The following is a 44920-nucleotide window of genomic DNA, read 5'->3' on the forward strand; positions in this document are numbered from 1 at the left end:
CTGCCCGCAAAAAAGCGCATGTCTGTCCGCCTCCGCCGCGCTGGGGCACCGCAAAACAAACAGGCCGGCGTTGCCGCCAGCCTGTCTCAATGCTCTTCTCGTCCGTTATAGATAGCCAAGCAGTTGCAATGGATGATCGATGTCGATATCCGCGCCCCAATGCGCCGGCCTGTCCTGCTCGGAGAAATAGCCCCAGTTGACCAACACTGTCTTCATGCCGACATTTCGACCTGCCTGAATGTCGCGCTCGGCATCGCCGACATACATGCAATGCTCGGGCGCGATGCCGATCTGGCTGGTCGCGTGCAGCATCGGCTTCGGATCAGGCTTGGCCACCCCGACGGTATCGCCGCTGACGATCACCGCCGGCGGGATGGCGAAAGGCAGCCACGGCACCAAGCGGTCGGTGAAGCGCATCGACTTGTTGGTGATGATGCCCCAGGCCAATCCCCGCTTATTCAGTTCGGAGATCAACTCATTCACGCCATCGAACAGCGTGGTCTCCCCCGCGAGGTTGGCGTCATAGAGATCCATAAAGCGCACCCGCAGCTCCTCCATCCGGTCGGCATCGAGATCGGCACCGAAGCCGAGCTGAACCAGACCGCGCGCACCATGGCTGGCGACGGGACGAATAAGCTCATAAGACAGGGGGGCAAGCCCCTCCTCCGCCAGCAGGCAGTTCAACGCCGCACCCAGGTCGCGTGCGGTGTCGGCCAGCGTGCCGTCCAAATCGAACAATACTGCCTTGATCATGATTCCTGCTTCACCGGATTGAGAGTGAGACCGACATTGCACCATCAACGGATAGTCTTGCCAAGGAACAATCGATACGCTGGATTTTCGGTTTCCTCTATATAAGGATATCCGAGCGAATCGAGGAACTGCTGGAAAGCCTGCGCATCACCGGATGGCACCTGGATGCCGACTAGCACCCGGCCGTAGTCGGCGCCATGATTGCGATAATGGAACAAGCTGATGTTCCAGTCGGTGCGCATCGCCTCCAGGAAACGCATCAGCGCGCCAGGACGGTCCGGAAATTCGAAGCGCAGCACCCGCTCGTCCTTCAACTGCGGCGCATGCCCGCCGACCAAGTGGCGGATATGCAGCTTGGCCAGCTCGTTGTCGGTCAGGTCGATGCCGTCCAGCTCCGCCTCGCGCAGGTCGCCGATCAGCCTTTCCACATCGTCCCGGCCGGCGATCTGCACGCCGACAAAGACGTGGGCGACGCTGGGATCGGCAAAGCGATAATTGAACTCAGTGATGTTGCGCCCCCCTATCACCGAACAGAAGCGCTTAAAGCTGCCCGGCTTCTCCGGAATAGTGACGGCGATGATGGCCTCGCGCCGCTCGCCCAGCTCGGAACGCTCCGACACGTGGCGCAGGCGGTCGAAGTTCATATTGGCGCCGCAGGAAATCGCCACCAGCGACTGCCCCTCGCAGCCTTCGCGCTCGACGTAGGCCTTGACGCCGGCCACCGCCAGCGCGCCGGCCGGCTCGACGATGGAGCGGGTATCCTCGAAAATGTCCTTGATCGCCGCGCAGATGGCGTCGGAATCCACCAGGATGATTTCATCCAACAGCTCGCGGCAGATGCGGAAGGTTTCCTCGCCCACCAGCTTGACCGCTACGCCGTCGGCGAACAGACCCACGTCTTTCAGCTCGACCCGCTCGCCCTTCTCTATGGACTGGCGCATCGCGTCGGAGTCGACAGGCTGCACGCCGATGATCTTGATCTCGGGCTTCAGCCGTTTGATGAAGCTGGCCACGCCGGCCGCCAGGCCGCCGCCGCCGATGGCGACGAATACGGCATCCAGATCGTCCGGATGTTGGCGCAGGATTTCCATGCCCACCGTCCCCTGGCCTGCGATCACGTCCGGGTCGTCGAAAGGCGGGATGTAGGTGCGGCCGCTCTCCTCGGCCAGCTTCACCGCATGCAGGTAAGCTTCGTTGAAGGAGTCTCCCGACAGCACCACCTGGCCGCCGCGCTGCTTCACCGCGTCTATCTTGATCTGCGGCGTGGTGACCGGCATCACGATCACCGCCTCGCAGCCGAGCTTGCTGGCCGACAGCGCCACGCCCTGGGCGTGGTTGCCGGCGCTGGCGGTGATCACCCCGCGCGCGCGCTGCTCCGGCGTCAGCTTGGCCATCTTGTTGTAAGCGCCGCGCAGCTTGAACGAGAACACCGGCTGCAGGTCCTCGCGCTTGAGCAGAATGTTGTTGCGGTAACGACGCGACAGATTGGGGGCCAGTTCCAGCGGCGTCTCTACCGCCACGTCGTACACCCGCGAAGTGAGGATGCGCTCCAGATAGTCTTGCTTGTTACTCATGGCGATGCCTTGTCCCTGATAGTTTCTTGTATTTGAACTGTCAGAGTATCAGGAACTCCAAACCAGCGGGAGACCTGTCCGGCAGAATTTGCTGCATTGCAATATGCAACATGTCGGACAGGCTTTTTCCGGCCGCGCAGGTAGCCCGAGTGTGTATAATCAACGGCTACTGTTTGTTACCCCTAGCAAGCCCCCTCCAGAAAATGAAAAAATTCACCTCTGCCCTGGTGGCCGCCGCGCTGGCGCTGCCCTCGTTTGGCTTCGCCAATACCGCATTTGTGCCGCCGACGCCGGAAATAGCCGGCAAGGCCTATTACCTGCTCGACTACAACAGCCAGCAGGTGCTCGCCGCCCGCGATCCGGACGCCCGCGTCGAACCGGCCTCGCTGACCAAGCTGATGACCGCCTACCTGACTTTCAAGGCGCTGAAGGAAAAGCGCCTGTCGCTGGAACAGACGCTGACCGTGTCTCAGCGCGGCTGGAAGACCGAAGGCTCGCGGATGTTCCTGGACCCGAAAGTCCCGGCCAAAGTGGACGACCTGATCAAGGGCATGATCGTCCAGTCCGGCAACGACGCCTGCGTGACGCTGGCCGAAGCCATCGCCGGCAGCGAAGACGTGTTCGGCCAGCTGATGACCCAGCAGGCGCAAAAGCTGGGCATGAAGAACACCCAGTTCAAGAACGCCACCGGCCTGCCGCATGACGGCCATTACACCACGGTGCACGATCTGGGCATCCTGGCCGCCGCGCTGATCCGCGACTATCCCGAGTTCTACCCGATCTACTCGATGAAGTCGTTCACCTACAACAACATCAAGCAGCCAAACCGCAACCTGCTGCTGTACCGCGACCCCAACGTCGACGGCATGAAGACCGGCTACACCGACAGCGCCGGCTACAATATGGTGACCTCCAGCCACCGCGACGGCCGCCGCGTGATCTCCGTCGTCGTCGGCACCGCCAGCCCCGAAGCCCGCGCGGTGGAAAGCTCCAAGCTGCTGAACTATGGCTTGCAATTCTTCGACACGCCCAAACTTTATGCTGCGAACACCCGCGTATCGGACGTCCCCGTATACAAAGGCAGCGAAAAGGCGGTGTCCGTAGGCTTCAGCGGCGACGTGTTCGCCACCGTGGCCAAGGGCCAAGCCGCCAAGCTGAAGGCCGACATGACCACCATGCAGCCGCTGATCGCGCCGATCAAGGCCGGCCAAGTGGTGGGCAAGCTGACCGTATCCCTAGACGGCAAGCCGCTGCTGGAACGCCCGGTGGTAGCATTGAAAGCCGTGGAAGAAGGCGGTTTCTTCAGCCGGCTGTGGGACAGCCTGAAGCTGATGCTCGGCTGGAAGTAAGCCGCGGTATAATAGTATTCAGTAGTACGCAGCGCCGCGGCTCGTCCGCGGCCTGCCATTTTGTAATCGCATCAGAGTAGCCAGACATGTCCGACGAAAAACAGGAACTGATGGAATTCCCCTGTCGCTTTCCGCTCAAGATCATGGGCGAGCGGCATGATGAATTCGTCACCACCATCACCGAAGTGGTGCGCATCAACGCCCCCGATCTAGCCGAGATCGACGTGGTGCTGCGCGAAAGCTCCGGCGGCCGCTTCTATGCGCTGACCGTCACCGTCACCGCCACCTCGCGCCAGCAGCTCGACAGCATCTATCTGTCGCTGACCGGCCACCCGATGGTAAAAATGGTCCTCTAAAAACACCGGGAGTTCAGGTGCCTCGCATCATCAAACATCTGGGCCGGGTCGATTACGAGCCGACCTGGCGCGCCATGCAGGCCTTCACCGACAGCCGCGCCGCCGAGACCTGCGACGAGCTGTGGGTGGTGGAGCATCCAGCGGTATTCACCCAGGGCCTCGCCGGCAAGCCGGAACATCTACTGCAGCAGAACGACGTCCCGGTGGTGAAGACCGACCGCGGCGGCCAGATCACCTATCACGGCCCCGGCCAGCTGGTGGTCTACCTGCTGGTGGACTTCAAGCGCATGCGAGTCGGCGTGCGCGACCTGGTGCGCCACATCGAACAGGCTATCATCGACATGCTGGCCGAACAGGGCATCGCCGCTAATGGCGACGTGGACGCGCCCGGCGTCTATGTGGACGGCGCCAAGATCGCCTCGCTAGGCCTGCGCATCAAGAACGGCGCCACCTACCACGGCCTGAGCCTGAATGTGGATATGGACCTGACCCCGTTTAGCTGGATCAACCCTTGCGGCTACGCCAACCTCAAGGTGACCCAAATGAAGAATCTGGGCGTGAACCTCACGGTCGCCGAAGCCGCCGACAAGCTGCTGCCGCACCTGGAACGCCACCTGAGCATAAGCAAGGAGACCGCATGAAGCCGGACAACCAGGCCGGGGTGAAGCACAAGGGCGCGGCCAAGACCGCCCGCATCCCGATCAAGATCGTGCCGCTGGACGAAAAGCTGAAAAAGCCGGAATGGATCCGCGCCAAGCTGCCCAACGGCCAGCGCTTCCACGAGATCAAACAGATCCTGCGCGAACAGAAGCTGCACACCGTCTGCGAAGAAGCCACCTGCCCGAACATCGGCGAGTGCTTCAGCAAGGGCACCGCCACCTTCATGATCATGGGCGACATCTGCACCCGCCGCTGCCCGTTCTGCGACGTCGGCCACGGCCGCCCCAATCCTCTGGACCCGAACGAGCCCAAGCACCTGGCCGAGAGCGTGGCCGCGATGCGGCTGAAATACGTGGTGGTCACCTCGGTGGACCGCGACGACCTGCGCGACGGCGGCGCACAACATTTCGCCGACTGCATCGGCGCGGTGCGCGAAATGTCGCCGAACACGCAGATCGAAACACTGGTGCCGGATTTCCGCGGCCGCCTGGACATCGCCGTCGACATCCTGACCCAGACGCCGCCGGACGTGATGAACCACAACCTGGAAACCGTGCCGCGCCTGTACAAGCAAGCCCGCCCGGGCGCCGACTACGCGCACTCGCTGCAGCTCCTCAAGGACTACAAGGCGAAGAATCCGCACGTGCGCACCAAATCCGGCCTGATGGTGGGCCTGGGCGAGACCGACGAGGAAATCCTGGAAGTGATGCGCGACATGCGCGCCCACAACGTGGACATGCTGACCATCGGCCAATATCTGCAACCGTCCGACGGCCACCTGCCGGTACTGCGCTACGTGCATCCGGACGTGTTCAAGATGTTCGAGGAAAAAGCCTACGAAATGGGCTTCGTCCACGCCGCCGTCGGCGCGATGGTTCGCTCCAGCTACCACGCGGATGAACAGGCGCACGAAGCGGGCGTGTAATACACCCGGCGACCTCAAGCAAGAACGGCATCCGCGCCCAGGCCCGGATGCCGTTTTCACATCTCCCCCTTCTCATTCCGTGGGCTTTTCTATTACCAGCACGCTGGGAGCCCAGGCATAGCGCGTGCCATCGTCGTAAGCACCTTGATAAAACTTCGGCTGCACTAGCCTTGCCTCTAACCCATCCAGACACACCAGCTCCTGCGCAACTTCCCACAATCGCCTGGACTTATGTTGCAGCCAAGCCACGGGAGTATCATGCCGAACCTTCTGTCTGGGCTCATCAACACCGAGCCAGAACGCGAGACAGCCAAACTCCAATGCTCCCCCGCACCAGACACTCAACTCCAAAGCATCACGCAGCCTAGCTACATCCTCAAACAGACGTGCACCCGGCTCCGCCAAGTAATTCTTCACCTCGACAATCGCTCTAGGCACACCATCCTGGCCAACCTCGGGAGCTACCCACAGCACAACATCAGCCCTGCCATCCAGCCTAAGAGTCACTCTGGGCACCTCGTCGAGACACACATTTGCATACTCCAACGTCTCGCGCATACCGGCCTCTAAGGTGACATAACAACCTTCCTCCACATCCACCAGCTCTCTTGCAACAGCACAAGTCAACAAGTACTCCGGCGCTCCGTGAAGCCCCTCATCCCCCGTCCATCTCAAGTACTCCCGATACGCCTTTCGGATACCAGTGCAGATTGCCCCCTCCACTTCGCTCTTCGAAACTCTCAACGCCGTCATGTCGCGCCCCTCCAAAATGATGGTCAGCATAAAAATTGCCTCCGCCCATGCAAGATAAATCAATGGATCATGCAAAATGAAAGTCCGGCGCATCTTGCGGTTGAAATCCCCCCACCCAGAAGTTTCTATTTATGAAGCGATGGCAAATCCGCCACGCCGATTCCATCAAATAACAATCAGGTTTGATTTAATAACGGTTTTCGCTTATAGTTGGCTTGTTATTAATTTTGCAAAGGCAAACCGTGGACAACGACGGTTCTAGTCGATCTTCGATCGCAGTATAAGCCTTGCAGGATTTCAGCAGACCGAACACTCTTCCTCTGCCGCATCCTGCAAGCAGGATGTGGCGTCCAGATCCGGCGGCAAGCCGGTTCCCAAGCCGCAATACGACGCACCGCGCCTCATGATGGATACTGTCCGGCCTTGATTGGCCGCATCCTCAACCGAGCCAGCGTCGCCGCGGCCAGCCCCCATCGACAGATCACGCGTCAGACGGATTGTTTGCGCATGCTTTCGTTTCGCAAAGGAGATTCCATGCCGGAAGAGCCAGAACCGCGAGCGAATGCGTCGCACGCCTGCCGGACAGGCTGACCTTCCCTCGGGTGGGAATAAGCAGACCAGCAGCTGCGCGATATTCGCTCGTTCAATATCGGAGTACATCCGTGATTACGGTTTATTCAACCGGAACGGGATGTTTATTACCTGTTGAAATAATAATGGGGGGACTCAATATGCACGCCCTGAAATTGACCCAGCTGCTGAAATTCTTCACCCGCAATAATCAAACTGCCGCATCCGCCGATTTCCGCCTGAATATTGTTTGCGATAAAGACGTGATCACCACGCTGCGCAAACGCCTGTTTTGGGAAATGCACGATCTGGGCCTGCGCGCCTCTCAGGTCACCATCGCGCCGGAAGGCTCCGATAGCCACTGCAAGCTGTCAGTAGTGCTGAACTGCCCGCTGCAACAACGCCAGATTCTGGACGACATGGCGCTGCGCCTGAGCCAATTGCCGGAGATCCATCGCGTCCACTGGGGCCGCCGCGCGCAAGCCGCCCGCCCGCAGACGCGCGGACTGTTCGGCCACGGCCGCGCCAGAATCGCCTGACATCCATAAATTCATCCGCCACGCCGCCTTAAAACGAGGAACACGCCGACATGCCCGAAGAGCCCGAGCCGCAAACAGCAAGCCTTCGCCGCCGGTAACCCCCTGTCGTAAGCATCGGGGAATGCCGCCGCGGCATGACCCGATCCGTTTCGCGTCCCCAAGCTGGACGCGGACATCCGTCGCCGCGCGCGATGGCCGGCCCGTCCGGCCCCGCGCGGCCAGGAGCTTACGATGATGCAGAATCCCTTCCTGAATCCGCGCCAACAACAGCGCTACCAATTGTCGATCGCCTGCCCGGCCATGTCGCTGGGCGCGGCCCGCCGCGAGCTGCGCGGCCAGGCGCTGAAACACGGCCTGCGCATCCTGCAATGGCGGGAACAGCCGCAGGCCCCCGCCCGCGGCGCCATCCTGGCCGCCGCGCCCTGGCTGATCAGCGCCGACTTCCGTTCCGACTCCACCTCCTGCATGCATTTCCTGCAGGGCATCGCCCAGCGGCTGACCACGCTGCCGCTGACCCAGGTGAAGCTGGAATGCCTGTCGCTGCCACCCACCGCCAACCGCGCGCTGGCCTGACGCCGTCTTCCTAAATCATGCGCCGCGCCTTCGCGCCCGGCGTCCAAGCAGCACAGGAGATGGCATGACATAGCGCCCCCCCCATAACCTTTTGAGATGCCACCCGCTGGGGCGTTCGCATAGAGCCCCCCAACGGGCGGCAATGTTCTCTCGCTTTTCGAGCTGACACATTGTCGGCGCTGATGCACGAGAGCCTGCTCAATATCCTTTCCGACATCGGCCGTTTCACGGCGCGCGGAAGGCGAAATCGCGAGCACGCTCGAATGGCAGGGCTGGTCGTGCCCGCAGCGCCAGGAGATTTACCATGACCAAGAACCTCACCCCCCGCAAACGGAACCGGGGCTTCATCGCCGCTCCGGGCAAAACCGGCGACCAAATCGCCTTCCGCCTGGCCCATGAAGCCTTGCTGCCGCAGGAAGAAACCTTCAAGCGGCTGCGCAGCCAGCCGGAAGGCCTGACCTCCGCCGAAGCCGCCCAGCGGCTGGAGCAATACGGCCGCAACGAAGTGGCCCACGACAAGCCGCCGCATGCGCTGATCCAGCTGCTGCTGGCATTCAAGAACCCGTTCGTGATGGTGCTGATCGCGCTGGCCGCGATCAGCTATGTGATGGACATCGCGATGGCGGCGCCAGACGATCAGGACTGGACCAAGGTCATCATCCTGGCCAGTATGATCGGCGTCAGCGGCCTGCTGCGTTTCTGGCAGGAATACCGCTCGGCCAAGGCGGCGGAAAAACTGAAGTCTCTGGTGCGCAACACCGCCACCGTCCAGCGCCGCCCCACTTCCCCCACCGTGCCGCTGCGCATGGAAGTGCCGATGACCGAATTGGTGGTCGGCGACGTCATCCACCTGCAAGCCGGCGACATGGTACCCGCCGATGTGCGGCTGCTGGAGTCCCGCGACCTGTTCATCAGCCAGGCGGTGCTGACCGGCGAAGCGCTGCCGGTGGAGAAATACGACACCCTGGGCGCGGTGGCCGCCAAGTCCGCCGACGGCCAGACCGACGGCGAGGCCGGCCTGCTCGATCTATCCAACGCCTGCTTCATGGGCACCAATGTGGTGTCCGGCACCGCCCGCGCGGTGGTGGTGGCCACCGGCACCGATACTTACTTCGGCTCGCTAGCGCGCAATGTGGTCAGCCACAAGCGCATCGAAACTAGCTTCGACAAGGGCGTCAACAGCGTCTCCTGGCTGCTGATCCGCTTCATGCTGGTGATGGTGCCCATCGTCTTCATGATCAACGGCGTCACCAAGGGCGACTGGATGTCCGCCCTCACCTTCGCGCTGGCGGTGGCCGTGGGCCTGACGCCGGAAATGTTGCCGATGATCGTCTCCGCCAACCTGGCCAAGGGCGCAGTGGCGATGGCGCGGCGCAAGGTAGTGGTGAAGCGGCTGAACTCGGTGCAGAACTTCGGCGCGATGGATGTGCTATGCACCGACAAGACCGGCACCCTGACCCAGGACAAGATCATCCTGGAGCACCATTACGACGTCTACGGCGACAAGGACGAAACCACGCTGCAACTGGCCTGGCTCAACAGCTTCCACCAGAGCGGCATGAAGAATCTGATGGACATCGCCATCGTCGAGCGCGCCGATGAGCTGGGCGAGCGCGTCAAGCTGCGCCATTACAGCAAGGTGGACGAGCTGCCGTTCGATTTCGAGCGCCGCCGGCTGTCGGTGATCCTGCAGGAGCAGAATGGCCAGCAACTGATGGTGTCCAAGGGCGCGGTAGAGGAAATGCTGGCCGTCTGCAGCCACATCCAGGACGGCGATGAAGTGCGCGCGCTGAACGCGCAAGAACGCGCCCGCCTGCTGCGCCTGAGCCAGGAATTCAACGCCGAAGGCTACCGCGTGCTGGTGGTGGCCACCCGCCATATCCCGTCCGACGAGCGCAAGAACGCTTACCAGACCGCCGACGAGCGCGGCCTGGTGGCGCGCGGCTTCCTGACCTTCCTCGATCCGCCCAAGGACTCCGCCGCGCCGGCGATCAAGGCGCTGAACGAGTACGGCGTCACCGTCAAGGTGCTGACCGGCGACAATCCCATCGTTACCGCCAAGGTTTGCCGCGACGTCGGCCTCAATCCGGGCAAGCCGCTGCTGGGCCCCGAGATCGAGGCGATGGACGACGTCGCGCTGTGCGCCGCGGTCAAGCGCACCACCATCTTCGCCAAGCTGACCCCACTGCAGAAGTCTCGCGTGGTGAAAGCATTGCAGGCCAACGGCCACACCGTCGGCTTCCTCGGCGACGGCATCAATGACGCGCCGGCGCTGCGCGACGCCGACGTCGGCATCTCGGTGGACAGCGGCGCTGACATCGCCAAGGAAACCGCCGACATCATCCTGCTGGAAAAGAGCCTGATGGTGCTGGAGGAAGGCGTGATTAAGGGCCGCGAAACCTTCGGCAACATCCTCAAGTACCTGAACATGACCGCCAGCTCCAACTTCGGCAATGTGTTCTCGGTGCTGGTGGCCTCCGCCTGGCTGCCGTGGGAGCCGATGCTGGCGATGCAGCTGTTGCTGCAGAACCTGATCTACGACCTGTCGCAGATGTTCCTGCCCTGGGACAAGATGGATCCGGATTTCCTGAAGAAACCGCGCAAGTGGGAAGCCGGCAACATCAAGCGCTTCATGCTGTGGCTGGGGCCGACATCCTCGGTGTTCGACATCACCACCTACATCCTGCTGTGGACAGTGTTCGGCGCAGGCGCGGCCTACCACATGCACGGCGGCGACGGCGGCCAGCTGATCATGAACACCGGCTGGTTCATGGAAGGCCTGATCTCGCAGACCCTGGTGGTGCACATGCTGCGCACCCGCAAGATTCCGTTCCTGCAGAGCACGGCGTCGCTGCCGGTGCTGCTGTCGACTTCGATCGCCATCGCCATCGCCTGCTATCTGCCGTTCTCGCCGATCGCGTCCTCGCTGGGCTTCATCCAGCTGGACACCAGCTACTTCTGGTGGCTGCTGCTGACGATGGCCGGCTATCTGGCGCTGACGCAGACGGTGAAGACCATTTACATCAAGCGTTACGGTCAATGGTTCTAAGCGCCTGATAGGGCGGCAACGCCATCACATGTCTGAGGCCGGTCCAAGACCGGCCTTTTTCATATCGCCAACTCGCCTTTAGTTCAGCAACATCCAAGCCGCCAGGATTTTTGTGCAAAACCTGCACTTTTAGACAGCTAGTATTCGTACCTAAGCGCTCCCGCCTCTTCTTCCCGCCTCATGATAATCACGGCCCCTCCCTCATGCCGGCCGCCTCCCGCAAGCTGTGGAAATTAATCTGGCAAGGCTTCGTCCATATCCATCCTCTCTGGGCTGAATTACCACAAACAGTATCCATTCCAATAACCAGATGGAGAAAATCATGAGCATGGACGATGCAGGCGGCCAGAAACGCTGGGCGCGCGATTACGTGTTCGACATCCTGAGCCAGCTGGGCATACACCGTATTTTCGGCGTGCCCGGCACCAACGAGATTCCCATCATCGACGGCACGTCCTACCCGGAAAACCAGGTGGAGTACATCGAGTGCCTGCACGAGAACATCGCCATCGGCGCGGCGATGGGCTCGGCGCGGATGACCGGCAAGCCCGGCGTGCTGGTGGTGCACGTGACGCCCGGCATCGCCCACGCCATCGGCAATCTGTTCAACGCCTGGCGCTCACAGGCCCCGCTGGTGATCCTGTGCTGCCAGCAGCAGAACGAGCTGGTCACCCAGGAGCCTCTGCTGGCATCCAATCTGGTGGACTTGGCCCGTCAATACACCAAGTGGGCGCATGAGGTCCGCACTGAGCAGGAATTCCCAATGGTGCTGCAGCGTGCATTCAAGGAGGCGATGGCGCCGCCCAACGGCCCGGTATTCGTCGCCATCCCGTGGGAATTCACCATGCGCCGCATCGGCGACGACGACCGCATCAAGGGCGTGACGAAGATTTCGCCGCACTTCACCGCCGATCGCCAGGCGATAACGCAGGCGGCGCAGCTGCTGCGCGAGGCCAAGAACCCCATCATCGTCACCGGAGACGCCGCCGGCTACGCCGAAGCCTGGCCGGAACTGCAGCGGATGGCGGAGCTGCTGGGCGCGCCGGTGCTGCAGCAAACCTTCAGCAGCCTGGCCAACTTCCCCAACAACGATTACCACTGGCAGGGCGAGCTGCCCGGCAGCCAATCCGGCGTGCAGCAAGTGTTCGCCGGTCATGACGTCGCCTTCCTGTGCGGCTTCAGCAACCAGGCGCAGATCACGGTCTACAAGTACAGCGACGGTCCGCTGATTCCGCCCTCCGTCACCCAGGTCTACCTCAGCAACCATACCTGGGACATCGGCAAGAACTACTACGGCGAGGCCGCGCTGTTCGGCGATCTGAAAGCCACGCTGCCGCTGATCAACCAGTTGATCGGCGACCAGCCCTCGACCGCGGCCGTTGCCCGCAACGCCAAGCTGAAAGAGCTGGCCGCCCAGCGCAAGGTCGCCTGGGACGCCTACCTGCGCGAAGCGATGCATCAGAACGAGATCTGGGCGGTGGTGATCGCCGACGCGCTGCGAAAGGAAATCGGCGAGCGCCAGCTGGAAAAGCAGTTCGTCTACGTGCACGAGGCGGTGTCCGATCCGGCGCCGTTCCAGTACCTGCTGCCATTCACCGACCAAGCGGCTGCGCCGATCAGCTACTACTGCGTCGGCGGCGGCTCGCTGGGCTGGTCGATGCCGGCCACGCTGGGCATCAAACTGGAGCCGGACGGCTGCCAGGGCATAGACACCCGCTTCGTCGTCGCCGCCACCGGCGACGGCTCCTCGCTGTTCTACCCGCAAACCTGGTGGACCGCGCAACACCGCCAGCTGGGCGTGCTCTACATCATCACCAACAACCACGAGTACCACACGCTGCAGATGGGCCTGCAGCAAGTGGAGTCGATATACGGCGACGCGCCGGGCTACGAATGGACCGCCAAGACGCAAGACCCGGAATACCTGCGCATCCATCGTCCCAAGCCGGATTTCGTCACCCTGGCCAAGGCCTTCGGCGGCATGGAGGGCGAAATCGTCCGCCATCCGGAGGACGTGCGCGCGGCAGTCAGGCGCGGCATTGACCACGCGCTGGGCGGCCACGCCTACGTGCTGGACATGCATACCATCGGCCTGGAACAAACCCCGCCCACGCCGGAAGAAGCCAATGCCCGCTACGAGAAACAGCCCCGCCTGGACTGCTTCCACTTCGGCGCGGACGCGCTGAGGCGCAGCGACGACGCTGGCCTGCCGGGCAATGTGCCGGTGATTTTCTGAACGCAATCCACCCAGAGAAGGAAACAGCACCATGGCTGAAGAAAATTTCGACATCGCCATCGTCGGCGGCGGCGTATCCGGCGTTTATTGCGCCTGGCGGCTGAAACAAACCAACCCCGGGCAGAAGATCGCCGTATTCGAAGCCAGCGACCACATCGGCGGGCGGCTGCTGTCAGTGCGCCCGCCCGACATTCCCGACATGGTGGCGGAGCTGGGCGGCATGCGCATCCTGCCCGCGGTGCAGCCGCTGGTGACAAAATTGATTACCGAATTGAATCAGGAGCTGCCGGCCGACGAACAGATTTCGCTATATAAATTTCCGGTGGACGAGCCCCAGAACATCGCCTTCCTGCGCGGCGTCTACCTGCGCCTGGCCGACTTCACCAACGATCCGGACATCGTCCCCTACCAGCTGAATTTCATCGACCACGGCCAAAGCGCTGGCGAGGTGATCGTCAACGCGATCGAACAGATCGTGCCCGGCATCACCAACTCGAACCTGAGCGAGGAACAGCGCCGCGAAATGGCGCAAAGCGCTGAATTCGGCGGCGTGCCGCTGTACAAACAAGGCTTCTGGAACGTGCTGCTGCGGGTCATCACCGGCGAGGCTTACCACTACGCCGAAGATGTCGGCGGCTACGACTCCACGCTGTGCAACTGGAACGCGGCGGACGCGATTCCATGGTATCTGTCCGACTTCGGGGTCAGTCCAGAATACATGGGCTTCAGCAACGGCTTCCAGCAGGTGCCGCTGTCGCTGGCGCAACTGTTTGAAAAATCCGGCGGCGATGTCAGGCTGGCATCCCACATCTCCCACATCACGCTACAGGGAGACGGCTTCGCCTTCCAGGTCAACGGCAGCGCGGCGACGGCCAAAAAGCTGATCCTGGCGATGCCCCGCCGCTCGCTGGAACTGCTGACTGCCACCAGCCCGGCGCTGCAGGACGCCAAAACCCAGGCGCTGATCTCCACCGTCACGCCGCGGCCGCTGTTCAAACTGTTCACCACCTATAACAGCCCCTGGTGGCGCAACACCGGCTACTCCTCCACCGACGACGACGGCAAACCGATCTACGTCGCGGTGCAGGCCGGCCGCTCGGTCACCGACCTGCCGGTGCGGCAAACCTACTATTGGCCGAAAAGCGATGGCACCGCCGCCACCGAAGGCCATGCGATGCTGCTGGCCAGCTACGACGACGGCGACAACACCGGTTTCTGGGACGGGCTGCGCGCCAAGCGCCGCCAGCCCAGAGCGCTCGGTAGGGATGTGGCGCAACTCGCCGATCCCTTCATCGGCGTGGACGACAATGTGCAGCGCGACGAGCTGGAATGGCACCAGTACAAGGCGCCGCGGATGATGACCGAGGAAGTGACTCGCCAGCTGACTGTGATGCACAGCCTGAACTACACGCCCAAAGTGCGCAACGCCGCCTACCGCGACTGGGGCGACGATCCGTTCGGCGGCGGCTGGAACAGCTGGAACATCGGCGTGAAGAGCTGGGAAGTGAAGCATGCGGTAGTTCAGCCCACCGACCTGCCGCTGTACATCTGCGGCGAGGCCTATTCCGACGCGCAGGGCTGGGTGGAGGGCGCGCTGCAGACCGCCGGCTATCTGTTGGCAAAACTCGGCGTCGCGCCCTTCCCGCGTTAAGCCTCACCCTGGCCGCAAGAACGGACCGTTCGGCCAAGCCGGCGGTCCGTTTTCAGATTCGGTCCTGCTCCACCAGGCCCAGGCGCGGCACCACTGCGCCGGCCTCCAACACCGTGCCCGGCGACAACACCGCGTTGGCCCCCACCCGCACGCCGTCGCCCAGCAGAGCGCCCAGTTTCTCCAGCCCCGGCAACAGCACCTTGCCAGCCACATGCAGGCGTATGGTCTTGTCGTCGCGCTCGTTCCAGTGATTGGCCAGGATGCTCCCAGCCTCCAGGTTGACGTCGGCGCCCAGCACCGAATCGCCGACGAAATTGAAATGGGCGAGCCGGCTGCCCGGCCCGACGATGGAAGTCTTGATCTCGCAGCCCGGTCCCACCGTCACTCCGGCGCACAGAACCACTCCGCCGCGCAAGTAGGCGTGGGCGGCCACCCGACAAGCCGGGCCTATCCAGACCGGCCCTTTCAGGATCGCCCCTTCTTCCAACGTCGCGCTGCGATGGATCATCGCCTCGCCATCCCACACCCATTCATCGGGATTGGCTGCGGCGCGGCGCGCCGCCAACGCATCGGGCAAGCCTTCCAGCCATCGCCAGGGCACGTCAGCGGCATTGAGCCACGGCAAGGCCTGGGCCACGGCGGACAACAAGCGGTGAAATTCCGGCATCGGGGGCTCCTTAAGGCAAAGAAGCGATTTGACACGCACGAGCGCAGGCCGGCAAGCATCCAAAACAAAACTGCCGTTCCCTTGCGGGAACGGCAGTTTGTATCGGCGCTCCGATGTCAGCCCATCGGCGCGGCTGTTCTAATCCCTTGCGGTATTAGAAGGAGTGAACCATGTTCAGGCCCACGCCGCGCAGCTTGTTGCCGGCGGTGGCGGTATCGCTGCCATTGGTGAAGATGGCTTGATCAGCCTTCACTTCGCCATATTGCAGGCCAACGGTGGTGCGCTTGGACATTTGATAGTCCACGCCGACCAGGAACTGCTTGTAGCCGCTGTTCGGTTCGGAGTTGCCATCAACCTTGACGTTGGTGCCTTGCGCGTAAGTCAGCTTCGGCGTGAATGCGCCCAGGGTGTAGGCGGCAGTCAGCGCGTATTCCTGCGACTTGTACTTGCTGCCATCCAGAGCCGGAGCATTGTCGCCCAGGAAGTAGCTCAGCGGAGTCACGGAGCTGTCGCCACGGTCGTTGCGGTAGCCGAAGGCAAGCAGCAGGTTGTTGGCGTTGTAGCCAGCTTCCAGACGATGGCTGTCATTGGACTGGGTACGCACGCCGGCGATGGTCACCGGAGTCTGGTGGATGTACTGGTACTTGCCGAAGAAGCCGCTGTTCTCGTAGGACAGGCCCAGGTTGTACAGCTCGCGCGAGCTATCGCTCGGCGCGGTGGCGAAGGAAGCGGTCTTATCTTCCTTGGTGCCGTACAGGAACGCGCCCTGGAAGCCGTTGTAGTTGGCGGTGTCAAAACGGATGGCGTTCTTCACGCGGACATCGTCACGGGTAAAGGCGTTCAGTTGCAGCGCGTCGCTGGAGCTTTCCCACGGGTTCACGACGCTCATATTGGAGTCGCTGAAGGTGGAGATGTTGCCCAGACGCACTTTACCGTAGCCGGTATCCAGGCCGACGAAGGATTCGCGGCTGGCGAACGTGCCGTACTTCTGACGGTTGGTGCCGTCAATGTCGAAGCCGCTCTCAACCTGCCAGATGGCCTTCAGGCCATTGCCCAGGTCTTCGCTGCCTTTGAAGCCGATACGGGAGCCCATGTCATCGACGTTGGTCTTGTTGATACCAGCGGCATCAACATTTTCCACGCCGGCCTTCAGTTGGCCGTAGATGGTGACATCAGCGAATGCGGCAGCCGGCAGAGTGGCAACCGCCAGGGCGATCAGAGTTTTTTTCATGGTGAACAATCCTTGTGGCTTGTCTTAGAAAGCGATTGAATACTAATTCCACGGATGGATATATGCAAGTGAACACTTCGGTACCATGTTGTAAAAACACATCACAATCGGCAAAAAAACAACACTAGTCATGAGCTCAGAAATCTTGTCCAAACTTAACAAATTTATGTATTTTTATTGCTTAATGAACATTAACAAAGCCATTAACGCCGAAACAATGTTCAATATCGAAAAAAAAGGCCCACACGTGTGGGCCTTACATAAGGATAGACTTGACCTGAGCCTGCTCGAACCTAAGGAATGCAGACATCAACCAGACTCAATTTAGAGTGTACTCGCTTTCGTTTTTCCAATCAATTTCTTTCCCAGCGCACTTTGTCAAACATTGTTAAGCCATTCCACATGCTTTGCGAGCGCGGCCATGCCGCGATGTCCCTCAGGCCCTCGGCTCAGCCACCTACGGCCGCTTCGCGCTGCGCGGGGAAGTGCAGCTCGGCGCACAAGCCGCCCAGCGGGTGATTGAACAGGAAAATGTCGCCGTGATGCTCGCGCGCGATGGCCCGGGCAATCGCCAGCCCCAGTCCGCTGCCGCCGGTATGCTTGGCCCGGGAATGCTCCAGCCTCACATAGGGCTCGAATACCCGCTCGAGATCGTCCTCGGCGATGCCTGGGCCATGATCCCGCACCATGATTTCCACGCGGCCGGCACGCTCGCGCAACGACACCTCCACGACACCACCGCCATAACGGCGGGCATTCTCCAACAGGTTGGCGATGCAGCGGCGCAAGGCCTGCGGCCGGGCGTACAAGGGCTTCACCGTTTCCGTCCTGCACATCACTTCGGCGCCCAACGCCTCAACGTCCTCGACCACGCCCTCCAGCAAGGCGCCGACATTGAGCAGCACCGTGCTTTCATTGCCCTGCCCCATCCGCAGATAGGCCAGCGTGTCGCCTATCAGTTGATCCATCTCGACCAGGTCGCGCTCTATCGCCTGGCGCGCGCTTCCCTCCTCCAGCTGCTCCAGCCTCAGCCGGACGCGGGTGATCGGCAGGCGAAGATCGTGCGACACGCCTGCCAGCATCTGGCTGCGCGTCTGCAGATAACGCTGCAGCTCCTGTTGCATGCGGTTGAAGGCCCGGGAAGCGTTGACCACCTCCTGGGTGCCGGTTTCAGGCAAGGGCGGCTGGTTGAGGTTGGCCGCCAGCCCGGTCGCGGCCTGGGAAAACAGCGCCAGCGGCCGCGTCAGGCGGCGCACGGCCCAGGCGGAGGCCATGGCCACCACCAGCGCCACCAGCAGCAGCCAGGCGGTCACCCGCCACGGCGTTTCCGCCGCGCTGGATATCTGCCCGATGCGGAAGGTCACCACGGTGCCGTCCTTCAGCTGCGCCTGCACCGTGGCCATCTGGATCTTGAACTCCGGCCCGCCTTCGCCCAGTTTGTTGGGAAAGGCCTGCACCCAGAACTGCTTGCCCGGCGTGAACACGTGCTGGCCCGGCTCAACGAAGGGACGCAGCAAATCTTCCGCGGCATCGGGAGAGTCGTCGCGGAAGGACAGCACCTGCAGGCGGAACGGAGAGCCAAGATCGTCCTGGATCAATTCGCGCAGCTTGCCGGCTTCCGGCAGATTGGTCTTGCCCCCGACCCGCCAGGGCTGGTCGAGCAACACCTGGGCGTTGGGCGAAGTCAGCGCGCCGGCCAGCTTGGGCCGGCTGGCGGCGGCGGTTTCGTCCAGCAGATTGATCATGTCCGCCAGGTGCTGCGCCACGTACTCGGCGCGCAAGGTGCGGCTGAGCCGCTCGCGGTCGGTCAGCACCAGCGCGATGCCGATCACGTTGGCCAACAGCACGCTGGTCAGCAGCGTCAGCAACAGCTGGCCGTACAGGGTGCGAGGCAAGCGCCTCATCTCACCGGCACCACCTCGCAAGCCAGCATGTAACCGCCGCTGCGGATGGTCTTGATCAGCAGCGGTTCGCGGGCGTCATCGCCCAGGCGGCGGCGCAAGCGGCCTATCATCACGTCGACGGTGCGATCGAAGGGGCCGGCTTCCTTGCCGTTCATCGCCTCCATCAGCTGGTCGCGCGACATCACGCGCTGCGAATTCTCGGCCAGCGCCTGCATCAGCTTGAATTCGCCGCCGGACAGCGGCGTCACCACGCCGCCGCCGTCGACCAGATGCTGGGCGCCCAGCTCCAGCCGCCAGTCGCCGAACTGCAGCGCGCGCAGTGCGCTGTTGTTGCGGCGCTCTTCCACCCGGCGCAGGATGCTGCGCACGCGGGCCAGCAATTCGCGCGGGTTGAACGGCTTGGGCAGGTAATCGTCGGCACCCATTTCCAGACCGATGATGCGGTCCAGTTCGTCGCCCCGCGCCGTCAGCATCAGGATCGGCATATTGGAGCGGGAGCGCAGATCGCGGCACAGTTTCAGGCCGTCCTCGCCCGGCAACATCAGATCCAGGATCAGGATGTCGAACGACTGCTCGGCCAAGGCGCGGTTCATCGCCTCGCCATCGCCCACCGCCGAGACAACCATGTCCTGGCGGCTCAGGTAATCGCTAAGCAGATCGCGCAGATCCGGATCGTCATCGACAATAAGCACGCGGGAAGCTTGAGACATCGGCAGTTCCTAAGGTATCGGGAGTTAATCACGAAGGTGTCGCCTGCAAGCGCGACAACAGCGCGGGCGCCGTGTTTGGGCGCCCGCGCTCTCAGGGTTGGAGTGACGAAGGTTTCAATTGGTTCCGCTGCGCGGTTCCTGCCGGGTTCGATGCCAGGAATAGCCGATGCCGCCGGCCAGCAGGGACACCGTCGCCAGCAGCGACCAGGCGGTGGGCAGCTTGAACGCCACCAGGCCAGCGTCGTGCAGGTAGACCAGCCCCACCTTGACGCCGATCAGCACCAGCACCAGCGCCAGCGCGTACTTCAGATAATGGAAACGGTGCACCATGGCCGCCAGCGCGAAATACAGCGCGCGCAGGCCCAGAATCGCGAAGATGTTGGAGGTGTAGACCAGGAACGGATCCTGGGTCACCGCGAAAATGGCCGGGATGCTGTCCACCGCGAACACCAGGTCGGCCGACTCCACCAGAATCAGCGTCAGCAGCAGCGGCGTCGCCCACCATCCCTTGCCCAGGCCATGGCGCTCGCCGCGCACCAGGAAGGCGTTGCCGTGCAGCTCCGGCGTCAGCCGCATCCGGCGGCGCAGCCACTGGTAAAACTTCTGCTCAGTGAGCGGCGTGGCTTCCTCGTCGCCGGAGAACAGCATTTTCAGGCCAGCCCACAGCAGGAAGATGCCGAACAGCAGCAGCACCCACTGGAACTCGGCCACCAGCGCGGCGCCGGCGCCTATCATCAGCGCCCGCATCAGGATCGCGCCCAGGATGCCCCAGAACAGCACCCGGTGCTGAAGCGCTCGCGGCACCGCCATGCTGCCGAAGATCAGCGAGATCACGAACACATTATCCAGCGACAGCGACTTCTCCAGCAGATAGCCGGTGAAGTACTGCACGCCGGCGTCGGCACCGCGATACCACCACACCCAGCCGCCGAAGGCCAGGCCGATGCCGATATAGAACGCCGACAGCTTCAGACTGTCGCGCACGCCGATCTCGCGGCCGTCCTTCTGCAGGATGCCGAGGTCGAACGCCAGCAGCGCCAACACGCCGGCCAGGAAAGCCAGCCAGGTCCACAGCGGGTAGCCCAGCGCGGGGGCGGTCAGAAAATCGATCACTTCAACACTCCATTCAATCCGTCAATGCGGGCGGACAGACGCCGCCCGCGAGGGTCAACCGCGGCCTTCCAGCGCGGCGATGCGTTCTTCCATGCTCGGATGGGTGGCGAACAGGCCCAGCAGGCCGCGGCCGCCGGCGATGCCGGAGGCGGCCATGCTCTTGGGCAGGCCGTCGGCTTCGATGCCGCCCAGGCGGCGCAGCGCGTTGGCCATCGGCCGCGGCGAACCCAGCAGCTCGGCGGCGCCGGCGTCGGCGCGGAATTCGCGCTGGCGCGAGAAGTACATCACCACCACGGAAGCCAGGATGCCGAACACGATCTCGCACACGATCACCGTGACGAAATAGCCAATGCCGGTGCCGGCGGAGCTGTTTTCCTCATCGCGCTTCAGCCAGCTGTCCACCAGATAGCCGACCACCCGCGCCAGGAAGAACACGAAGGTGTTGACCACGCCCTGGATCAGCGTCAGCGTCACCATGTCGCCGTTGCGGATGTGGGCGATCTCGTGCGCCAGCACCGCCTCCACTTCTTCCTCGTTCATATTGGCCAAGAGGCCGGTGGACACCGCCACCAGCGAGTTGGAGCGGCTGGGTCCGGTGGCGAAAGCGTTGGGCTCGCCCTCGTACACCGCCACCTCCGGCATCGGCAGGCCGGCGCGGTCGGCCAGCTTGCGCACGGTGTTCAACAGCCAGGCCTCGGTCTGGCCGGACGGCTGCGTGATCACCCGCGCGCCAGTGCTCCACTTGGCCATGGTCTTGGACAAGGCCAGCGAAATGAAGGCGCCGCCAAAGCCCAGCACCGCCGAGAACATCAGCAACATGCCCAGATTCAGCCCACCGGAAGTGACGAAGCGGTCCAGCCCCAAAAGACGGACGCTCACGCTCAGCACCAGCATCACGGCGATGTTGGTCACAATCAGCAAAATCACCCGTTTCATTGTTTAGTCTCCCGAAATCCATTCAATCATCGGCCAGGACGAAGCGCTGGCCACACTGCAGTGTATGCGACAAAAAGAATCGAAAAAATAAAGTAAAATCTGAACATATATACGATTTTTTCGAATTGAAAAATGGACAAACTCAATTACAAGCATCTGCACTATTTCTGGGCCGTCGCCCGCACCGGCAGCGTCACCCGCGCCGCCGAACAGCTGGGCATCAGCATGCAGACCGTCAGCGGCCAGATTTCCCGGCTGGAGCAGCAGCTGGGACGGTCCTTGCTCCGCCAGCAAGGGCGAGGACTGGAACTGACCGAAGCCGGGCGCGTGGCCCAAGGCTACGCCGACCGCATCTTTCTGCTGGGCGAGGAAATGGAAGAGGCGCTGGCCGATCCGTTGCTCGACCAGACGCTGCGGCTGGCGGCCGGCATTTCCGACGTTGTCCCCAAAGGCATCGCCAGCCGCCTGTTGCGGCCGGCGCTGCAAACCGGCTGCCGCCTCCGCCTCAGTTGCGGCGAAGGGGACTTCGACGAGTTGATCGGCGAATTGGGCCGGCACCGGCTGGATCTGGTGCTGGCGGACCGGCCGGTGGCCAGCAGCGAGCAGCAACAATTCCAGTCTTGGCCGCTGCTGAGCTGCCCGGTGCAACTGCTGGCCGCGCCGGCGCTGCACGCCAGCCGCCAGGCGGGTTTTCCCGCCAGCCTGGAGCAGGCGCCGCTATTGCTGCCCAGCCGCGACAACGTGCTGCGCCGGCAATTGGAGCATTGGTTCGAGGCAAGTGGTTTGCGGCCCGACGTTGTCGGCGAATTCGACGACCATGCGTTAATGGAGACATTCGCCCGCCAGGGAATGGGACTGCTGCCCGCCCCCGTCTCGCCCGACGGAGAGGCCGATCATCCCGGCCTGCTGTCCTTGGGCGCGCTGGATGGCGTATCGGAGCGCTATTACGTCACCGCCAGCCGGCGCAAATTGCAGCACCCCGCCCTGCAAGCCATTCTGCGGGCCTGGAGCTGAGCTTGTGCCACACAGGCGACAGGCGGCCTCGTGAGGCGGACCAGCGGCGCCGACGATGATTCCGCCCAAGATAGTCTTGGCCGATAATGGTTCGAAGCACTTCGCCGGCGCGGCAGCCGGGCAACAGATCGAGCATCATGGACAAGCAACAAGCTTTCACCCTGCCTGAGTTGTTGATCGTCATGGCCTTGCTGGCCATCGTCCTCGCATTCGCCGTGCCGGCCTACCAAAGCGCCGTGTCAGCCAACGCGGTGATGTCCGAGAGCAATAATCTGTACGGCGACATCCTGTCCGCCCGCAACGAGGCGCTCAAGCGCGGACAGACCGTGCTGGTCTGCCCCTCGGCCGACGGCGCCAACTGCAACGCCAGCTCGCCCGGCAACACCAACTGGGCCGGCGGCTGGATCGTGCTGCAGGCGGCCGGAGGAAACTGCACCGACACCAGCGGCGCCGTGCTGCGCAGACAGCAAGCCTTCTCCAGCGGCGACAGCGCCAGCTCCAACAACAGCGCCTATCCCTATCTATGCTTCAATCGCATGGGCTATGCGCCATCCAGCAATGACGGCATGGTCACCTTCAATACTCCAGGCAATCAGGCCAGCAGCCGGCGCTGCGTGGCACTGGCCGCGGTGGGCCACCCCCAGGTGCTGACCAACGGCCAGACTGACAGCACGGGACAATACACATGCCAATGAAACTGTCCGGCCACAGCGGTTTCAGCATGCTGGAAGTGCTGGTGGCGCTGATCGTGATCTCGCTCGGTCTGCTCGGCATCGCCGGCATGCAGGCCGCCGCGATCAACAGCACCAGCATCGCCCGCAGCCGCAGCCTGGGCGCCATCGCCGCTGAAAGCATGGCCGCCGCCATGCACGCCAATACCGCGTATTGGGGCGCGTTGGGCGCCAGCGGCAGCTGGAGCGTCAGCGCCTCCGGCGTCATCAGCGGCACGCCGGCCCTGAGCCAGTCAACGGACTGTTCCGCGTCAGGCACCACCTGCAACGCCGCCAATGTGGCCGGCTACGACGCCGCCCAATGGGGAAGCGGCACGATCAGCGCCCTGCCGGGCGGCAGCGGCCAGATCGCCTGCAATCCGGCCACCAGCGCCACGCCGGTCGCCTGCACCATCACCGTTTACTGGCTGGAAAAGAACCGCATGGTCAACGCCGTGTCCGTTGCCGCCGGCACCGCCAGCCAGAGCTACCAGATGGTGGTGGTGCCATGAGCGCGCGCCGGCAGCGCGGCGGCGGTCTGATCGAGGTGATGGTGGCCATCGCCATCGGCCTGTTCCTGCTCAGCGTGCTGACGCTGATCTTCACCTCCGCGCGGCTGACCAAGACCAGCCAGTCAGGCCTGGCCCAGCTGCAGGACAACCAGCGCACTGCGATGGCCCTGATCAGCAGCATCGTGCAGTCCGCCGGCTACTATCCCAATCCGCAAACCCAGACCGCGGCGCAGGCGCTGCCCGCCGCAGGCGGTTTCGCCGCTGGACAGTCGGTCACTGGCACGTCGGGGGCATCTGGCGCGTCGGACACCTTGAGCGTGCGCTTCGCCACGCTGTCCGGCGACACCGTGCTCAACTGCAACGGCTCCAGCAACACCAGCGGAAGCGGCCAGATCTACATCAACCAGTTTTCCGTCAACGGCTCGAACCAGCTAGCCTGCGCCGTCAACGGCGGAACCGCCCAGGTGCTGGTGGACGGCGTCAGCAAAATGACGGTGATGTACGGCGTGGACCCCGCCAACAGCGGCTCTACCACCCATTACTATCCGGCCTCCGCCATTCCATCCGGCGCCACCGTGCGCTCGGTGTGGGTGACGCTGACCATGGTCAACCCCCTGGCCAATCAGCCTGGCCAGCCGGCCACGGTGAAAATGTCCTGGCTCACCGGCCTGATGAACCAGCTATGAAGCGCTCACCTCCCCCTTCCCGTCTTTTCCGCCCACGCGGCTTCACCATGGTGGCGGCGCTGATGATGCTGATCGTGATCACCATCATCGGCATCGCGCTGATGCGCAGCAGCGGCCTGCTGGGCAAGCTGGCCGGCAACACCCGCGAGAAAGGCCGGGCCTTCGAAGCCGCCGAGGCAACGCTGCAATACGCGGAATGGTGGCTGAACCAGGGAGGCAACGCCGGCGCCGCCCCCAATTGCAGCAGCACCCAGACGCTGAGCGCGCTGCAAATCTGCAGCAACGCGATCGCCAATCCGACCACCAATGTACCGTGGACTACGGGCTACACCTACACACCGCCCTTCATGACAGCCTCGGCCAACGGCGGCAGCCAGACCTACTATCACGCGCCGCAGCTCTACATCCAGTACCTAGGGCTGAATGCAGCCGGCACCGGCGCCATCTATCAGCTCACTGCAATAGGCTACGGCGGCAACGCCGCATCCGTGGCCGTGCTGCAAAGCACCTACACGCTGTACTCGGGCACCACGAATCTGGGGAAATGACTATGCGATCCCATGCAACCCGCCTGCTCCCCCCGATCGCCATCCTCGCCGCCAGCCTATGGCCGCCAGCAGCGGGCGCGGTCACCGTCAGCGACAATTTCACCGGCGGCGGCGCGCAATTGAACTGGCTAGTGTTCGGCGGCGCCTGCATGACCGCCGGCACCGGCTCCGGCACCATCCCGGCCTGCGGCAGCAAGGATCCCAGCGGCAACACCCAGATCGGCGGCTATGGCGGCACACTGCCCGACACCAGCGGCAACGGCGCGCTGCGGCTGACCAACAGCTCCGGCAGCCAGTCGGGCGCCATCGTCTACAACAGCCTGTTTCCATCCAGCAGCGGCCTGCAGGCCACCTTCACCAGTTACACCTATGACGGCGACTCCGGCGGCAGCGCGCGCGACGGCGCCGACGGCATGAGCTTCTTCCTGCTCACCGGCATTCCCAGCGCAGTCGGCTCCTTCGGCGGCAGCCTGGGCTACAGCTGCTCCAACGTGAACTCGCCTTACAACGGCATCATCGGCGGCTACCTGGGCCTGGGCATGGACGAGTACGGCAACTTCCCCAACGGCGGCTCCAGCAACGACAACACCTCTAGCGGACCGGGCGCCAAACCGCAAAACATCTCGCTGCGCGGCGCCGGATCGGTGGCGTCCAGCCCGCTAGCCAGCCAGTTTGGGGGCAGCTTCAGCGCCTCCATGGTGCAAAGCGTCTGCAAGACCGGGAAATACGGCACCCAGAGCGTGATGAACTATCCGTTCATCAGCATTCCCGGCACCAGCAACGGCGTCTACCAGCTGCCGTCCAATCAGCCCATGGCCAATGAATCCGCCACCAAACGCGGCCAAGCGGTGCCGATCAGCTACAAGCTGAAAATCACGCCGGCCAACCTGCTCAGCCTCTGGTACAGCTACAACAACGGCGCTTACGTGCCGGTGATCACCAACTACGACATCAACAACACCTCGGTCAGCGGCCCGCTGCCCAGTCAGATCACCTTCGGTTTCGCCGCGTCCACCGGCGCCAGCCGCAACGTGCACGAGATCAGCTGCTTCCAGGCCCAGCCCTTCACCCAGTCCGCCAGCTCCAGCGGTCTGAATAGCCAGCAAACCACCCTGATCCGCACCGGCACCCAACAATACGTGGCCAGCTACCACGCCGACAACTGGTGGGGTTCGCTCGCGTCCTACGCCCTGCAAGGCGACCCCAACACCGGCCAAGTCACAGTGGCCAGCACCGCCACTTGGGATGGCTCCTGCGTGCTGACCGGCGGCAGCTGCGCCACCACCGGCGCCAGCAATATGAGCGCGCAGACCAGCCGCGCCATTCTCAGTTGGAACGGCAGCCAGGGCATCCCCTTCCAATGGGCGAATCTGACGTCCGCGCAGCAAACCGCGCTGAGCCCGGACGGCAACGGCTCGGCCCGGGTGTCCTACCTGCGCGGCGCGCGCGGCAACGAAGTGACCACGCTAGGCAGCGGTCTGTTCCGCGACCGCGACAGCGTGCTGGGCGATCTGATCAACAGCAGCCCGGTCTGGGCGGGTCCGCCGCAGAACAGTTATCCAGGCGCCTGGAGCGACAAGCTCTACCCGTCGGCCTCCCCGGCGGAAAACGCGACCGGCGCGCAATCCTATCCCAGCTATCAGAGCGCCAACGCCACCCGGACCAATATCGTCTACAACGGCGGCAACGACGGCATGCTGCACGGTTTCCGCACCGGAGCCAACGACAGCAACGGCAATTACGTGGCCACCAACAATGACGGCCAGGAAGTGCTCGCCTACCTCCCGGCCGCGGTTCAGGCCAATACCGTCCAGTACGGCAGCCCCACCTATCCCCACCAATATTTCGTCGACGCCACCCCGGTCGCCGACGACCTGTTCTACGGCAGCGGCTGGCACACCTGGCTGATCGGCGGCATCGGCGCGGGCGGCCAAGCGCTGTACATGCTGGATGTCAGCAATCCGGCCAACTTCGCCGAGACCAGCGCCGCCAGCCTGGTGGTGACGGAAATCAACAGCGGCACGCTCAGCTGCGTTAACAAGGCCAGCTGCGGCAGCGACCTGGGTTACACCTTCGGCACGCCGGTGATCGCCCGCTTCCACAACGGCCAGTGGGGCGCGGTGTTCGGCAACGGCTACAACAGCGCCAACGGCCACGCCGTCATCTTCATCATGCTGGTGGGCAGCAACGGCGCGCCCAGCTACTACGAACTGGATACCGGCAGCGGCAGCGCCAACGACCCCTCGGGCGCCGGCGGCAAGAACGGCATCTACTACACCACAGTCGCCGATCTGGACGGCGACAACGTCGCCGATTACATCTACGCCGGGGACTTGTTCGGCAATGTCTGGCGCTTCGACGTCACCGGCAACACGCCGGCCAGCTGGTCTGTATCGCAATTCGGCAAAGGCGCGGCCTCGCCGCTGTTCACCACCCTGTATACCTATTGCACCAGCGCGCAGATCAGCGCCGGCAGCTGCACCCCCAGCCTGCAGCCGATCACCAGCAAGCTTCTGGTGACCGCCATTCCCACTGGCGGCGCCAGCCCGAGAGTGCTGGTATCTTTCGGCACCGGCCAAAAAATTCCCTTCACCACCAACTCCGCCGACGTTTACGCCGGCGGCACCCAGAGCCTGTACGGCGTCTGGGACTGGGACATGTCGGGCTGGAACACGCTGACCGGACAATCCGCCTACTATAGCCAGGCTGCGCCCACCGGCGGGCTGATCGTGCGCCCGAGCAACCTCACCGCCCAGACCGTCGCCGCGTCCTACAGCTCGACGCTGGGCACGGTGCAAGGCTACCGCGCACTGTCCAGCAACACCGTCTGCTGGCAAGGCGGCGGCGCCTGCAGCCCAAGCACCAGCAACACCAGCTATGGCTGGCTGCTCAATCTGCCCGGCAGCGGCGAACAGGTAATCTATAACCCGGTCAGCCAGCTGGGCACCTTCACCGTCAACACCACCATTCCACCCAACAGCAATCCGTCGTCGTGCTCGGTATCGTCCGCCACCGGCTTCACCATGTCGCTGAACCCCAAGACCGGCGGCGCAACCGCGCGCTCCTATTACGCCAACGACGCCGGCAACTTCAGCGGCATCAGCGGCAGCGTGATCAACGGCATCGCGGTGAACATGGCCGGCTCGCCCAGCGTGGTGCGCGCCCTGGGCAATTATTTCGCGATCGGCAGCAGCATCAGCGGCGGGCCGGTCGCCACGCCGCCTCAACTCAACCCGGCCGCCTTCGACCTGCACGCCAGGCTGAACTGGATCGAGCTGCGCTAAGCTAACAAGAGACAAAACCATGCAAAAGAAGCCCGAAGGATTTTCCCTGCTGGAACTGGTAATCGCGCTGGCGGTACTGGCCCTGCTGGTTTCCATCGCCCTGCCCTCCTACCGCAACTTCATGATGCAATCCAACCGCACCGCGGCCAAAACCGCGCTGCAGGACCTGGCCAGCCGCGAGGAAAGCTATTTTTCCACCAACAACAACTACGCCAGCCAGCTGTCCACTCTGGGCTACGCCAGCGGCGCGGTCTACGCGCCGGGCAACGGCAACAATCTGTATGCGCTCTCCATCGCCAGCGCCACGGCCAGCACCTTCGTGCTGAACGCCGCGCCCCAAGGCAGCCAGGCCCAGGATAGCTGCCAGACCTACCAGTTGGACAATCTGGGCAACCAGAGCAATATCGCCAACAATGCCAGCGGAACCACCCTGAGCGTCAGCGGCTGCTGGTGACCGGCAAAGCAAAACGGCGCCCGATGGACGCCGTTCGGCTTGATGGAGAACAGGCTCCGGCTCAGTCGGCCAGCAGCTTGTTCACCACGTCTACGTATTCCTGCATGGCCGCGGCGCCATCCTTGCCCTTCAGCTTTTCCCAGGCGTCGAACTTGGCGCGGTTGATGAAGTCCATCATGCCCGGACGCTCGCCGGCGGCGTCGCCTTCGGTCGCCTGCTTGAACAGCGCGTACAATTGCAACAGGGTCTGGTTGTCCGGACGCTCGGACAAGGTCTTGACGTCGGCCTGGGCCTGAGTGAAGAGAGTCTGCAGATCAGACATGGCGTTTCCTTTGTCGATTGCCGGGACGGTTGGCTCCGTCCCTGGCGGTGTTAGCCCTCCGGCATGCGCCGGAACGGGGGACAATGTAGCATGAAGCGGACTCAATGCGACAGTGGCGGCGGCGCATCCGCCTGCGGCTCTATCCGTATCCGCTTGTAGCTTTTCACCGCCCGCCCGTCCTTGCGCGCGGGTTGGTAATCCGCGCCGCGGAAAACCGGAGCGATGGCGTCGGCCAGCTTGGCGTCCACCTCGCCCTCGAAACGCACCGCATCCACCCTGCCGCCGGCGCCGATGAACACCAGCACCTCGACCGGCTGCGACGGGCCGTTCAATGCCACGTCAGGCAGCGCGATGCGGCCGCGCTCCTGCGCCAGCTGATCCAGCTCCCGCGCCGGATAATAGATGTCGGCGCCCAGACGCAGCCTGTCGTCGCCGATGTCCTCCGGCGCCATATCGTCCGCGTCCGGCTTGGGCGCGTCAGCCAACGGCGGCGCGATCGGCGGCGGCTCGGCGGCGGCGGGCGCGGGCTCTCCCCGCAGCCTCACCCGCATCGCCTCATGCCAGGAAGCCCATTGCCCAGGCCTCAGCGGCAGCCACAGCAGGGCCGCGTGGACGAGCAGGGATAGCCACAGCGCCAGCAGCAACCGTTCCGTCGTATTCCAACGCCGCATCTTCATGCCTGTTTCGCGCCTCTCCGCCATGAAAAACGGGACCGGCGAAACCGGTCCCGTCTTGCTGGCTTACTTGGCGTTCAGCAGCTGTTCGATGTCGTCGCCGCCGATGGCGCCCGGCACCATGCGGCCATTGGCGAACACCAGCGCCGGCGTGCCGGTGATGCCCATCTTCTCGCCCAACGCCTGAATCTTCTCCAGCGGCGTGTCGCAGTTGTCCGGGCCGGTCAGCGGCTTGCCGTCGCGCATGAAGGCGGTCCAGGCGGCGGCCTTGTCGGCTGAGCACCAGATCTGCTTGGACTTGCGCATCGCATCCGGGTGCAGTTGGGTCAGCGGATAGAGGAAGGTGTAAATGGTGACGTTGTCGATGTCCTTCAGGCTCTCGCGCTCCAGCTTCTTGCAGAACGGGCAATCCGGGTCGGTGAACACCGCCATCTTGCGCTCGCCCTTGCCCCGCACGTCTTTGAAGGCGTATTGGAACGGCAGCGCGTTGAAGTCCACCTTGGACAAATCGGCCATCTTCTTCTCGGTCAGGCTTTCCTTGCTCTTGGTGTCGATCAGGTCGCCGACGAACAGATAGCTGGCGTCGCTATTGACGTACACCACCTGGCGGCCGTCCACCACCAGCTCGTAGATGCCCTTGACCGGGGTGGCGCTGACGCTCTTCACCTGCTTGCCGGGGAAGTGGCCGAGGAAGGCCTTCTTCACGTCTTCGACATTGCCGCCGGCGGCCTGGGAGCAGGCGGCCAGCGACATCAGCATCGCGCTGGACAGGGCCAGCGTTTTCATTCTCTTGTTCATCGATCAGGGGTCCTTTGGGATCAGTATCCAATCGCCTGTCTGGCGAACTGCCGTTTCAGCGGAGTCAGGCAGTTGGTCAAAGACAGGCCGGTATTGCGCAGCCATGGCAGACCGGGCAGTTTCGCATGGAATAGCCGGTACAAGCCATCGCAGCCGAATTGCATGGCGGCCACCGCCTCGCGGCGCTGGCGCTGATAGCGGCGCAGCAGCATCCAGTCGCCGCAATCGGGCGCGGCGTCCAGCAGTCCCGCCAGTTGCGCGGCGTCCTGGAAGCCCAGGTTGACGCCCTGCCCGGCCAGCGGATGGACGGTGTGGGCGGCGTCGCCTATCAGCGCCACCCGCTCGGCCGCCACCGCCTCCGGCTGGATCAGCCGCAAAGGGAAGGCCGCCGCCGCAGTCAGAGTGGCAAACGCGCCCAGCTGCCGCCCGCCAGCCTCGGCCACCCGCGCGGCCAGTTCCTCCGGCGACAGCTGCAGCAGCGACTGCGGATCAGGAGTGGACCAGACCATCGATATTCGGTTCCCGGCCATCGGCAGCCAGGCAAGAATGCTGTCGCCGAAGAACCATTGCCGCGCGATGCCCTGATGCGGCAGCTCGCAGGTGAAATTGGCGACCACGCCGCTCTGGCCGTAGGGTTTGACGCTGGCCTGCAGGTCCAGCTGGCTCCTCACCCAAGAGTTGGCGCCGTCGGCCCCCACCAGCAGCTCGGCCGCCAGTTCGCGGCCGTCTTCCAACATCAGCCGGGCTTCGCCCGGCGTCGTGGCCAGCGTCTTGGCGCGCGCGCCGGTGATCAGCTCCGCGCCGCTATCGCGCAGCTGGGCCCACAGCGAGGCCAGCAGCCAGCGGTTCTCCACGATCCAGGCCAGCGCGTCGGCATCGGCGTCGCGGGCGGAGAAGGAAATCCGCCCGCCTGCGTCGCCTCGCACGTCCATTGACGCGATGGTGCCGATCCGCGCCATGTCCGGCCAGGCGCCCATGCCCTCCAGGAAACGCCGGTTGGCCGGGCTGACCGCGTAAATGCGCGCGTCCCACCCTTGCTCCAGATCATCGACCGCCGGCTCCCCGGCCTCCAGCAACGCCACTCGTTTGCCGGCGCGCGCCAGCGCAAGCGCCAGGCTGGCGCCGACCAGGCCGCCGCCGACGATGACCGCTCGATATTTGTCGTAACGCATCGCTTATCCCCGCACGCCGAATACAAGATGGCCGGCGAATTTGCGCCGCAAAGCCGGCAGCGTGTCCAGCGCCGTCATGCCGACGCCGCGCAGGCGATTCATCAACGGATGGTGGCCGTCGAACAGCTTGATCAGGCCATGGGTGAAGCCGACCACCGCGCGGCTGTCCAGCTTGCGCGAAGCGGCATAGCGTTTCAGCGCACGCGCGTCGCCGGCATCGGCCGCGCCCTCCAGCGCGTCGGCCAGGCCGACCGCGTCGCGCAGGCCCAGATTCAGGCCCTGGGCCGCCACCGGGTGCATGGTCTGGGCGGCGTTGCCGATCAGCGCCACCCGGCCGCTCGCCACCTGGCTGGCCTGGCGCAGCGCCAACGGGAAGGTGGCACGCGGCCCGACCGACAGTATCCGGCCCTGGCGCTCGCCGAAGGCCTGCTGCAGCTCGCCGCGCAGCACCGCTTCGTCGGCGGCGGCCAGCCGCTCGGCGTCGGCCTGGCTGCGGGTCCATACCAGCATGTAGCGCTCGCCATGCGGCAGCAGCGCGAACGGGCCGTCATGGGCGAAGCGCTCGTAAGCCACGCCCTGGGGCGGCAGCTCGGTCTCCACCTCGGCCAGCACCGCGCACTGATGATAATCGTGGGTCAGCCGGCGGATGCCCGGCAGCATTTCCGCCAGCGCGCCGCCCTCGGCCAGCACCAGCAAGCTTCCGGTCAATAGCAAGCGGCCGTCCGCCGTCTCCACCTCGGCGCACGCATACTGGCTCAGGCTCTTCACCGCCGTCACCCGGCATTGCCACCTCACCTGCACGCCGGCCAGCTCCAGCGCGCCGCCGAGCCCGGCGACCAGCGCTGGGTAGTCGACCACCGCGCCCAGATGCGGCAGATCCAGGTCTTCCCGATCCAGCCGAGTGCGGCCGCAGCTGCCCTGTTGCGACACGTGGACGGTGTCTATCGCCGTCGCCGGCAAATCGGCCGGCCAGGCGCCGGCCTCCTCCAGCAGGCGGCGGCTGTGCCAGGACAGCGCCAGCGCGCGGGCGTCGCGCACCTCGGCGTCTTTCGCCCTCGCCTCCAGCAGCATCACGCTGCGCCCCTGCCGCGCCAGCCTCAAGGCGGCCAGCGCGCCCACCGGGCCGCCGCCGACGATCAGGACGTCGGCGTGTTCGCTCATTCTTTCATTCATCGGTCTCACTCCCCGCGCATCAGCGCCTCGATCCCGGCCACCGTCTTGGGCGCCGCCACGGTGTATACCTCGTTGCCGTCCGCCGTCACCAGCACATTGTCCTCGATGCGCACGCCTATGCCGTGGAACGCCTCCGGCACGCCGGGCGCCGGCCGGATGTACAGGCCCGGCTCTATCGTCGTGCACATGCCCGGCTGATAGCCGCGCCATTGCCCGTCTTGCTTGCGCTGGCCGACGTCGTGCACGTCCAGGCCGATCAGGTGGCCGATGCCATGCATGTAGAACTGGCGGTAGGCGCCGGACTCGATCACGCTGTCCGCGGTGCCGGCCAGCAGGCCCAGATCCACCATCCCCTGCGCCAACACCGCCAGCGCGGCGTCCGACGGCGCGTGCCACACCGCGCCCGGCTTCACCGCGGCGATGCCGGCCAGCTGCGCCGCCAGCACCACCTCGTAGACATCGCGCTGCGGGCCGCTGAAGCGGCCGTTGGCCGGGAAGGTGCGGGTGATGTCGCCTGCGTAACCGCGGTATTCGCAGCCGGCGTCGATCAGCAGCATCTCGCCGTCGTTTATCCGCGCATTATTGGCCACGTAGTGCAGCGTGCAGGCGTTGGCGCCGGCTGCGACTATGCTTTCGTACGCCGTCTGGCGGGCGCCGTGGCCGACGAAAACGTGCAACAGCTCCGCCTCCAGCTGGTATTCATGCATGCCAGGACGCGCGGCGCGCATCGCCCGCACGTGGCCGGCGGCGGAAATCTCGCCGGCGCGGCGCAGCAGCGCGATCTCCGCCTCGTCCTTGACCATGCGCATCTCGTCCAGCAGCGCGCGCAGGTCGCCGTAATGCGCGGGCGGACGGGCGCCGGCGCGCGCGCGGCCGCGCACCGCGTCCAGCCATATGTTGACGCGACGATCAAACGCCTCGTCGTGGCCCAGCGGCCACCACAGCTGGCCGCAGTCCGCCAGCAAATCGGGAATCCGCTCGGCCATCTCCGCCAGCGGATAGGCTTCGTCAAAGCCGAAGACTTCCCTCGCGCCGTCAGGCCCATGGCGGAAGCCGTCCCAGATTTCCATTTCGGGATTGCGGTCGCGGCAGAACAGCACGGACTTGCCGCTGCGGCCATCCAGCAGCAACACGGCCTCCGGCTCTTCGAAACCGGTCAGGTGCAGAAAATAGCTGTCGGCGCGGTAGGGATAATGGTTGTCGGCATTGCGCACCGCTATCGTCGCGGTGGGCAACAAGGCGACGCCGTCGCCTATCTGGGCCAACAGGCGCTTGCGGCGCTCGGCATGCGGCTGGTGCATGGGCAATGAAATCCTTGCGGAAACGGGACCTGCGGAACAAGCCGCCAGTTTACACCGCCCGCGCCCGCGGCCCAAGCCGCGCGGATATGAAAAAACCCGGCCAGGCCGGGTTTTCGCAGCGGACGGGAACGGCTTATTCGCCGATCACCACCGAGGTGTAGACATCCTGCACGTCGTCCAGGTCTTCCAGCGCGTCCAGCAGCTTCTGCATGCGGGCGGCTTCGTCGCCGGTCAGCTCGGTTTCGTTCTCGGCGCGCATGGTCACTTCTCCCATCTCGGACTTGAAGCCCTTGGCTTCCAGCGCGTCCTTGACGTCGGAGAATTCGTAGGGGCCGGTGATGACTTCGATCGAACCGTCGTCATTGCTGACCACATCCTCGGCGCCGGCTTCCAGCGCCGCTTCCATCAGCGCGTCCTCGTCCACGCCCGGCGCGAACACCAGGTAGCCGCAATGCTTGAACTGGAAGGACACGCAGCCGTCGGTGCCCATATTGCCGCCATACTTGGAGAAAGCGTGGCGCACATCGGCCACGGTGCGGGTCTTGTTGTCGGTCAGGCAGTCCACCATCACCGCCGCGCCGCCGATGCCGTAGCCTTCGTAGCGGCACTCGACGTAATCGACGCCGTCCAGCTGGCCGGTGCCGCGTTTGATCGCGTTCTCGATATTGTCCTTAGGCATGGACTCGGCCTTGGCCTTGTCCACCGCCAGGCGCAGGCGCGGGTTCATGTTGACGTCGCCGCCGCCCATCTTGGCCGCGACGGTGATTTCCTTGATCAGGCGGGTGAAGATCTTGCCACGTTTGGCATCCTGGCGACCCTTGCGGTGCTGGATGTTAGCCCATTTGCTGTGACCTGCCATATTTGCCTCTGTGCGTTGTCTGGCCCCGGCGGCGCGCCGGAGCGTCAATCAAAATTCGCGGTATTCTAGCAGAAAGCCGTCCGGCTTTACGAGACGCGCCCGGCTACTTGGCCTGCAGCATCCGCAACATCATGTCAAAGCCGGCCTGGTACATGCGCTCTATCACCGGGATCATCATCGGCAGCGTCATGTATAGCGTGCCGAAGCCGATCATGATGGTCAGCGGGAAGCCGAACGAGAAGATGTTGAACTGCGGCGCCGCCCGCGTCATCACCCCAATGGCCAGGTTAGTGATCAGCAGCGCGCCGATAATAGGCATCGCCAGCCACACCCCCCACTCGAACAGATGGGCGCCCCACAGCGCCAACGCCTTGATCCCCTGGGCCGGCATAGCCATGCCTATCGGCAGCACCTGGAAACTGTGCGCCAGCGCGCTCAGCACCACATGGTGGCCGTCGAAGGCGAGAAACAGGAAAAAAGTGAGCAAGGACAGCATCTGCGACAGCACCGGCACCTGGGCGGCGTGCACCGGGTCATAGAACATTGCGAAGCCCAGGCCGGTCTGCGCTCCGATGATGAAGCCGGTCAGTTCCACCGCGCTGATCACGATACGCATCACAAAACCCATGGACAGGCCGATCAGCAGCTGTTGCACCAGGATGGCGATGCCCTCGGCCGATACCAGCGGCACCGCAGGCAGCGGCGGCAGCAGCGGTGCCAGGATCACGGTCAGAATCAGCGCAAACCCGGCCTTAAAGCTGCGCGGAACGCCGCGGTAGGCAAAGATGGGCTCCGCTAGGAACAGGCCGACGATGCGCGCGAACGGCCAGGCGAAGACGCCGACCCAGGCATTGATCTGGACATCGCTGATCGCCAGCATCAGCCGATCACGCTGGGTATGCTCTGAAACAAGCGGGTGGTGTACTCGATCAGGGTGTTCAGCATCCACGGACCGGCCAGCACCAGCACCAGAAACATCGCCAGCAGTTTGGGGATGAAAGTCAGCGTCATCTCATTGATCTGCGTCGCGGCTTGCAGGATGCTGATCAGCAGACCCACCAGCAACGATGTCAGCAGCACCGGCGCCGACACGATGATCAGGATGTACAGCGCGTTCTGCACGATGCTGATGATCAGCTCCGGACTCATGCTCCCTCCTCCCGCCAGCCGCCCTTGGCCAGCAGCCAATTGTCGATCTCCACCCCGCGCCGGACGATTCGGTTGGCGCGAAGCAGCTGGTAGCCGGCCCGTTCGAACACCGGGCGCGACGCGTGGCTGGCCCAGACATGGAGGGCAGTCACGCCGGCCTCTGCGGCGCGGTGCTCCAGCTCGGCGACCATCCGTCCGCCCAAACCTTGCCTGCCGGCCCAGGGCGCGACATACAGCATGTCGAATTCGCCGTCGCGCTTCAGCCAGGCGAAACCGGCCAGCCGGCCGCCAGCGGCCACCGCCTTGCACGACCACGCGCCATCCAAGCGCGCGCGCCACACGCTTTCGGTTTCGGAATCCCACTCCCGAGCCGGCGCCCAGGCTTTACACTGGTCAATGGTATAGACCCCGCCCGCCAAGGCATGCACGCTTTGGCGAAACAGATTGAAACAGGCCGGCCAATCCGCGTCAGCCAATGGTTCCAGACGCATGCTCATCCCGTGTAGAAACTTTGCACCAGCGAGCCCATCAGCAGCGTCCAGCCATCCACCAGCACGAACAGCATCATCTTGAACGGCAAGGAGATGGTCACCGGCGACACCATCATCATGCCCATCGCCATCAGGATGCTGGCGACGACGAGGTCGATGATCATGAAGGGAATGAAGATCATGAAGCCGATCTGGAAGGCGGTTTTCAGCTCGCTGACGGCGAAGGCCGGAATCAGCGTCTTCATCGACACGTCTTCCTTGCTCTGCGGCTTCGGCGACTGGGAAATCTCGATGAAGAAAGCCAGATCCTTTTCCCGCGTCTGGCGCAGCATGAAGGCCTTCATCGGCTTGCTCCCCTCGTCCAGCGCCTGGCTGAAGCTGATCTTGTCGTCGGAGAATGGCACCCAGGCTTTAGCGTAAACCTGGTCTAGGGTTGGCCCCATCACGAACAGCGTCAAAAACAGCGCCAGGCCGACGATCACTTGGTTGGGCGGCGACTGGGTAGTGCCCAGCGCCTGCCGCAGCAGGGACAGAACGATGATGATGCGGGTGAAGGCGGTCATCATCAGCAGCATCGCCGGGATGAAGGTCAGCGCCGTCATGAACAGCAGCATCTGCAAGCTGAGCGAGTAGTTCTGCCCGCCGCCCGCCGCCGGCGTGCTGGTCATCAGCGGCAGCCCGGCCGCCGCGTCCGCCAGCAACGGCGACAGCAACGCCCCGCCGGACAGCAGAGCGATCACGATCTTTTTCTTCATCATTTGTCCTGCCGCCGCCGCTGCGCCTCGCGGCTCTTGTCCAAAGCGGCCTTCAGCCAGCGAGCGAACGGCTCGGCCGGCTCCGCCCGCTCCAGCTCCGCGCCCTCTGGCCGCGGCATCTTGTTGAGCAGATTGACCTGCTGAGGCGTCACGCCGAGCACCAGCCACTCGCCCTCCAGCTCGACAATCACCACCCGCTCCTTCTGGCCGACCATGGTACCGCCGACGACGCGGACGCGGCCCGCCCCGCCCAACGCGCCGCCTGACAAGCGCTTGAACAGCCAGGCCACGCCGACGATGGCGCCCAGCACGACCGCCAGACCCAGGATAACCTGCACCAGGCTGGCGAACGGCGACGGCGCGGCTGTCGGCACGGGAGTGGCGGCCGTCGCCGCCCACAACGGCGAAGACGCCGCAAAGCAAAGTGCGCCTCGCAGCGCCAGGCGCACTTTCACGAGTTTGCCCATATCCATTATTTCTGCAGTCGCCGTATTCGTTCCGCCGGAGTGATGATGTCGGTCAGTCGGATGCCGAACTTGTCGTTGACCACCACCACTTCGCCCTGGGCGATCAGGCAGCCGTTGACCAGCACGTCCATCGGTTCGCCGGCCATGCCGTCCAGTTCCACCACCGAGCCCTGGGCCAGTTGCAGCAGGTTGCGGATCGCGATCTTGGTGCGTCCCAGCTCAACTGTCAGCTGGACCGGGATGTCCAGAATCATGTCAAGATTGGGCGGACCGCCAGCTACCGCGCCGGCGCCTATCTCCTGGAACAAGCCCTGGGCCGGTACCGCCTCGGACTCCGCCGGCGGCGCGCTCTCGACTGTCTCCTGCTCCGCCATCGCGGCGGCCCAGTCGTCCATCGACACTTCCTCTTCGGCGCCGGACGCGCCGCCCTGCAATTCTTCTTCGCTCATTGCTCATGCTCTCCGGGGGACTCCAGGAACTCGTTGGTCCCCGCCAGTATCTTTTCCACCTTCAGCGCGTATCGGCCCTGCACGGTGCCGTAACTGGCTTCGAACACCGGGATGCCGGACACATCCGCCTCCACCCGCTCCGGTATCTCCACCATCACCACGTCGCCGTTCTTCAGATTCAGTATCTGCCCCAGCGTCACCTTGGCGTGCGCGAGGCTGGCCACCAGTTCCACTTCGGCCGCCTGCACCTGATGGGTCATCAGATTGACCCAGCGATTGTCCACCTCGGTGCGGTCGGCCTGCATGGTGCTGGACAGCAGATCGCGGATCGGCTCCACCATAGAGTACGGCAGGCAGATGTGAAAGTCGCCGCCACCCGCGCCCAGTTCGATATGGAATGTCATCGCCACCACCACTTCGGTGGGCGTGGCGATGTTGGCGAACTGGGTGTTCATCTCCGAGCGCAGGTAGACGAACTCGATCGGATACACCGGCTCCCAGGCTTTCTGGCATTCGGTGAACACCACTTCCAGCAGGCGGTGGATGATGCGCTGCTCGGTCGGGGTGAAATCCCGTCCCTCAACCCGCACGTGGTAGCGGCCATCGCTGCCGAACAGATTGTCGACGATGAGGAACACCAGATCGGGATCGAAAATCAGCAAGCCGGTTCCACGCATCGGTTTGACGTGGACGAGGTTCAGGTTGGTCGGCACCACCAGATTGCGGATGAATTCGCTGTACTTCTGGACACGCACCGGACCGACCGAGATTTCCGCGTTCCGGCGCAGAAAGTTGAACAGACCGATGCGCAAATTGCGCGCGAAGCGTTCGTTGATGATTTCCAGCGTCGGCATCCGGCCGCGAACGATGCGCTCCTGCCGGCCGATGTCATAGCCCCGTACACCTTGGCCATCCTGCCCGCTTTCCTCGTCCTCGTCCTCGCCGGAGACGCCCCGCAATAGGGCGTCTACCTCTTCCTGGGACAGAATATCGTCGCCCATGGCGCGCCTACTGCTTCTGGATGATGAAGGAAGTGAAGAGGACGCTGTCGACCACGGGCTCCTCGCCCGCGTCCATCGCCTCGTTGATGATCTGTTTGACCTGCGCCTTCAGCTTGACCTTGCCTTCGGCGGTGCTGACCTCGGCCGCGGTCTTGGACGACAGCAACAGGATAACCGCGCTGCGGACTTTGGGCGCGTAGTCGGTGAACTTCTTCTTCGCTTCCTCGTCGCCCAGTTCGGCCTGCATGTCGATCTGCAACAGGCTGCCGTCATTGCCGGCCAGATTGACTACGAAGGTGTCCATCTTTTCGAAGATCGGCGGCCCCTCGTGTTTTTTCTTCGGCTTTTCATGAACCTGCTCGGCCTGAGCCCCTGCCGGCTTGTTCATATTGGTGAACATATAGGCGGCCAACCCCCCCACGGCGGCCAGCACCAGAATAAGCAGAATGATGACGATCAGCATCAGCTTGTTGCCGCCTCCTCCCGCCTTTTTTTCCGCCTTGTCCGCCTTTTTATCATCCGACATAAGTTATGACCTGTTCTTTATGGAGTTCCTAGTGAAATCTTAAACGATTTCCCGGCCATATTTTCCTGTTTTCTCGGCCTGCTGAACAGTGTCAATCTCAAATCGGATCAAGCAAAGATGCTAAGTATGCCGCGCGCGGTCTTAATCACACTCAATGCGTCCACCCCCTCAGCCTCGCCGACGATGGGCTGAGACTGCCCTTTCCTCTGCTGATAAGCCTGTTGCTGCTGGCCGGAATTGCCGCTCGAAACTTGGGAATCGGTCAGCTGAATGCCATTGGAGGACAACATGGAGCCCAAACGGTGCATATTGTTTTCCAGCGCTTCGCGGGTGGCCGGCACCGCTGCCGTGAACAATACCTGAGCCTGATCGGTGCCGTTCATTTTCAGCGTCACCTCGATTGGACCCAATTGCGGCGGATTCAGCTGGATCTGCGCCTTGTCCATTTTCAGGCTGACCATGCTCATCACCTGCTCGCCCAATGCCTTGCCCCAGTTGGGGTCTGTCAGCGTTTGCGGCAAGGTCAGCTGCGGCATGTTGGCGTTGGCCGCCTGGACATGGTCGGATTGCTGGTGCTGCGCTTGCTGCTGCAATTGCTGCAGCGGCAAGAATTGCGCGGCCGAGGCATCCGGGTCCGGCAATTTTTGCTGGTTATCCTGCCAGTTGAAGCCTTGCTTCGTCGTCTGCAGCAACAAGGTCGGGTCGACCTTTGCCGCAGGCTGCTGGGCAAGCAGATCCTGGGCCGGGGCCTTGACCTCGGCCTGCTGCGGCTGAACCTGCAGCGCCGTCAGCATCGGCATCGCCAGCGCAGCCTGCAGGCTAGCGTCGCCATCATCGCTCTTGGCCGCAGGCTTGTCGTCGACAGGCTTGTCTTCACTGGAGGCTCCGCCATCCGCCATTCCCGGCAACGTCGCGCCCATCGCACTCATCTGGATGCCCAACAAGCTGGCGAACAGATCCCCCGCCGCGCTGCCTGTTCCTGCGTTGGCAGCCGAGCCTGCCGCGCCCGCGGCGCCGGAGGAGGCCGCCGGACCGGACTTGGCTGCCAGCGTATTCACAATGATGGTCATGACGATGCCTCGACTGAGTGTAACGAGGTCAAACAAAGCAAGGAGCGTGCCAAGTCAGAAATCGTTGCCGTGGGAGCGGTCCCAGAATTGGCGGGTGGCGAATTCGTCCGTCTGCTTCTGCTGTAGTCTGGCCTCTTTCTGCGCCTCCCGCTCCCGCTCCCGCTGCAACAGCTTCTCGTAAGCCTTGAACTTCTTATACTCCATCTGCCAGGCTTGGCGCTCCATCACGAAGCGCTGCGCGCAGCGGTCGACATCCTGCTGCTGCTGGATCATCGCCTCGTCCAACCGAGAGAGAAAGCGGCGAAAATCCTGGTATTGGATGATGGAGATGCCCTGCCCGCCGCCGCTCACCAGCCGCTGCCGATACTCCTCGCGAAAAGCGTCCAGCTGGTCCAGACGCGAGCGGGATTCCGCCAGCCGGCTCTGCGCCATGCCCATCCGCTCCGCCGCCGCCTGCTGGCGCTCGTCGGCGAGATGAATCAGCAGTTGGTACTTGCTGGCCGCCATGGATCAGACTCAGGCCAGCACGCCGGCCAGCTGCTGGCAGCAGGAAGCGTAATCGTGCGACTCGTGCATAGGCTGCATCAGGAAGCTGACCATGGGCAGCTGGCGACGCATGGCGTCGTCCAGCACCGGGTCGGAGCCGGAAACATAGGCGCCGACGCTGATCAAGTCGCGATTGCGCTGATAACGGGAATACAGCTGCTTGAAATGGCGGGCCAGCTCCATCTGCTGCTGCGGCACCACGTCCACCATCACCCGGCTGATCGACTGCTCGATGTCTATCGCGGGATAGTGGCCCGCCTCGGCCAGATCGCGCGACAAGACGAAGTGGCCGTCCAGAATGGCGCGGGCCGAGTCGGCGATCGGATCCTGCTGGTCGTCGCCTTCGGACAAAACGGTGTAGAAGCCGGTAATGGAGCCGCCCCCCTCCTCGCCGTTGCCGGCGCGCTCGATCAACTGCGGCAACCGCGCGAACACCGATGGCGGGTAGCCCTTGGTCACCGGCGGCTCGCCGATCGCCAGCGCGATCTCGCGCTGCGCCATCGCGTAACGAGTGACCGAATCCATCAGCAGCAGCACATCCAGCCCCTGGGAGCGGAAATATTCGGCCAGCGCGGTGGCGTAAGCAGCGCCGTGCAGCCGCATCAGCGGCGGCATGTCGGCGGGTGCCGCCACCACCACGGAACGGGCCCGCCCTTCCTCGCCAAGGATGTTCTCGATGAAGTCCTTCACTTCCCGGCCCCGCTCGCCGATCAGCCCCACCACAACCACGTCGGCCTTGGTGAAACGCGCCATCATGCCCAGCAACACCGATTTGCCGACGCCGGAGCCGGCGAACAGACCCAGGCGCTGGCCGCGACCCACGGTCAACAGGCCATTGATCGCGCGCACGCCGACATCCAGCACATCGTGCACCGGCGTGCGGTGCAAGGGGTTCATCGGCTGGCTGTACAAGGGAAACCAGGCCTCGGGGTGGATGGGACCCAGGCCGTCAAGCGGCCGCCCCAGCGAATCCAGCACTCTGCCGAGCAGGCTGGCGCCCACCGGCACCTGGCGGCCCACCGCGCCATTGGCGGCCGGCGCCGCGCCGCCATCATGGCCATAGCGGGGAAGATTGAAAGACGGCAAGGGAAATACCGGCGTGCCGGGCAGCAAGCCATGAACATTGGAGAGCGGCATCAGGAACACTTTGTCGCCGGAGAAGCCCACCACCTCGGCCTCCACCGAATGGTCGTCCGCCAATGCCACGCGGCAGGCGCCGCCCACCGGCAGCTTGATGCCCACCGCCTCCATCACCATCCCGGTGACGCGGACCAGGCGGCCGCAAGGCTGCCACAGCTTGGCCGTCTCCGCGGCAGCGCCGCAAGACGCCAGCCAGTCGCGCTGACGCTCAATCAGGCTGCCGCTCATCTCCATCCTCCAGCCCCAGCGCACGGCTCAGCGCCGCCAGCCGGGTCTCCAGCGCCATATCCAGCCGCACAGAACTGGCGTCGATCACGCAGCCGCCTCGACGCATCTGCGGATCCTCGACCCACTGCCACGCCGTCTCCGGCGTTTCCTGCCGCAGGAAGTCGCGCGCGGCGGCCAAATCTGCCGGATTGACGCGCAGACGGGCGCTGGACAGCGTGGACGGCAGCTCCGCCAGCGCCGCCTGCAACAACGGCAGCAAAACCTGCTCGTCCTGATCTATCTTCTGCTGCACCAACTTCTGGGCCAAACCCCAGGCAAGACGCAGCACATCCTGGGAAAGCGCCTGCTCCATTTGGGCCAGTTCGCTGGAAAAGCTCGCGCCCATCTCGCTCAATGCCTGCCAAGCCTGCTCCAGCCTGGGCAAGTGCTCGGCGCGCGCATCCGCCTCACCCCGCTCCCGCCCGGCCTGCAAGCCCTGTTCGAATCCTTCCGTCCGCCCCGCCTCCAGGCCGGCGTCATGGCCCGCCTGCCAGGCTTCCTGATGGATGGCCTCCAGCTCGGCGGCTGTGGGGTAGCCCAATGCCGGCGCTTCCGGCTCGGCCTCCTCAGTTTCGGCCTCGGCCTGCTCGGCCAGCGCTTCGGCCTCCGCCAGCGGAATCGGCGCAGACGGTTCGGATTCGGAGGCTGCGATGCGCTCGGCCAGGCTGGCGCCCGGGCGGCGCATCTGCGCCATCGCCACCAATTGGGCCGGGGACAGCGCCTGGGTGAAGCCATCCAGCGATGCCGGGCTCCAACTGCTCCAGCTCTCCAAATCCTCGCCGGAAATGATGGGTCCGTTACTCGATGAGGCCTTCATCGCCGCCCTTGCTGCCTAGCACGATCTGGCCGTCGTCGGCGAGCTTGCGCACCACCTTGAGGATTTCCTTCTGCTCGGCCTCCACTTCGGACAGCTTGACCGGTCCCTTGGACTCCAGATCGTCGCGCAGCATTTCCGCCGCGCGCTGGGACATGTTGCGGAAGATCTTTTCCTTGAGATCGGTGCTGGTGCCTTTCAGCGCGATCACCAGAGAGTCGGACTGGACTTCGCGCAGAATCGTCTGGATCGAGCGGTCGTCGATGTCCAGCAGGTTCTCGAACACGAACATCTTGTCCTGGATGCGCTGTGCCAGCTCGGGGTCGTACTCGCGGATGAAGCTGAGCGCCGACGCCTCGACGTTGCCGCCCATGAAGTTGAGGATTTCCGCGGTGAGGCCGACGCCGCCGGACGCGCTTTTCTTGATGCGGTCGGAACCCGACAGCAGCTGCGTCAGCACGTCGTTGAGTTCGCGCAGCGCCTGCGGCTGCACGCCTTCCAGCGTCGCGGTCCGGATCAGCACCTCGTTGCGCATCCGCTCCGGGAAGAAGGCCAGGATGGAGCTGGACAGATCCGGCTCCAGATGCACCAGAATGGTGGCGATGATCTGCGGGTGCTCGTGGCGGATCAGATCGGCGGCGGACGACGGGTCCATCCACTTCAGACTCTCGATGCCGCTGTGATCGTTGCCCTGCATGATCTTGTCCAGCAGGTTGGCGGCCTTGTCCGGCCCCAGCGCCTCGATCAGCACGTTGCGCAGATATTCGTCGGACGCGCCGATGCTGGCGCGCGCGTCGCACTCCTTGCGGAATTCGGCCACCACCTCGTCGATCTGTTCGTAGCTGAGGTTGTTGATCGCCGCCATCGCCAGGGAAATCTTCTGCACTTCCTTGGGGCCGAGATACTTGAACACCTCGACCGCCTCGTTCTGGCCGAGACTGAACAACAGCACGGCGCTTTTGCGTATTCCGTTATCACTCATCGGCGCTTATCCATTCCTTGATGACCTGGGCGGCCATGCGCGGATCAGACTTCACCAGCTCGCGCACGGCTTCCAGATTGCTGCTGTATTGGCGCTTCTGCGCTTCGCGCGGGTCTTCGCCGGCGCCGGCCATCGCGGCGCCCGCGACACCGGACTCGCCTTCTTCTCCGGCCACGCCCAGCAAACGCCCTCCGGCGCCCGCAGCGC

At 63.8% G+C, this 44920-nt stretch carries 45 protein-coding genes and 1 pseudogene; 16 read left to right on the top strand and 30 right to left on the bottom strand.

Annotated features, from left to right (window positions below):
• Positions 1–105: 105 nt before the first annotated feature.
• Entirely contained in the window at positions 106–753 is a 648-nt protein-coding gene (locus tag LQR33_RS15880) for an HAD family hydrolase (RefSeq protein WP_231469655.1), read from the bottom strand.
• Between the two features lie 44 nt (positions 754–797).
• Complete coding sequence (gene ilvA / locus LQR33_RS15885; protein WP_231469657.1) at positions 798–2327, bottom strand: threonine ammonia-lyase, biosynthetic; 1530 nt, start codon at positions 2325–2327, stop codon at positions 798–800.
• Positions 2328–2530: 203 nt separating this feature from the next.
• Here ilvA and LQR33_RS15890 point away from each other — a divergent pair, with 203 nt between their 5' ends.
• From LQR33_RS15890 to lipA, 4 genes are all read left to right on the top strand, one after another.
• A complete protein-coding gene (locus tag LQR33_RS15890; RefSeq protein WP_231469659.1) occupies positions 2531–3676 on the top strand; it encodes a D-alanyl-D-alanine carboxypeptidase family protein in 1146 nt (381 codons plus the stop codon).
• 86 nt (positions 3677–3762) lie between these two features.
• Positions 3763–4032 carry a YbeD family protein gene (locus LQR33_RS15895; protein ID WP_021477525.1) on the top strand — a complete coding sequence of 90 codons (270 nt, stop codon included), beginning with the start codon at positions 3763–3765 and terminating at the stop codon, positions 4030–4032.
• A gap of 17 nt (positions 4033–4049) precedes the next feature.
• Entirely contained in the window at positions 4050–4673 is a 624-nt protein-coding gene (lipB, locus tag LQR33_RS15900) for a lipoyl(octanoyl) transferase LipB (protein WP_231178992.1), read from the top strand.
• The gene (lipA, locus tag LQR33_RS15905) at positions 4670–5617 is read left to right on the top strand and encodes a lipoyl synthase (protein WP_221668070.1); all 948 of its coding nucleotides are present in this window, start codon (positions 4670–4672) and stop codon (positions 5615–5617) included. The genes lipB and lipA overlap by 4 nt, the downstream gene beginning before the upstream one ends.
• 72 nt (positions 5618–5689) lie before the next feature.
• Here lipA and LQR33_RS15910 read toward each other — a convergent pair whose 3' ends face one another.
• Positions 5690–6400 (bottom strand): hypothetical protein, encoded by a 711-nt coding sequence (locus tag LQR33_RS15910; RefSeq protein ID WP_231469661.1) that lies wholly within the window; start codon positions 6398–6400, stop codon positions 5690–5692.
• 701 nt (positions 6401–7101) lie between these two features.
• On the opposite strand from LQR33_RS15910, the gene LQR33_RS15915 reads away from it, so the two are divergent.
• From LQR33_RS15915 to LQR33_RS15935, 5 genes are all read left to right on the top strand, one after another.
• The gene (locus LQR33_RS15915; protein WP_021477520.1) at positions 7102–7479 is read left to right on the top strand and encodes a hypothetical protein; all 378 of its coding nucleotides are present in this window, start codon (positions 7102–7104) and stop codon (positions 7477–7479) included.
• Positions 7480–7710: 231 nt separating this feature from the next.
• Entirely contained in the window at positions 7711–8052 is a 342-nt protein-coding gene (locus LQR33_RS15920; RefSeq protein WP_166441195.1) for a hypothetical protein, read from the top strand.
• A 304-nt stretch (positions 8053–8356) separates the two neighbouring features.
• Positions 8357–11101, top strand: a complete 2745-nt coding sequence (mgtA, locus tag LQR33_RS15925) for a magnesium-translocating P-type ATPase (protein ID WP_231469663.1) — start codon at positions 8357–8359, stop codon at positions 11099–11101.
• Between the two features lie 322 nt (positions 11102–11423).
• Positions 11424–13337 carry a thiamine pyrophosphate-binding protein gene (locus LQR33_RS15930; protein WP_231469665.1) on the top strand — a complete coding sequence of 638 codons (1914 nt, stop codon included), beginning with the start codon at positions 11424–11426 and terminating at the stop codon, positions 13335–13337.
• A 31-nt stretch (positions 13338–13368) separates the two neighbouring features.
• Complete coding sequence (locus LQR33_RS15935; protein WP_221668073.1) at positions 13369–14988, top strand: flavin monoamine oxidase family protein; 1620 nt, start codon at positions 13369–13371, stop codon at positions 14986–14988.
• Positions 14989–15040: 52 nt separating this feature from the next.
• Here LQR33_RS15935 and LQR33_RS15940 read toward each other — a convergent pair whose 3' ends face one another.
• The 6 genes from LQR33_RS15940 to htpX all read right to left on the bottom strand — a co-directional run bounded on the left by LQR33_RS15940 (position 15041) and on the right by htpX (position 21549).
• Positions 15041–15655, bottom strand: a complete 615-nt coding sequence (locus tag LQR33_RS15940; protein WP_231469667.1) for an LbetaH domain-containing protein — start codon at positions 15653–15655, stop codon at positions 15041–15043.
• 154 nt (positions 15656–15809) lie between these two features.
• Positions 15810–16886 (bottom strand): porin, encoded by a 1077-nt coding sequence (locus tag LQR33_RS15945; RefSeq protein ID WP_231178998.1) that lies wholly within the window; start codon positions 16884–16886, stop codon positions 15810–15812.
• A gap of 449 nt (positions 16887–17335) precedes the next feature.
• Positions 17336–18790, bottom strand: coding sequence for an ATP-binding protein (locus LQR33_RS15950; protein WP_221668075.1), 1455 nt, complete (start codon positions 18788–18790; stop codon positions 17336–17338).
• Positions 18787–19500, bottom strand: a complete 714-nt coding sequence (locus tag LQR33_RS15955) for a response regulator (RefSeq protein WP_021477512.1) — start codon at positions 19498–19500, stop codon at positions 18787–18789. Before LQR33_RS15955 ends, LQR33_RS15950 begins: the two co-directional genes overlap by 4 nt.
• Before the next feature lie 114 nt (positions 19501–19614).
• Complete coding sequence (locus LQR33_RS15960) at positions 19615–20610, bottom strand: TerC family protein (protein ID WP_166441204.1); 996 nt, start codon at positions 20608–20610, stop codon at positions 19615–19617.
• Positions 20611–20667: 57 nt separating this feature from the next.
• On the bottom strand, positions 20668–21549 hold the full coding sequence (gene htpX / locus LQR33_RS15965) for a protease HtpX (protein WP_021477510.1): 882 nt from the start codon (positions 21547–21549) through the stop codon (positions 20668–20670).
• 132 nt (positions 21550–21681) lie between these two features.
• Here htpX and nhaR point away from each other — a divergent pair, with 132 nt between their 5' ends.
• From nhaR to LQR33_RS16000, 7 genes are all read left to right on the top strand, one after another.
• Complete coding sequence (gene nhaR / locus LQR33_RS15970; protein ID WP_221668076.1) at positions 21682–22563, top strand: transcriptional activator NhaR; 882 nt, start codon at positions 21682–21684, stop codon at positions 22561–22563.
• Between the two features lie 137 nt (positions 22564–22700).
• Complete coding sequence (locus LQR33_RS15975; RefSeq protein WP_166441203.1) at positions 22701–23258, top strand: GspH/FimT family pseudopilin; 558 nt, start codon at positions 22701–22703, stop codon at positions 23256–23258.
• Entirely contained in the window at positions 23249–23785 is a 537-nt protein-coding gene (pilV, locus tag LQR33_RS15980; RefSeq protein WP_166441186.1) for a type IV pilus modification protein PilV, read from the top strand. Before LQR33_RS15975 ends, pilV begins: the two co-directional genes overlap by 10 nt.
• On the top strand, positions 23782–24471 hold the full coding sequence (locus LQR33_RS15985) for a PilW family protein (protein ID WP_221665867.1): 690 nt from the start codon (positions 23782–23784) through the stop codon (positions 24469–24471). Before pilV ends, LQR33_RS15985 begins: the two co-directional genes overlap by 4 nt.
• Positions 24468–25019 carry a pilus assembly PilX family protein gene (locus tag LQR33_RS15990; RefSeq protein ID WP_166441184.1) on the top strand — a complete coding sequence of 184 codons (552 nt, stop codon included), beginning with the start codon at positions 24468–24470 and terminating at the stop codon, positions 25017–25019. Before LQR33_RS15985 ends, LQR33_RS15990 begins: the two co-directional genes overlap by 4 nt.
• 2 nt (positions 25020–25021) lie before the next feature.
• On the top strand, positions 25022–28303 hold the full coding sequence (locus LQR33_RS15995) for a pilus assembly protein (RefSeq protein ID WP_231469669.1): 3282 nt from the start codon (positions 25022–25024) through the stop codon (positions 28301–28303).
• A gap of 19 nt (positions 28304–28322) precedes the next feature.
• Positions 28323–28757, top strand: a complete 435-nt coding sequence (locus tag LQR33_RS16000) for a type IV pilin protein (protein ID WP_231469671.1) — start codon at positions 28323–28325, stop codon at positions 28755–28757.
• A 61-nt stretch (positions 28758–28818) separates the two neighbouring features.
• Here the strand turns inward: LQR33_RS16000 and LQR33_RS16005 are convergent, their stop codons facing one another.
• The 21 genes and pseudogenes from LQR33_RS16005 to LQR33_RS16105 all read right to left on the bottom strand — a co-directional run.
• Positions 28819–29079 (bottom strand): acyl-CoA-binding protein, encoded by a 261-nt coding sequence (locus LQR33_RS16005; RefSeq protein WP_021477502.1) that lies wholly within the window; start codon positions 29077–29079, stop codon positions 28819–28821.
• Positions 29080–29180: 101 nt separating this feature from the next.
• On the bottom strand, positions 29181–29756 hold the full coding sequence (locus LQR33_RS16010; RefSeq protein ID WP_166441182.1) for a hypothetical protein: 576 nt from the start codon (positions 29754–29756) through the stop codon (positions 29181–29183).
• Between the two features lie 63 nt (positions 29757–29819).
• Positions 29820–30551 (bottom strand): DsbC family protein, encoded by a 732-nt coding sequence (locus LQR33_RS16015; RefSeq protein ID WP_221665870.1) that lies wholly within the window; start codon positions 30549–30551, stop codon positions 29820–29822.
• Between the two features lie 20 nt (positions 30552–30571).
• On the bottom strand, positions 30572–31723 hold the full coding sequence (locus LQR33_RS16020) for a UbiH/UbiF family hydroxylase (protein ID WP_231469673.1): 1152 nt from the start codon (positions 31721–31723) through the stop codon (positions 30572–30574).
• Positions 31724–31726: 3 nt separating this feature from the next.
• Positions 31727–32884 carry an FAD-dependent oxidoreductase gene (locus tag LQR33_RS16025; RefSeq protein WP_231469675.1) on the bottom strand — a complete coding sequence of 386 codons (1158 nt, stop codon included), beginning with the start codon at positions 32882–32884 and terminating at the stop codon, positions 31727–31729.
• Positions 32885–32901: 17 nt separating this feature from the next.
• Entirely contained in the window at positions 32902–34197 is a 1296-nt protein-coding gene (locus LQR33_RS16030) for an aminopeptidase P N-terminal domain-containing protein (RefSeq protein ID WP_166441178.1), read from the bottom strand.
• 133 nt (positions 34198–34330) lie between these two features.
• Complete coding sequence (locus LQR33_RS16035) at positions 34331–35056, bottom strand: YebC/PmpR family DNA-binding transcriptional regulator (protein ID WP_021477496.1); 726 nt, start codon at positions 35054–35056, stop codon at positions 34331–34333.
• A gap of 103 nt (positions 35057–35159) precedes the next feature.
• The gene (gene fliR / locus LQR33_RS16040; protein ID WP_166441177.1) at positions 35160–35936 is read right to left on the bottom strand and encodes a flagellar biosynthetic protein FliR; all 777 of its coding nucleotides are present in this window, start codon (positions 35934–35936) and stop codon (positions 35160–35162) included.
• On the bottom strand, positions 35936–36205 hold the full coding sequence (gene fliQ, locus LQR33_RS16045) for a flagellar biosynthesis protein FliQ (RefSeq protein WP_021477494.1): 270 nt from the start codon (positions 36203–36205) through the stop codon (positions 35936–35938). Before fliQ ends, fliR begins: the two co-directional genes overlap by 1 nt.
• Complete coding sequence (locus LQR33_RS16050; protein ID WP_166441176.1) at positions 36202–36696, bottom strand: GNAT family N-acetyltransferase; 495 nt, start codon at positions 36694–36696, stop codon at positions 36202–36204. Before LQR33_RS16050 ends, fliQ begins: the two co-directional genes overlap by 4 nt.
• A gap of 2 nt (positions 36697–36698) precedes the next feature.
• Positions 36699–37451, bottom strand: coding sequence for a flagellar type III secretion system pore protein FliP (fliP, locus tag LQR33_RS16055; protein ID WP_166441175.1), 753 nt, complete (start codon positions 37449–37451; stop codon positions 36699–36701).
• The gene (gene fliO, locus LQR33_RS16060) at positions 37451–37918 is read right to left on the bottom strand and encodes a flagellar biosynthetic protein FliO (RefSeq protein WP_221665875.1); all 468 of its coding nucleotides are present in this window, start codon (positions 37916–37918) and stop codon (positions 37451–37453) included. The genes fliP and fliO overlap by 1 nt, the downstream gene beginning before the upstream one ends.
• Before the next feature lie 5 nt (positions 37919–37923).
• Positions 37924–38367: a flagellar motor switch protein FliN gene (fliN, locus tag LQR33_RS16065; RefSeq protein WP_221668084.1), complete on the bottom strand. Its 444-nt coding sequence runs from the start codon at positions 38365–38367 to the stop codon at positions 37924–37926.
• Complete coding sequence (fliM, locus tag LQR33_RS16070; protein ID WP_221665876.1) at positions 38364–39368, bottom strand: flagellar motor switch protein FliM; 1005 nt, start codon at positions 39366–39368, stop codon at positions 38364–38366. Before fliM ends, fliN begins: the two co-directional genes overlap by 4 nt.
• A 7-nt stretch (positions 39369–39375) precedes the next feature.
• Positions 39376–39894 carry a flagellar basal body-associated FliL family protein gene (locus LQR33_RS16075; protein WP_166441172.1) on the bottom strand — a complete coding sequence of 173 codons (519 nt, stop codon included), beginning with the start codon at positions 39892–39894 and terminating at the stop codon, positions 39376–39378.
• 107 nt (positions 39895–40001) lie between these two features.
• Positions 40002–40964: a flagellar hook-length control protein FliK gene (locus LQR33_RS16080; RefSeq protein ID WP_221665877.1), complete on the bottom strand. Its 963-nt coding sequence runs from the start codon at positions 40962–40964 to the stop codon at positions 40002–40004.
• A gap of 54 nt (positions 40965–41018) precedes the next feature.
• Positions 41019–41471 carry a flagellar export protein FliJ gene (gene fliJ / locus LQR33_RS16085; RefSeq protein ID WP_166441170.1) on the bottom strand — a complete coding sequence of 151 codons (453 nt, stop codon included), beginning with the start codon at positions 41469–41471 and terminating at the stop codon, positions 41019–41021.
• A 9-nt stretch (positions 41472–41480) separates the two neighbouring features.
• Complete coding sequence (fliI, locus tag LQR33_RS16090; RefSeq protein ID WP_166441169.1) at positions 41481–42878, bottom strand: flagellar protein export ATPase FliI; 1398 nt, start codon at positions 42876–42878, stop codon at positions 41481–41483.
• Positions 42859–43734 (bottom strand): FliH/SctL family protein, encoded by an 876-nt coding sequence (locus tag LQR33_RS16095; RefSeq protein WP_166441168.1) that lies wholly within the window; start codon positions 43732–43734, stop codon positions 42859–42861. The genes fliI and LQR33_RS16095 overlap by 20 nt, the downstream gene beginning before the upstream one ends.
• On the bottom strand, positions 43715–44713 hold the full coding sequence (gene fliG / locus LQR33_RS16100; protein ID WP_021477483.1) for a flagellar motor switch protein FliG: 999 nt from the start codon (positions 44711–44713) through the stop codon (positions 43715–43717). The genes LQR33_RS16095 and fliG overlap by 20 nt, the downstream gene beginning before the upstream one ends.
• Positions 44706–44920, bottom strand: a pseudogene (locus LQR33_RS16105) (flagellar basal-body MS-ring/collar protein FliF); the annotation flags it as partial. The pseudogene LQR33_RS16105 and the gene fliG, both read right to left, overlap by 8 nt.

The organism is Chromobacterium piscinae (assembly GCF_021129175.1).
In the GTDB taxonomy this organism is placed as follows: Bacteria; Pseudomonadota; Gammaproteobacteria; order Burkholderiales; family Chromobacteriaceae; genus Chromobacterium; species Chromobacterium piscinae.

What these genes read in the sequence shown, in the direction of transcription:
- LQR33_RS15880 (WP_231469655.1), bottom strand. Translation starts at nt 753, where the DNA reads ATGATCAAGGCAGTATTGTTCGATTTGGACGGCACGCTGGCCGACACC.
- ilvA (WP_231469657.1), bottom strand. Translation starts at nt 2,327, where the DNA reads ATGAGTAACAAGCAAGACTATCTGGAGCGCATCCTCACTTCGCGGGTG.
- LQR33_RS15890 (WP_231469659.1), top strand. Translation starts at nt 2,531, where the DNA reads ATGAAAAAATTCACCTCTGCCCTGGTGGCCGCCGCGCTGGCGCTGCCC.
- LQR33_RS15895 (WP_021477525.1), top strand. Translation starts at nt 3,763, where the DNA reads ATGTCCGACGAAAAACAGGAACTGATGGAATTCCCCTGTCGCTTTCCG.
- lipA (WP_221668070.1), top strand. Translation starts at nt 4,670, where the DNA reads ATGAAGCCGGACAACCAGGCCGGGGTGAAGCACAAGGGCGCGGCCAAG.
- LQR33_RS15910 (WP_231469661.1), bottom strand. Translation starts at nt 6,400, where the DNA reads ATGCTGACCATCATTTTGGAGGGGCGCGACATGACGGCGTTGAGAGTT.
- LQR33_RS15915 (WP_021477520.1), top strand. Translation starts at nt 7,102, where the DNA reads ATGCACGCCCTGAAATTGACCCAGCTGCTGAAATTCTTCACCCGCAAT.
- LQR33_RS15920 (WP_166441195.1), top strand. Translation starts at nt 7,711, where the DNA reads ATGATGCAGAATCCCTTCCTGAATCCGCGCCAACAACAGCGCTACCAA.
- mgtA (WP_231469663.1), top strand. Translation starts at nt 8,357, where the DNA reads ATGACCAAGAACCTCACCCCCCGCAAACGGAACCGGGGCTTCATCGCC.
- LQR33_RS15930 (WP_231469665.1), top strand. Translation starts at nt 11,424, where the DNA reads ATGAGCATGGACGATGCAGGCGGCCAGAAACGCTGGGCGCGCGATTAC.
- LQR33_RS15935 (WP_221668073.1), top strand. Translation starts at nt 13,369, where the DNA reads ATGGCTGAAGAAAATTTCGACATCGCCATCGTCGGCGGCGGCGTATCC.
- LQR33_RS15940 (WP_231469667.1), bottom strand. Translation starts at nt 15,655, where the DNA reads ATGCCGGAATTTCACCGCTTGTTGTCCGCCGTGGCCCAGGCCTTGCCG.
- LQR33_RS15945 (WP_231178998.1), bottom strand. Translation starts at nt 16,886, where the DNA reads ATGAAAAAAACTCTGATCGCCCTGGCGGTTGCCACTCTGCCGGCTGCC.
- LQR33_RS15950 (WP_221668075.1), bottom strand. Translation starts at nt 18,790, where the DNA reads ATGAGGCGCTTGCCTCGCACCCTGTACGGCCAGCTGTTGCTGACGCTG.
- LQR33_RS15955 (WP_021477512.1), bottom strand. Translation starts at nt 19,500, where the DNA reads ATGTCTCAAGCTTCCCGCGTGCTTATTGTCGATGACGATCCGGATCTG.
- htpX (WP_021477510.1), bottom strand. Translation starts at nt 21,549, where the DNA reads ATGAAACGGGTGATTTTGCTGATTGTGACCAACATCGCCGTGATGCTG.
- nhaR (WP_221668076.1), top strand. Translation starts at nt 21,682, where the DNA reads ATGGACAAACTCAATTACAAGCATCTGCACTATTTCTGGGCCGTCGCC.
- LQR33_RS15975 (WP_166441203.1), top strand. Translation starts at nt 22,701, where the DNA reads ATGGACAAGCAACAAGCTTTCACCCTGCCTGAGTTGTTGATCGTCATG.
- pilV (WP_166441186.1), top strand. Translation starts at nt 23,249, where the DNA reads ATGCCAATGAAACTGTCCGGCCACAGCGGTTTCAGCATGCTGGAAGTG.
- LQR33_RS15985 (WP_221665867.1), top strand. Translation starts at nt 23,782, where the DNA reads ATGAGCGCGCGCCGGCAGCGCGGCGGCGGTCTGATCGAGGTGATGGTG.
- LQR33_RS15990 (WP_166441184.1), top strand. Translation starts at nt 24,468, where the DNA reads ATGAAGCGCTCACCTCCCCCTTCCCGTCTTTTCCGCCCACGCGGCTTC.
- LQR33_RS15995 (WP_231469669.1), top strand. Translation starts at nt 25,022, where the DNA reads ATGCGATCCCATGCAACCCGCCTGCTCCCCCCGATCGCCATCCTCGCC.
- LQR33_RS16000 (WP_231469671.1), top strand. Translation starts at nt 28,323, where the DNA reads ATGCAAAAGAAGCCCGAAGGATTTTCCCTGCTGGAACTGGTAATCGCG.
- LQR33_RS16005 (WP_021477502.1), bottom strand. Translation starts at nt 29,079, where the DNA reads ATGTCTGATCTGCAGACTCTCTTCACTCAGGCCCAGGCCGACGTCAAG.
- LQR33_RS16010 (WP_166441182.1), bottom strand. Translation starts at nt 29,756, where the DNA reads ATGAAGATGCGGCGTTGGAATACGACGGAACGGTTGCTGCTGGCGCTG.
- LQR33_RS16015 (WP_221665870.1), bottom strand. Translation starts at nt 30,551, where the DNA reads ATGAACAAGAGAATGAAAACGCTGGCCCTGTCCAGCGCGATGCTGATG.
- LQR33_RS16020 (WP_231469673.1), bottom strand. Translation starts at nt 31,723, where the DNA reads ATGCGTTACGACAAATATCGAGCGGTCATCGTCGGCGGCGGCCTGGTC.
- LQR33_RS16025 (WP_231469675.1), bottom strand. Translation starts at nt 32,884, where the DNA reads ATGAGCGAACACGCCGACGTCCTGATCGTCGGCGGCGGCCCGGTGGGC.
- LQR33_RS16030 (WP_166441178.1), bottom strand. Translation starts at nt 34,197, where the DNA reads ATGCACCAGCCGCATGCCGAGCGCCGCAAGCGCCTGTTGGCCCAGATA.
- LQR33_RS16035 (WP_021477496.1), bottom strand. Translation starts at nt 35,056, where the DNA reads ATGGCAGGTCACAGCAAATGGGCTAACATCCAGCACCGCAAGGGTCGC.
- fliR (WP_166441177.1), bottom strand. Translation starts at nt 35,936, where the DNA reads ATGCTGGCGATCAGCGATGTCCAGATCAATGCCTGGGTCGGCGTCTTC.
- fliQ (WP_021477494.1), bottom strand. Translation starts at nt 36,205, where the DNA reads ATGAGTCCGGAGCTGATCATCAGCATCGTGCAGAACGCGCTGTACATC.
- LQR33_RS16050 (WP_166441176.1), bottom strand. Translation starts at nt 36,696, where the DNA reads ATGCGTCTGGAACCATTGGCTGACGCGGATTGGCCGGCCTGTTTCAAT.
- fliP (WP_166441175.1), bottom strand. Translation starts at nt 37,451, where the DNA reads ATGAAGAAAAAGATCGTGATCGCTCTGCTGTCCGGCGGGGCGTTGCTG.
- fliO (WP_221665875.1), bottom strand. Translation starts at nt 37,918, where the DNA reads ATGGGCAAACTCGTGAAAGTGCGCCTGGCGCTGCGAGGCGCACTTTGC.
- fliN (WP_221668084.1), bottom strand. Translation starts at nt 38,367, where the DNA reads ATGAGCGAAGAAGAATTGCAGGGCGGCGCGTCCGGCGCCGAAGAGGAA.
- fliM (WP_221665876.1), bottom strand. Translation starts at nt 39,368, where the DNA reads ATGGGCGACGATATTCTGTCCCAGGAAGAGGTAGACGCCCTATTGCGG.
- LQR33_RS16075 (WP_166441172.1), bottom strand. Translation starts at nt 39,894, where the DNA reads ATGTCGGATGATAAAAAGGCGGACAAGGCGGAAAAAAAGGCGGGAGGA.
- LQR33_RS16080 (WP_221665877.1), bottom strand. Translation starts at nt 40,964, where the DNA reads ATGACCATCATTGTGAATACGCTGGCAGCCAAGTCCGGTCCGGCGGCC.
- fliJ (WP_166441170.1), bottom strand. Translation starts at nt 41,471, where the DNA reads ATGGCGGCCAGCAAGTACCAACTGCTGATTCATCTCGCCGACGAGCGC.
- fliI (WP_166441169.1), bottom strand. Translation starts at nt 42,878, where the DNA reads ATGAGCGGCAGCCTGATTGAGCGTCAGCGCGACTGGCTGGCGTCTTGC.
- LQR33_RS16095 (WP_166441168.1), bottom strand. Translation starts at nt 43,734, where the DNA reads ATGAAGGCCTCATCGAGTAACGGACCCATCATTTCCGGCGAGGATTTG.
- fliG (WP_021477483.1), bottom strand. Translation starts at nt 44,713, where the DNA reads ATGAGTGATAACGGAATACGCAAAAGCGCCGTGCTGTTGTTCAGTCTC.